The organism is Pseudoflavonifractor gallinarum (assembly GCF_014982855.1).
Classification (GTDB): domain Bacteria; phylum Bacillota; class Clostridia; order Oscillospirales; family Oscillospiraceae; genus Pseudoflavonifractor_A; species Pseudoflavonifractor_A gallinarum.
Window position 1 is genome coordinate 166,980 of record NZ_JADCKF010000003.1, and the last position, 56,656, is coordinate 223,635.

Annotated in this window: 58 protein-coding genes and 1 pseudogene (1 of these 59 running past the window's edge); 25 read left to right on the forward strand and 34 right to left on the reverse strand. The window is 60.4% G+C overall.

All coding sequences use genetic code 11. From position 1 onward, the window contains the following. From INF37_RS04625 to INF37_RS04700, 16 genes and pseudogenes are all read left to right on the forward strand, one after another. A protein-coding gene (locus tag INF37_RS04625; RefSeq protein WP_193536730.1) for a phage major capsid protein crosses the window boundary here: on the forward strand, positions 1–1,034 show its 3' portion. Its footprint begins 94 nt before the window's first position; the window shows 1,034 of its 1,128 coding nt (coding positions 95–1,128); the start codon falls outside the window, past its left edge; its stop codon occupies positions 1,032–1,034. 68 nt (positions 1,035–1,102) lie between these two features. Next, complete coding sequence (locus tag INF37_RS04630; protein ID WP_193536732.1) at positions 1,103–1,375, forward strand: hypothetical protein; 273 nt, start codon at positions 1,103–1,105, stop codon at positions 1,373–1,375. Continuing rightward, entirely contained in the window at positions 1,372–1,662 is a 291-nt protein-coding gene (locus tag INF37_RS04635) for a phage head closure protein (RefSeq protein WP_193536734.1), read from the forward strand. The genes INF37_RS04630 and INF37_RS04635 overlap by 4 nt, the downstream gene beginning before the upstream one ends. After that, positions 1,659–2,087, forward strand: a complete 429-nt coding sequence (locus INF37_RS04640) for an HK97-gp10 family putative phage morphogenesis protein (RefSeq protein ID WP_207730440.1) — start codon at positions 1,659–1,661, stop codon at positions 2,085–2,087. The genes INF37_RS04635 and INF37_RS04640 overlap by 4 nt, the downstream gene beginning before the upstream one ends. Further along, positions 2,080–2,457, forward strand: coding sequence for a hypothetical protein (locus tag INF37_RS04645; protein WP_193536736.1), 378 nt, complete (start codon positions 2,080–2,082; stop codon positions 2,455–2,457). Before INF37_RS04640 ends, INF37_RS04645 begins: the two co-directional genes overlap by 8 nt. Next, positions 2,457–3,041 (forward strand): hypothetical protein, encoded by a 585-nt coding sequence (locus INF37_RS04650; protein WP_193536738.1) that lies wholly within the window; start codon positions 2,457–2,459, stop codon positions 3,039–3,041. Before INF37_RS04645 ends, INF37_RS04650 begins: the two co-directional genes overlap by 1 nt. A gap of 2 nt (positions 3,042–3,043) precedes the next feature. Continuing rightward, positions 3,044–3,400 carry a hypothetical protein gene (locus INF37_RS04655; protein ID WP_193536741.1) on the forward strand — a complete coding sequence of 119 codons (357 nt, stop codon included), beginning with the start codon at positions 3,044–3,046 and terminating at the stop codon, positions 3,398–3,400. Positions 3,401–3,510: 110 nt separating this feature from the next. Further along, positions 3,511–3,669 (forward strand): hypothetical protein, encoded by a 159-nt coding sequence (locus tag INF37_RS04660; protein WP_193536743.1) that lies wholly within the window; start codon positions 3,511–3,513, stop codon positions 3,667–3,669. After that, positions 3,656–5,098: a hypothetical protein gene (locus INF37_RS04665; RefSeq protein WP_193536745.1), complete on the forward strand. Its 1,443-nt coding sequence runs from the start codon at positions 3,656–3,658 to the stop codon at positions 5,096–5,098. The genes INF37_RS04660 and INF37_RS04665 overlap by 14 nt, the downstream gene beginning before the upstream one ends. After that, a complete protein-coding gene (locus INF37_RS04670; RefSeq protein WP_193536746.1) occupies positions 5,099–5,467 on the forward strand; it encodes a hypothetical protein in 369 nt (122 codons plus the stop codon). Continuing rightward, positions 5,467–7,563, forward strand: a complete 2,097-nt coding sequence (locus INF37_RS04675; RefSeq protein ID WP_193536749.1) for a hypothetical protein — start codon at positions 5,467–5,469, stop codon at positions 7,561–7,563. The genes INF37_RS04670 and INF37_RS04675 overlap by 1 nt, the downstream gene beginning before the upstream one ends. A gap of 9 nt (positions 7,564–7,572) precedes the next feature. Beyond that, positions 7,573–8,577, forward strand: a complete 1,005-nt coding sequence (locus INF37_RS04680) for a hypothetical protein (RefSeq protein WP_193536751.1) — start codon at positions 7,573–7,575, stop codon at positions 8,575–8,577. Between the two features lie 8 nt (positions 8,578–8,585). Beyond that, positions 8,586–9,299 (forward strand): hypothetical protein, encoded by a 714-nt coding sequence (locus INF37_RS04685; RefSeq protein ID WP_193536753.1) that lies wholly within the window; start codon positions 8,586–8,588, stop codon positions 9,297–9,299. Then, positions 9,296–10,789: an N-acetylmuramoyl-L-alanine amidase gene (locus INF37_RS04690; protein WP_235964212.1), complete on the forward strand. Its 1,494-nt coding sequence runs from the start codon at positions 9,296–9,298 to the stop codon at positions 10,787–10,789. The genes INF37_RS04685 and INF37_RS04690 overlap by 4 nt, the downstream gene beginning before the upstream one ends. Before the next feature lies 1 nt (position 10,790). Further along, on the forward strand, positions 10,791–11,282 hold the full coding sequence (locus tag INF37_RS04695; RefSeq protein ID WP_193536755.1) for a phage holin family protein: 492 nt from the start codon (positions 10,791–10,793) through the stop codon (positions 11,280–11,282). A gap of 90 nt (positions 11,283–11,372) precedes the next feature. Next, positions 11,373–11,882: pseudogene (locus tag INF37_RS04700) on the forward strand (manganese catalase family protein); the annotation flags it as partial. A gap of 59 nt (positions 11,883–11,941) precedes the next feature. On the opposite strand, the gene INF37_RS04705 reads toward INF37_RS04700, so the two are convergent. Next, positions 11,942–12,400 (reverse strand): YhcH/YjgK/YiaL family protein, encoded by a 459-nt coding sequence (locus tag INF37_RS04705; protein ID WP_101693087.1) that lies wholly within the window; start codon positions 12,398–12,400, stop codon positions 11,942–11,944. A gap of 276 nt (positions 12,401–12,676) precedes the next feature. Here INF37_RS04705 and INF37_RS04710 point away from each other — a divergent pair, with 276 nt between their 5' ends. From INF37_RS04710 to pfkA, 6 genes are all read left to right on the forward strand, one after another. After that, positions 12,677–12,934, forward strand: a complete 258-nt coding sequence (locus tag INF37_RS04710) for a TM1266 family iron-only hydrogenase system putative regulator (protein ID WP_101693088.1) — start codon at positions 12,677–12,679, stop codon at positions 12,932–12,934. Next, entirely contained in the window at positions 12,927–13,967 is a 1,041-nt protein-coding gene (gene hydE / locus INF37_RS04715) for a [FeFe] hydrogenase H-cluster radical SAM maturase HydE (protein ID WP_193536757.1), read from the forward strand. The genes INF37_RS04710 and hydE overlap by 8 nt, the downstream gene beginning before the upstream one ends. A gap of 71 nt (positions 13,968–14,038) precedes the next feature. Beyond that, a complete protein-coding gene (gene hydG, locus INF37_RS04720; protein ID WP_186963834.1) occupies positions 14,039–15,457 on the forward strand; it encodes a [FeFe] hydrogenase H-cluster radical SAM maturase HydG in 1,419 nt (472 codons plus the stop codon). 18 nt (positions 15,458–15,475) lie between these two features. Further along, complete coding sequence (gene hydF, locus INF37_RS04725; protein WP_193536759.1) at positions 15,476–16,675, forward strand: [FeFe] hydrogenase H-cluster maturation GTPase HydF; 1,200 nt, start codon at positions 15,476–15,478, stop codon at positions 16,673–16,675. Positions 16,676–16,807: 132 nt separating this feature from the next. Then, positions 16,808–18,244, forward strand: a complete 1,437-nt coding sequence (gene purB, locus INF37_RS04730) for an adenylosuccinate lyase (protein ID WP_193536761.1) — start codon at positions 16,808–16,810, stop codon at positions 18,242–18,244. 197 nt (positions 18,245–18,441) lie between these two features. After that, entirely contained in the window at positions 18,442–19,449 is a 1,008-nt protein-coding gene (gene pfkA / locus INF37_RS04735; protein ID WP_101693093.1) for a 6-phosphofructokinase, read from the forward strand. 127 nt (positions 19,450–19,576) lie between these two features. Here the strand turns inward: pfkA and INF37_RS04740 are convergent, their stop codons facing one another. Then, positions 19,577–20,818 carry a 6-phosphofructokinase gene (locus INF37_RS04740; protein ID WP_186963832.1) on the reverse strand — a complete coding sequence of 414 codons (1,242 nt, stop codon included), beginning with the start codon at positions 20,816–20,818 and terminating at the stop codon, positions 19,577–19,579. A gap of 183 nt (positions 20,819–21,001) precedes the next feature. Here INF37_RS04740 and fba point away from each other — a divergent pair, with 183 nt between their 5' ends. Together fba and INF37_RS04750 are read left to right on the forward strand one after the other, a co-directional pair. Further along, the gene (fba, locus tag INF37_RS04745; protein WP_186963831.1) at positions 21,002–21,967 is read left to right on the forward strand and encodes a class II fructose-1,6-bisphosphate aldolase; all 966 of its coding nucleotides are present in this window, start codon (positions 21,002–21,004) and stop codon (positions 21,965–21,967) included. Positions 21,968–22,085: 118 nt separating this feature from the next. Beyond that, a complete protein-coding gene (locus INF37_RS04750; RefSeq protein WP_186963830.1) occupies positions 22,086–22,589 on the forward strand; it encodes an amidase domain-containing protein in 504 nt (167 codons plus the stop codon). A gap of 55 nt (positions 22,590–22,644) precedes the next feature. Here INF37_RS04750 and INF37_RS04755 read toward each other — a convergent pair whose 3' ends face one another. The 8 genes from INF37_RS04755 to leuC all read right to left on the reverse strand — a co-directional run bounded on the left by INF37_RS04755 (position 22,645) and on the right by leuC (position 31,363). Continuing rightward, complete coding sequence (locus tag INF37_RS04755; protein WP_235964213.1) at positions 22,645–23,592, reverse strand: tyrosine recombinase XerC; 948 nt, start codon at positions 23,590–23,592, stop codon at positions 22,645–22,647. A gap of 268 nt (positions 23,593–23,860) precedes the next feature. After that, positions 23,861–25,240: a DNA repair protein RadA gene (radA, locus tag INF37_RS04760; RefSeq protein WP_193536763.1), complete on the reverse strand. Its 1,380-nt coding sequence runs from the start codon at positions 25,238–25,240 to the stop codon at positions 23,861–23,863. Positions 25,241–25,253: 13 nt separating this feature from the next. Next, on the reverse strand, positions 25,254–25,970 hold the full coding sequence (locus INF37_RS04765) for an N-acetylmuramoyl-L-alanine amidase (protein ID WP_235964214.1): 717 nt from the start codon (positions 25,968–25,970) through the stop codon (positions 25,254–25,256). A 203-nt stretch (positions 25,971–26,173) separates the two neighbouring features. Then, the gene (locus INF37_RS04770) at positions 26,174–27,364 is read right to left on the reverse strand and encodes a pyridoxal phosphate-dependent aminotransferase (protein WP_235964215.1); all 1,191 of its coding nucleotides are present in this window, start codon (positions 27,362–27,364) and stop codon (positions 26,174–26,176) included. 231 nt (positions 27,365–27,595) lie between these two features. Further along, positions 27,596–28,384, reverse strand: coding sequence for a type III pantothenate kinase (locus INF37_RS04775; protein WP_101693100.1), 789 nt, complete (start codon positions 28,382–28,384; stop codon positions 27,596–27,598). Positions 28,385–28,485: 101 nt separating this feature from the next. Beyond that, on the reverse strand, positions 28,486–29,568 hold the full coding sequence (leuB, locus tag INF37_RS04780) for a 3-isopropylmalate dehydrogenase (RefSeq protein WP_186963827.1): 1,083 nt from the start codon (positions 29,566–29,568) through the stop codon (positions 28,486–28,488). 17 nt (positions 29,569–29,585) lie between these two features. Then, positions 29,586–30,071, reverse strand: coding sequence for a 3-isopropylmalate dehydratase small subunit (locus INF37_RS04785; RefSeq protein ID WP_186963826.1), 486 nt, complete (start codon positions 30,069–30,071; stop codon positions 29,586–29,588). Positions 30,072–30,103: 32 nt separating this feature from the next. Continuing rightward, positions 30,104–31,363 (reverse strand): 3-isopropylmalate dehydratase large subunit, encoded by a 1,260-nt coding sequence (gene leuC / locus INF37_RS04790; RefSeq protein ID WP_101693103.1) that lies wholly within the window; start codon positions 31,361–31,363, stop codon positions 30,104–30,106. Positions 31,364–31,476: 113 nt separating this feature from the next. Here leuC and INF37_RS04795 point away from each other — a divergent pair, with 113 nt between their 5' ends. After that, positions 31,477–32,103 carry a Crp/Fnr family transcriptional regulator gene (locus INF37_RS04795; protein ID WP_101693104.1) on the forward strand — a complete coding sequence of 209 codons (627 nt, stop codon included), beginning with the start codon at positions 31,477–31,479 and terminating at the stop codon, positions 32,101–32,103. An 89-nt stretch (positions 32,104–32,192) separates the two neighbouring features. Here the strand turns inward: INF37_RS04795 and INF37_RS04800 are convergent, their stop codons facing one another. From INF37_RS04800 to INF37_RS04915, 24 genes are all read right to left on the reverse strand, one after another. Next, positions 32,193–34,979 carry an FAD-dependent oxidoreductase gene (locus INF37_RS04800; RefSeq protein ID WP_193536765.1) on the reverse strand — a complete coding sequence of 929 codons (2,787 nt, stop codon included), beginning with the start codon at positions 34,977–34,979 and terminating at the stop codon, positions 32,193–32,195. 173 nt (positions 34,980–35,152) lie between these two features. After that, positions 35,153–36,037: a DNA/RNA non-specific endonuclease gene (locus tag INF37_RS04805; RefSeq protein ID WP_101693106.1), complete on the reverse strand. Its 885-nt coding sequence runs from the start codon at positions 36,035–36,037 to the stop codon at positions 35,153–35,155. Further along, the gene (locus tag INF37_RS04810; RefSeq protein ID WP_101693107.1) at positions 36,034–36,450 is read right to left on the reverse strand and encodes a hypothetical protein; all 417 of its coding nucleotides are present in this window, start codon (positions 36,448–36,450) and stop codon (positions 36,034–36,036) included. Before INF37_RS04810 ends, INF37_RS04805 begins: the two co-directional genes overlap by 4 nt. Positions 36,451–36,588: 138 nt before the next feature. After that, a complete protein-coding gene (spoIVA, locus tag INF37_RS04815) occupies positions 36,589–38,067 on the reverse strand; it encodes a stage IV sporulation protein A (protein ID WP_328821029.1) in 1,479 nt (492 codons plus the stop codon). Between the two features lie 181 nt (positions 38,068–38,248). After that, a complete protein-coding gene (locus INF37_RS04820) occupies positions 38,249–39,781 on the reverse strand; it encodes a DUF3794 and LysM peptidoglycan-binding domain-containing protein (protein WP_193536767.1) in 1,533 nt (510 codons plus the stop codon). A 431-nt stretch (positions 39,782–40,212) separates the two neighbouring features. Next, positions 40,213–40,380: a hypothetical protein gene (locus tag INF37_RS04825; protein WP_180956850.1), complete on the reverse strand. Its 168-nt coding sequence runs from the start codon at positions 40,378–40,380 to the stop codon at positions 40,213–40,215. 97 nt (positions 40,381–40,477) lie between these two features. Further along, positions 40,478–41,131 carry a thiamine diphosphokinase gene (locus INF37_RS04830; protein WP_193536769.1) on the reverse strand — a complete coding sequence of 218 codons (654 nt, stop codon included), beginning with the start codon at positions 41,129–41,131 and terminating at the stop codon, positions 40,478–40,480. Then, positions 41,116–41,997 (reverse strand): ribosome small subunit-dependent GTPase A, encoded by an 882-nt coding sequence (rsgA, locus tag INF37_RS04835; RefSeq protein WP_101693111.1) that lies wholly within the window; start codon positions 41,995–41,997, stop codon positions 41,116–41,118. The genes INF37_RS04830 and rsgA overlap by 16 nt, the downstream gene beginning before the upstream one ends. A 2-nt stretch (positions 41,998–41,999) precedes the next feature. Next, positions 42,000–44,123: a Stk1 family PASTA domain-containing Ser/Thr kinase gene (gene pknB / locus INF37_RS04840; protein ID WP_101693112.1), complete on the reverse strand. Its 2,124-nt coding sequence runs from the start codon at positions 44,121–44,123 to the stop codon at positions 42,000–42,002. 15 nt (positions 44,124–44,138) lie between these two features. Further along, on the reverse strand, positions 44,139–44,870 hold the full coding sequence (locus INF37_RS04845; protein WP_101693113.1) for a Stp1/IreP family PP2C-type Ser/Thr phosphatase: 732 nt from the start codon (positions 44,868–44,870) through the stop codon (positions 44,139–44,141). A gap of 82 nt (positions 44,871–44,952) precedes the next feature. Further along, positions 44,953–45,981, reverse strand: a complete 1,029-nt coding sequence (rlmN, locus tag INF37_RS04850; protein ID WP_101693114.1) for a 23S rRNA (adenine(2503)-C(2))-methyltransferase RlmN — start codon at positions 45,979–45,981, stop codon at positions 44,953–44,955. After that, positions 45,978–47,309, reverse strand: a complete 1,332-nt coding sequence (gene rsmB, locus INF37_RS04855) for a 16S rRNA (cytosine(967)-C(5))-methyltransferase RsmB (protein WP_193536771.1) — start codon at positions 47,307–47,309, stop codon at positions 45,978–45,980. The genes rlmN and rsmB overlap by 4 nt, the downstream gene beginning before the upstream one ends. Positions 47,310–47,312: 3 nt before the next feature. Continuing rightward, entirely contained in the window at positions 47,313–48,002 is a 690-nt protein-coding gene (locus tag INF37_RS04860; protein WP_193536773.1) for a zinc metallopeptidase, read from the reverse strand. Positions 48,003–48,042: 40 nt separating this feature from the next. Then, positions 48,043–48,966: a methionyl-tRNA formyltransferase gene (fmt, locus tag INF37_RS04865; RefSeq protein ID WP_193536775.1), complete on the reverse strand. Its 924-nt coding sequence runs from the start codon at positions 48,964–48,966 to the stop codon at positions 48,043–48,045. Between the two features lie 4 nt (positions 48,967–48,970). Beyond that, entirely contained in the window at positions 48,971–49,456 is a 486-nt protein-coding gene (gene def / locus INF37_RS04870) for a peptide deformylase (protein WP_101693118.1), read from the reverse strand. A gap of 13 nt (positions 49,457–49,469) precedes the next feature. Then, complete coding sequence (gene priA / locus INF37_RS04875) at positions 49,470–51,944, reverse strand: replication restart helicase PriA (protein ID WP_193536777.1); 2,475 nt, start codon at positions 51,942–51,944, stop codon at positions 49,470–49,472. 84 nt (positions 51,945–52,028) lie between these two features. Next, positions 52,029–52,226 (reverse strand): DNA-directed RNA polymerase subunit omega, encoded by a 198-nt coding sequence (gene rpoZ, locus INF37_RS04880; protein ID WP_101693120.1) that lies wholly within the window; start codon positions 52,224–52,226, stop codon positions 52,029–52,031. Positions 52,227–52,265: 39 nt separating this feature from the next. Then, entirely contained in the window at positions 52,266–52,889 is a 624-nt protein-coding gene (gene gmk / locus INF37_RS04885; protein ID WP_101693121.1) for a guanylate kinase, read from the reverse strand. Next, positions 52,886–53,155, reverse strand: coding sequence for an extracellular matrix/biofilm regulator RemA (gene remA, locus INF37_RS04890; protein WP_101693122.1), 270 nt, complete (start codon positions 53,153–53,155; stop codon positions 52,886–52,888). Before remA ends, gmk begins: the two co-directional genes overlap by 4 nt. Positions 53,156–53,170: 15 nt before the next feature. Further along, entirely contained in the window at positions 53,171–54,049 is an 879-nt protein-coding gene (locus INF37_RS04895; RefSeq protein ID WP_101693123.1) for a YicC/YloC family endoribonuclease, read from the reverse strand. A 91-nt stretch (positions 54,050–54,140) separates the two neighbouring features. Continuing rightward, positions 54,141–54,668 (reverse strand): hypothetical protein, encoded by a 528-nt coding sequence (locus tag INF37_RS04900; protein WP_193536779.1) that lies wholly within the window; start codon positions 54,666–54,668, stop codon positions 54,141–54,143. Position 54,669: 1 nt separating this feature from the next. Next, positions 54,670–55,275, reverse strand: coding sequence for a J domain-containing protein (locus tag INF37_RS04905; protein WP_186963816.1), 606 nt, complete (start codon positions 55,273–55,275; stop codon positions 54,670–54,672). Next, on the reverse strand, positions 55,272–56,159 hold the full coding sequence (locus INF37_RS04910) for a DUF5685 family protein (RefSeq protein ID WP_193536781.1): 888 nt from the start codon (positions 56,157–56,159) through the stop codon (positions 55,272–55,274). The genes INF37_RS04905 and INF37_RS04910 overlap by 4 nt, the downstream gene beginning before the upstream one ends. Before the next feature lie 10 nt (positions 56,160–56,169). After that, the gene (locus INF37_RS04915; RefSeq protein WP_101693127.1) at positions 56,170–56,592 is read right to left on the reverse strand and encodes a SoxR reducing system RseC family protein; all 423 of its coding nucleotides are present in this window, start codon (positions 56,590–56,592) and stop codon (positions 56,170–56,172) included. Between the last annotated feature and the right edge of the window lie 64 nt (positions 56,593–56,656).

Genomic DNA, 56,656 nt, shown 5'->3' on the forward strand with positions numbered 1-56,656 from the left:
CCCGTCTTGCGGCAATTCCCGCAGAACTGGAGAAGGAAGGGGCCGATCTGGACGCGCTCAAGACCGAGGTGAGAAATCTCAAGGAAGAGCGCAAGCGGATCGTGGACGCGGCAGAGACCCGCAAGCAGATCCTGAATGATATCAGCAGCGGCGGCGGTACTGTGGTTCGCACCTTGCCCAATCAGCAGGAGGAGCGCAAGCTCACTCCCGACACAGAGGAGTATCGCTCCCTCTGGCTGAGAAAGCTGCAGGGCAAGGAGCTCTCTGACGTGGAACAGCGCGCCTACACCAACGCCAACGGCGCCATTGCAGTTATGACCGCAAACGCCATCATGTCGGTGGTGCGGGACCATGCCCCCATCCTGTCCCGGATGACGGTCATCTACAGTGCAGTCAACTTGACCTACTATGTGGAGGGTACCAACAACGAGGCGGAGGATCATACTGAGAACGCTTCCATCACGGCGGCGGCAGATACGCTGACCAAGATCCAGCTGGTGCCGGCCGAGATCGTAAAGATGATCCAGGTCAGTGAAGCGGCAAAGCTGATGAGCGTACCGGCCTTTGAGGCATGGCTTGCCAAGACACTGGGAGAAGCCATCGCCAGAAAGATTAACAGCAAGTGCATCACGGCACTGCTCGGCTCTGCTGCGTCGGCAGGGACCGCTATCGATACGGCGTCGGTGCAGGCACTCCTGGGATCTGTCAAGGGAGAGATCACCATTTTGTGTAACCGCAAGACGCTGTATACCAAGCTGCTGCCCCTCCAGGACAATAGCAAATCCAGCATCGTACGCTTTGACGGAGGTGTGGCCATCGTATACGGTGTGGAAGTGATGCCCGATGACAATGTGCCGGATGATACGGTAGCAGCGGGTGACCTCTCCAAGCTCATCGGCGCCATGGCGGAGGATGTGACTGTAAGACAGGGATACGACATCGATACCAACTCCACGAAGTATCTGGGTGTCGCTGTATTTGACGTAAAGGTGGGCCTGGCGTCTGCGTTTGCTAAGCTCACGGCAGGGGGATAATCCACCACCTATTGAGAGCGCAACCATAGTAGCCGCGGCGCAGAAGCCTTGAAGGAGGGAATCGTTGAGTGATCACAGTTGAAGAAGTGAAAGTGGCTATCCGCGTGACCTCCAGCAAGCTGGATGATGAGGTACAGAGTACCATCGACGCTGCGGTTTTGGACCTTGGCACTGCTGGAGTCCAGGCCGTGGATGACGCCCTGATAGGGCAGGCGATCAAGCAATACGCACGCTGGCAGTTCGACTACATGGGAAAGGCGGACCAGTACCAGAAAGCCTATGTCGATCTGAAAAGCGCCCTGTCTCTGATTCCTGAGTATAACGGAGGTGTAAAGCCGTGAACGAGGTGATCACGCTGGTGGGTGGCACCACAACGGTGAACGACATCGGGGACGAGGTAGAGGTGGAGGCCAAGGTGGACGTATTTGCCCGCGTCAAGTCCGTGGGCGCGTCCTACAAACTCCAGGCAATGGCAGTGGGTATCCGTCCAAAGTACCGATTCGTCCTCCAGGATCGCTATGACTACAACGGCCAGGAGAAGGTGGAATATGAGGGCAAAACTTTCCGGGTGGTGGACACCTACCGGGGAGAAGACCAGTCCATCGAGCTGACCGTAGCGGAGGTATGATCGTGAGCATCCCGAATGGGATCGTAAAAATCAAGAAGGACGGCGTGGAGTTTACCTCCAATGTGGACCGGGTAAATTACACCCTGCGGGAGCTGACCCGCGCCGCCCTTCGGGATGTTGGTCGCTTTATCTGCAACCGAGCCAGAAAACAGATAAAGCGGAGGACCGGGCGCGTGGCAAAAAATACACAGTATTGGGTCCGTAAGAAAGATGGCGACCTGCAGGTTGGATTCAAGCCGGGCGGATTTTACGGCGGTTTCCAGGAGCTGGGGACGGAGAAGCAGCCAAAAATAGGCGCACTTTATAATACCGTCAAAGATAACATCAAGACTATACGGGACATTGAGGGAGCATACCTGTCTGCAATTGAGGACGAGCAGCATGCTCTGTCACTGATAGACGAGGGGGAATATCAAGGTGAGTAAAACTTCGGACTTGCGAAGGGCCATAACGGCGAGACTGCGCACCGCATGCCCCCGAGTAGAATACGGGCAGGCGGGAGATGAAACCGCCCGCCCGTATATCGTTTATACACTAGAGACGATCGGTTCAGTAGACGACATGGAAACCTTGGAGTTGGAGATCAACTGCATGGACTACGGGACGAATACAGAGCTGTGCGAGACCATAGCGGACCAGGCGGAGGCGCTTTTTGATAAGTGGTATTACCTGAACGATGAAATCCAGTTTTCCACATACGTTGACCGGCGGCAGCCTGTGACAGAGGAGGACCGGTCGATTATTCGCAGACGACTTCTGATTGAGATTCACATGACCGAAAGGAGAGATAAGTAATGGCCTTTACCGGATTCAATGCAAATACCGCTAAAAAGCTCCTGCTGGACGCAGGAGCTTTTGTGAAGGACTTTGACCCGGCGACCGACACATGGGAGACGATCAAGGACACGAAAGTAATCGGAGCCACACAGGGCGGAGGGAGCTTTTCCGCCGTGCCTACCATCCGAAGAATTGAAATTGACGGAGTGAAGGGTGCTGCGAAAGGCCTTGAGGCAATGGATGAATGGGTGGTAACTATCACAGCCAACGTGAAGGAGATCAGCGCGGAAACCATGGCACTGGCACTGGCGAGCTCCAACACCGCGCCGACCGAGGCCACGCCGGAAGGATACAACAAGATTACCGCAAATAACGAGATCAAGCTGAGTGATTATCTGGAAAATATCGCATGGATTGGCAAGCTGTCTGGATCTGACAAGCCGGTAATCATCGTGGTCAAAAATGCAATTTGCACCAACGGCCTGAGCCTGACCATGGCGGACAAGGCGGAGGGAACCATCTCCCTGACCTTCACCGGCCACTATGACCCCGACGAGCTGGATAACCCGCCCTTTGAGATTTATTACCCGGAGGTGGCCTGACCGTGAGAAAGCTCAACACTTCTGACATTTTTAACTTCTGCCGTCTGGTAAAGGCCACAGACGCCAGGGAACAGCTGCGCAGCATTGTCACCGCAGTGGCAAAGAAAAAGGATGGGGGGGAGCCTGTGGACGTAACTCAGGTGGGCGTTGACGGGGTCCTGGCCGTCATAGAAGCAGCGGTGGAGCCAAAGGCGGAGGCCCTTGTGTATAAATTCCTGGCAGGTCCATTGGAGTGCACAGCGGAGGACGTGGCGGCCATGGAGCTGGACGCGCTCCTACACGCACTGAAAGAAATCGCAGAGGCCAACAACCTGACGACTTTTTTCGGTTCTGTCTCCGGCATCCTTGGGAAGGACTGACCGACCTACTCCACCGGAGATACCATGATACCCGCTCAATACTTGAAATGGATGCAGAGGACGGAATAGCTCTGCTTCTTCACGCTATGGAGGCGGAGGAGACGGAGCGCATGTTCCAGCGCTGGATCAACGGATACCAGCACATGAGTTTCAACGACTTCCGGGCGGAGCTAACGCCGAAGCCAGACAAGCCCACAGAGGAGATTATGGATGAAGTGGGTAGTATCATGCGGGCCTGGGAGGTGACGCGCGACCATGGAAATATTTAAGCTGTTCGGCTCCGTCCTTATCAAAACTGACGAGGCGGAGAACTCCATAAGCAAAACGGAGAGCAAGGCCAAAAAGTTTGCGGGCACCCTGGGGAAGGGCATCACGACCGCAGCCAAGTGGGGAGCGGGTCTGGCTGTGGCTGCCGCCGGTGCCGCCACGGCTGTGGTGGGGGCCCTCCTCCAGATGGATGAAAAGACCAAGGAGTACCGAGAGAACCAGGAGAAGCTGACAACTGCATGGGAGGCCGCCGGTGGTAGTGCAGAGCTTGCAAAGCAAGCCTATAACGGATTGTACTCTGTAATCGGAGATTCGGATACCGCGACGGAGGCAGGGCAGCTCCTGGCCAAGCTGGCGACCAGCACCGAGGACGTGGCGAAGTGGACGGATATAGCCGCAGGCGTGACCGGTACATTTGGAGATGCCCTCCCAATTAACTCCTTAATCGAGGCATCCAATGAGACCGCAAAGGTAGGACAGGTCACAGGTGCACTGGCAGACGCACTCAACTGGGCTGGAATCAGTGAGGACGAGTTCAACGAGAAGCTGGCCGCCTGCGGTACCGAGCAGGAGAGAAACAAGTTAATCACGGAGACCCTGTCCACCACGTACCAGGGCGCCACGGAGGCCTTTAAAGAGAATAGCGCACAGACCCTGGCTGCCCGTGATGCCCAGCTCCAGCTGGATGAGGCTATGGCGAAGCTGGGCGGAGCCGTGGCCGACGTTAAAACCAAACTGCTGAGCGAGTTCGGGCCAGCTATCGCCGACATTGTCAACGCCTTTGTGGACTTCACCAATGGAGTGGATGGGGCGGAGGAGCAGCTCCAGCGGTCCATCCAGAACATGGTGGACAAGATTGTGCAGAAGCTGCCCGACTTCCTCAGTTTTGGCATTGACGTAATTGTGGCCATTGTTAAGGGTCTGATCCAAAATCTGCCATACCTGCTGGAGCAGGCCCCAGAAATCATAGACCAGCTGGTTGACGCGTTCCTGGAGCTAGGTGGCGAGCTGCTGGACGTGGGGTCTGAGCTCATGGGCAAGCTGTGGGACGGAATCAAGGGAGTATGGGCAGATATATCAGGATGGGTCCAAAATAAAGTGGACTGGCTGGCGGATAAACTGTTTTTCTGGAGATCTGGAAAGAAGGAGATGTCCGGGGAAGATCCGGACGGATCCCATGCATCCGGACTGCCGTATGTCCCATACGACGGCTATAAGGCCGTGCTGCATCGAGGCGAATCTGTGCTGAATGCGGCAAGTGTATCGGAACTTATGGATGCAGTTAGACGAGGGCAGTCGCATGGAGACAATCAGCAGATCGTAATAAATATCACCGAAACAATGGATGGACAGGTGATGGCACGGAGGCAATACAAGTATAACCAGAGGGAAATGCTTCTGCGCGGAGGTTCTCTTGTGGGAGGCGGTTAGGTGAGGTTCAATATAAAAATCAACGGGAAGGACTTCTCCACTGCCTTCAACAAGTGGGGAATATCCTATTACCCTGTAAGAGTGGAAGGCCCGAATAGCGGAGTGTCACAGGGAGGAAGTACCATCGTGGATCTGGTAAAGGTAAAGGATCACTTTGACCTTACTGGAAATGGAGTGCCGGAAGATGTATATCTGGCACTTGCCGTGGAGTGCAGCCTACCGTATGTGACTGCCGAATACATACGACCAAGGAGTGGAAAAAAAGAATCGGTTCAAATGATTCCAACTCTGTCAGCGGCGGCGCGGACGCCGGTACGAGAAGGAGTTCTGTACTGTGAGGGATGGGCACTGACCCTGGAGGAAAAGTGATGGACGAGCTGAAAGCCTGCGGGAAAACCTATACCACTGCTGACGAGTCGCTTGTGTCCACGTCGGCCTTTGTCTCGGATAGCCTTGTAGCTGAGAGCCTGGGGGTGGACACGCTCACCGCAGTGGTCAAGGACTACCAACTTCAGGTCCGGCTTTTGGCCGTTGACGGTATGCTGGCTGCCGCGAACGGCGAGCTTTTGGCCGCCGCCACCAGTGACACGGGACTGAAAAAATATGACTACGGAGAGACCGTGACGTATACTCACGAGGGTGACCTGTTCGGCCTCTTTTATCTGGAGAAAATTACACGCGTCGGTCCTTATGACTACAAAATGCAGGCGATCTCCGCCATTGGGCTGCTGCTGACGGATACCTACTATGGCGGGGTGTACACTGGCATTTCTGTGGGGGAACTTGTCGCTGACATTGTACATGGCATATTTTCGTACACCATTGACCCGGTTCTGGGGGAGCAGCCCGTTTTCGGCTGGCTCAAAAAGTCGTCCAGGCGGGACGCTCTCAGAGACGTCCTCTTCGCTATGGGTGGGCAGATACGGAAGGACCGCACGGGCGCGGTGGTAATTGAGCCTCAGAGAGGACGAGAACCGTATGAAATAACCGCAGACGAGGTATACCAGGGTGGAAGCGTGGCGGGGCTTTCGCCGGCCTCCGGAATAAATATCACGGAGCATACATTCATGGCCTTAACAGCGGATGAGCGTGTCACTCTATTTGATGGAGAAGCGGCGGCAGAATCAATAGTAACGCCGAAAGGGGCCAGGATGATGGGCGTATTGGTGGACTTTTCTGAGCCCATGCATGATCTTCAGGCTGACAACGTGACGATACTGGAGAGTGGAGCCAACTACGCCGTTATCGGGCCATCCTCTGCAGCGGTACTGACTGGACAAAAATACACGCACACCGAGCGGGTGCTGTCGAGGGGGCAAAAGACCTCTGGATCTCCGAATATCATACCATCAAGCGCCTGTACTCTTGTGAACCTGCTCAACTCTGAAAATGTCGCTGATCGGCTCATGGCTTACTATGGGTCTGCCAGTGAGATCGAAGCGGACATCGTGATGACAACACAGAAATCCGGAGATGCGGTTAAATTTACCGACCCTTTCGGAGACAGCGCGCAAGGGTATATAACGGAGCTCGATGTGACAATGTCGGCCATAATGAAAGCACGAGCCACCATTGTCTCCGGCTATATCCCCACCGCGTCGGGCAACTACTACGAGCACGTGGCGGTCCTGACCGAGGACACCGACTTTGTCATGCCGCCGGAGTGCAAGGGCAAGGCCCGGGTGGTAGTCATCGGCGGGGGCGACGGCGGTGACCTGGGAAGCCCAGGCGAAAAGGGTGGGAAAGCATCCACCGACAAGTACGGCACCGCCGGCGAGGGAGGCGCGCCCGGCACGCCAGGCAACGGCGGCAAGATCTATGTAGAGACCATCCATGCCTCGCCCGGACAGCACTTTGGGGTAAAGATCGGCCCTGGCGGAAAGGGAGCTACCTTGGACGCGGAAGCTGAGCCGGGCGGTGAGACCACCTTTGGGGTACTCTCTTCTGCAAATGGCCGCAGCGCCCCGGAGGGCTACGTCAATCTCTTTGACGGATCGATTTATGGAGACGTAGGCATCAGCGGCATCCACGGCGGGCGAGGCTCCGGAGCCGGAGAGAGCGGCACAGAGGTCGTGCCCGGCGAGGACGTGGAGTACAAGGGTGTGATCTATCGTCCGGGCGAACAGGGTGAAAGCGACCATTATAGCAGCTACTACGGCCTTGGCGGCCTCGGTGGAGGAGCTGCTGCTGGTGTAAACGGAAACGATGGCGAGAGCGGAAACGTGAGCAGCCAGCCATTTGCGGACGGCGGCGATGGAGGCGATGGAGCTACCCCGGTAAAAGCCGACAACGGACTCCGACGTGGGCAGGGAGGAGGTGCCGGACACGGCGGTGGAGGCGGCGGTGGCGGCGGCCCCGCAAAAGGACCCGACTCGTCCAGCGAGTGGTCTGGTCTGGGTGGATCTGGCGGAGACGGCGGCGAGGGCGGTGACGGGGCCCCAGGCCTGGTACTGGTCTATTATTGAGGAGGTAACATGGCACATACCACAGAAATCATGGTCAACGGCATCCTGACCCAGGTGACGGAATTTGACCACTCCGCCCAGGAGATCGACGACGCCATAGATGCCCTGGGCGGGGCAAAGACACCGCAGGAGGCGCTTGCCAATTTGGGGGCGGGAGTGCGGCCCACACTCCTCCGTAACGGTTTCTTTGTCGGCGGAGGAAGCCAGAAGGGAAGCGGAATTTTCCCGATAAATCAGCGGGGGAAGCTCAGTTATGCGGACGGCTACACCATTGACGGCTGGAAGCTGAACAGCGGTACACTGACTGTAAAAGACGACTGCATCGAGTTGGAGGCGCCGTCTGGAAACTTTGCAACGTTTGAGTGCACCGTGGAAGCACCTTCCAATTACAGTGGTAAGACCCTCACTCTGTCCGCGCTGGCCGAGCGGATCAGCGGGACAGAGTATTGCTACATCACGAACATCTTTGACGAGTACAAAAAAGATGTTGCCATTCCGGCCGAAAAGGGCTTTTGTTCACTGACGGACACCGCCGGGACGCTGACCTCCTCCCTGAAATTTGTTTTTGTATGCGGCAAGGGGTGCAAAATTCGGATGTACGCCGCAAAGATGGAGGAGGGCACCTTCCACACGCTTGGATGGATGGATAAGTCTGGCGGTGTACATCTTTTTGATACCCTGCACTATGGATGGGAACTATCGGAGTGCCAGAGGCGCCAGCTTGCACTATGGAGGTATTTTATCTCACCCGCTGTCCATTTTCAGCCGAACTACATCGACTTTTCCATCCCTGTTCCGGTAGAAATGAGAACAACTCCGGCTCTAACACAGAGCGATTTTATTGTATATGCAGACGCAAAAGGGACACAAAGTGGTTTTTCCCTTAGCGTTGTTGGTATTTCCTCGAATGCAATCAGAGTACGCGCCACAAAAGAGGCGCACGGATTGACTTTGGCTGATGGTGTTCACATCGAGGTAAATGTGGAGCGAGCTATATTGGACGCTAACCTGTGAGGTGACATATGGAAATTATAAAGTCGAAAGTCTATGTTAAGGCCGACGAGCGCGGACGGATCACACTCTGCGATGGAGGCTATACCACCCCGGCAGCCCTATCAGGGTGGATCGAGATTGACGAAGGTACGGGAGATAGGTACAACCTGTGCCAGAGCCATTACTTTGACGGTGGGTTGTACACCGAGGACGGCATCCCGCGGTACAAGCTGGTGGACGGCAAAGCGGTGGAGCGCACGGCGGAGGAGATCGAGGCCGACCGGGCGGCCATCCATCCGGCGCGTCCGTCCCGCACCAGTCAGATGGAGGCGGCGGTCATGGCCTTTGCTTCGGCCGCCGTGGACATCGAGGACGCCACGGCCCTCCAGATGCCGGATCTGTTTCCTACATGGGAGGATGTCCTGGCAGCGGGGAAGGAGCTCCCGGCGGGCCGCATTCTCCAGGACGGAGCCCAGCTCTACCGCGTGGAGCAGGATGTCACGCCTCAGGAAGGCCAGCCGCCCCACGGGGATGGCATGCTGGCGGTCTACCGCCCCATTGACCAGCAACACGCCGGGACGGCGGATGATCCCATCCCGTGGGTGCTGGGGATGGACTGCATTGCCGGAAAGCACTATTCGTACAAAGACAAGGTGTACCGGGTGGCCGTGGGCGGTAGCATGACCCCCTGTGTCTGGCCGCCGGATACGCCCAGTATGTGGCAGTGGGAGGAGATCGCATGAGTTACAAAATCGCGGAATACCAGCAAGATAAATACCGTTTTCATCTGTACGATAATGTGAAGCGTCTCACCTGGAAGCAAATCAAGGCAGAGCAGGGACCAAACTGCGTGGGCGTGGTCAACCTGGCACTCTTCGCGCTGACAAACATCCCCGGCAAGGCAAAAGCATACGCCCATCAGAGCGCAATCATGATCGGCGGCGCGTGGGGTCTGCGACCCAAATACCACGAGTACGGCATCTTGATCGACGAGGCGGGCCGCCTCACCATCGGCACCGAGGACCAGACCGTTTATGATTACGCCATCGGCTGCCCGCCGGTGGATATCAACGGCCGACGGTATACCGACAAGGACGGCGGGCGCAATGGCTGGACCTATACCGGCGTAAAGGCTGACGGCACGGTGGTAGTGCTGTTGTGCTCCAAAGATACGCCGGAAACCACGGACTCCTTGGAGGAGGCCCTCCGGGCGCGCGGGTGCGTCCACATCCTCCGGTGGGACGGCTCCTGGTCATCCCAGGGCACCCTTGGGCCGGGACTGGAGGTGACACCCAGCCAGCGGCGCATCTGCCGGTCCTGGTTGCTGATCTACAAACGAAAAGACGGCGCTGAGCCGCCGGACAAGGAGGATACCATGAGCAAACAGTACAAGGTCACGCCGTCCATCGGCGTCAACATCCGCAGCGGCCCGGGTACGGGCTACGGAAAGACGGGAGCCTACCCCTGCGGCATGGTGGTTGTCGTTCTGGAGGAGCGGGACGGCTGGGGACGCACGGACAAGGGCTGGGTCTCTCTGGACTACCTGGAGCCGGTAAAGGCCCCTCAGCGGACCACCGACAGCGGCATCGCCATTCAGACCGACTATATCCCACAGGGCCGAAAGAATCGTCCTGGCGGCATCAATCTGTGCAGTTATCTAACCATCCACGAGACTGGTAACGCAGCCAGGGGGGCGGACGCGGCGGCCCACGCCTCTTACCTGAAGGGGTATAGTGCTTACAAAAATATGGTGAGCTGGCACTACACGGTGGACGACCACGCCATCGTCCAGCACCTGCCGGATACCGAGACGGCCTATCACGCCGGGGACGGAGCCAAGGGCCCCGGCAACACCAAGAGCATCGGCATCGAGATCTGCGTCAATGAGGGCGGAAACTTTGAGAAGGCCAAGCAGAACGCTGCCTCTCTGGTGCGCCTCCTGATGGCGGAGCACAGTATCCCCCTGGAGCGGGTAGTGCAGCACCACCACTGGAACGGCAAGGACTGCCCCCGAACGATCCGGAACACGCCCGGCGGCTGGGAGGCTTTCCTGCGGCTGTGTGAAGGGGAGAAGCCCCCGGTGTCCGACTTGGACACCGACGTGGAGGTGCTGGCCCGGGCCGGGATTGTGAAGAGCCCGGACTACTGGAAGACCGGCAGCGGCTACGCGGACGCCAATGTGGTGTGCTTGATCCACGCCATGGCGGAGTACATTCGAAAGGAGAGCAACTGATATGGAGAACATTCCTTCCGTCTTCTCCGCATTTGCGGATAAGGCGAACCTGATCGGCGCGGCCATCGTTTCCGGGCTTACATACGTTTTCGGGGTTCATTGGCCTGTGTTCGCGCTGTTCTTGGGTCTGAACGTGATTGACTACATCTATGGCCTGATGAAGGCCCGGGCTACTGGTACCCTGTCCAGTGCCAAGGGAGCACGGGGTATTGTGAAGAAGTTCAGCTATTGGGTGATTGTCTCTCTGTCCTTCGGTGTTTCCTTCGTCCTCATGGACCTGGGCACGGTGCTGGGAATCAACCTTGGCTTTCTGCAGCTCATCGGATGGTTTACGTTGGCTGTCTATATCTTGAATGAGCTGACCAGCATTGTGGAGAATATGGTGGCCCTGGGGGTGGACGTGCCGGAGATCCTGGTGAAGGGCCTGGCCGCAGCCAGGACGGCGGTCGATGAAGCAGGGGATAAGGTGGTCCCTGGGGATAAAGCAGAATAGCGCGATGACAAAAATGCCCGCAGGCAATCCCTGCGGGCATTTTGTTCCCATCCTTTGTTCTTCTCTTAAAATAATAGTTTATTGATATAAGGTGGACCAGACGGGGAGCTGGGCGCGTCCATCCGCTATCTCAGCCAGCGCTACTCCATGCCCTATCCCGAGCTCAAGGGACTGCTCACCGACATCGGCGTAGAGGAGCTGGGCCACCTGGAGATGGTGGGCACCATCGTCTATCAGCTCACCCGGAAGCTCTCGCCGGACGATCCCAGAATGGGGAACTTCGCCCCCTACTTCACGGACCACGGGGCCAGCGTATATCCCGCGGCGGCATCCGGCGCTCCCTGGACCGCCTCCTATATCGGAGTCAAGGGCGACATCATCTGTGATCTGACCGAGGACCTGGCCGCCGAGCAGAAGGCCCGCGTCACCTACGATAACATCTTGCGGCAGTCGGACGACCCCGACGTCAGCGACGTCATCCGCTTCCTGCGCGAGCGGGAGATCATACATTTCCAGCGCTTTGGCGAGGCCATCCAGCTGGCCAAGGACAAGATGAACCAGAAGAATGTCTACTATATGAACCCCGTGCTGGACCGATAGGGACCATCCACCGGCAAAACAGGACCCAAGTCTTTGTTCTGACTTGGGTCCTGCATTTTTTACGGGTCCAGCTTCACTTTTACCACCATGCGCTTGACCGGAGCGGGCGCCCCGCAGGCCACACGGGGGGCATGGAGATCGTCCGGCCAGACGATATAGAACATGCCGGCCTCCAGCTTCAGGGTATCCCAGTCCCCGTTCCAGAAGCCGATGTCCTTCTGGGGATCATAGGGGACCGTCACCGGTACGGTACCGTTCTGGGCGTAGCCCACGCACTCGCTGCCCTCCAGGAGGTACTGGATGTCCGCATACCGCTTGTGGCCCTCCAGCTGGGACTCCTCCCGGGGCAGGGTGTCCACCTCAAAGAGCGTGGCAAAAATATTCTCCCCGTCAATGGTACATTTCTCTCCCGGCACCATGCTGGAAGGGTCGGCCTGCACCATCCATTCCAGCGCCTTCTGGAAGCGCTCCCCCAGGCCATAGTAGACGGCGGCATTCTTTACCCGATCGATCACCATCGTTCCATTCCTCCTTTTGCTTTCCAAATCGTTTCGCTTATATAGTACGTCTTTTGGCGCATAAATTCAACCGGAAATCCAGCCATGGATGAAAAAGATTTTCTGAAAAAAGAAGCCTTTACAAAAACTGAAATGAGCAGTATAATCAAGGCAACGCTGACGCGAAAGGGAGATGCTCCCTGACGGGGAAGGGTTGTGCAGAATACTGGTTTTCCGTATGGGCGCACCTTCTTTCGGTGCGTCCATTTTTCGTGCGTTACAAGGAGGAACCGATCTATGGAAGAATCGCGCGTGGCCCTTCTCGGCGTAGTGGTCGAGAATGCGGATTCCGTGGAAAAGCTCAACGAGCTGCTCCATCAATACAAGGACTATATCATCGGCCGGATGGGACTGCCCTACCGGCAGCGGGGCTGCAACATCATCTCCATCGTGCTGGATGCGCCCTCGGACGCCATCAGCGCGCTGTCCGGGAAGGTGGGCATGCTGCCCGGCGTGACCTGCAAGGCCATCTATTCCAAGCTGCCCAATGGATGAGCTGCTGGAAAAGCTGATCGAGGAGCACCATCTGAGCCGGGAGGAGTGGCGGGCGCTGCTGGCACGGCGCCGGTCCCTGGACCAGGCGCTCCTTTTCGGCCGGGCCGAGGCGGAGCGGCGCCGCTGGTATGGGGACGCCATCTACGTCCGCGGTCTCATCGAATGCACCAATATCTGCAAGAATAACTGCCTCTACTGCGGCATTCGCCGGGGCAATCCCGCGGTGAGCCGCTACCGCCTGGAGCGGGACACCATCCTGGACTGCTGCGCCCGGGGGTATGAGTGGGGCTTTCGCACCTTCGTGCTCCAGGGGGGAGAGGACCCCGGCCTCTCGCCGGACCAGATCGCGGAGTGGGTAGGGGCCATCAAGGCCAACTGGCCGGACTGCGCCGTCACCCTCTCCTTCGGAGAGTATGAGCGATCGGTCTACCAGCTCTGGTTTGACGCCGGCGCGGACCGCTACCTGCTGCGCCATGAGACGGCGGACGCCGCCCATTACGCCATGCTGCACCCCCCGGAGATGGCCCTGGGCCATCGGCTGGACTGTCTGCGCACCCTGAAGGAGATCGGCTACCAGGTGGGGGCCGGATTTATGGTGGGCTCTCCCGGGCAGACCCCGGACACCCTTGCGGCCGACTTCTGTTTCTTGCAGGAGTTCCAGCCCCATATGGTGGGGATCGGCCCCTTCATCCCCCAGAAGGACACCCCCTTTGGCGGAGAGACGGCCGGAACGCTGGAGGATACCCTCATTCTGCTGGCGCTGGTGCGTCTGCTGCTGCCCCGGGTCCTTCTTCCGGCCACCACCGCGCTGGGTACCATCCACCCCCAGGGGCGGGAGCTGGGGATCAAGGCGGGGGCCAACGTGGTCATGCCCAACCTGTCGCCCCCCGCCACCCGGGAGAAATATACGCTCTACGACCATAAGCTCTGCACCGGGGAGGAGGCCGCGGAACATCTGGCCGGCCTGAAACGGCGCCTGGCCTCCATCGGCTGCACGGTGGCGGTCCACCGCGGAGATTTCCCGGGGAATTAGAAACACCCAAGAGATAAAAACTAATGGGGAAGGGACTGTCGCCTGACCCAGAAGAGAGGAAGAGATCATCCATGTATAATCCCAAGTCCAGAAAAGCAGAAGAATTCATCGACCATCAGGAGATTTTGGACAGCCTCGCCTATGCCGACGCCCATAAGAGAGACGCGGCCGTGATCGACGCCATCCTGGAAAAGGCCCGGCTGCGCAAGGGCCTGACCCACCGGGAGGCCTCCGTCCTGCTGGCCTGTGAGCTGGAGGACAAAAATCAGGAGATTTTTGCCCTGGCCCGGCAGATCAAGAAGGATTTCTACGGCGACCGGATCGTCATGTTCGCGCCCCTGTACCTGTCCAACTACTGCGTCAACGGCTGCCTCTACTGCCCCTATCACGCCAAGAACAAGCACATCCCCCGCAAAAAGCTGACCCAGGAGGAGATCCGGGCGGAGGTCATCGCTCTCCAGGACATGGGCCACAAGCGCCTGGCTCTGGAGGCAGGGGAGGACCCGGTCCACAATCCGCTGGAGTATATTCTGGAGTCCATTCACACCATCTACTCCATCCAGCACAAGAACGGCGCCATCCGCCGGGTCAACGTCAACATTGCCGCCACCTCGGTGGAGGACTACCGGAAGCTGAAAGAGGCGGGCATCGGCACCTACATTCTCTTCCAGGAGACCTACCACAAGGAGAGCTATGAAAAGCTGCACCCCACCGGCCCTAAGAGCAACTACGCCTATCATACCGAGGCCCATGACCGGGCCATGGAGGGCGGCATCGACGATGTGGGTCTGGGCGTGCTCTTCGGTCTGGAGCTCTACCGCTATGAATTTGCCGGGCTGCTGATGCACGCGGAGCATCTGGAGGCCGTCTTCGGGGTGGGTCCCCACACCATCAGCGTGCCCCGGGTCTGCCCGGCCGACGACATCGACCCCGGTGATTTTGATAACGGCATCTCGGACGATATTTTCGCCAAGATCGTGGCCTGCATCCGGGTGGCGGTGCCCTACACCGGCATGATCATCTCCACCCGGGAGAGTCAGGCCGTCCGGGAGCGCGTCCTTGGCCTGGGTGTCTCCCAGATCTCCGGCGGTTCCCGCACCAGCGTGGGCGGCTATGCGGAGGCGGAGCCCGAAGAGGAGAGTTCCGCTCAGTTCGACGTGTCGGACCACCGCTCCCTGGATGAGATCGTCCGCTGGCTCATGGAGCTGGGCTATGTCCCGTCCTTCTGCACCGCCTGCTACCGGGAGGGGCGGACCGGAGACCGCTTCATGTCCCTGTGCAAGGCGGGACAGATCCAGAACTGCTGTCTTCCCAACGCCCTGATGACCCTCAAGGAGTATCTGGAGGACTACGCCGCCCCCGCCACCCGCGCAGCGGGCGAGCAGGTCATCGCAAAGCAGCTGGAGTACATCACGAATCCCAAGGTGAAAGAGATCGTCACCGAGCACCTGGCCCAGATCGCCCAGGGACAGCGGGACTTCCGGTTCTAAGACGGGGAGAGGACACATATGAGCTTGAACGACACCCCTTCCGGCGAGCGCCTGCGCATCGCCTTCCTGGGCCGGCGGAACGTGGGAAAATCCAGTCTGGTCAACGCCTTCACCGGACAGGACCTGTCCATCGTGTCGGATACCAAGGGCACCACCACCGATCCCGTGTACAAGGCCATGGAGCTCTTGCCGCTGGGTCCGGTCCAGATCATCGACACCCCCGGCTTTGACGACGAGGGGGAGTTGGGCGCCCTGCGTGTCCGCCGGACCAAACAGGTCCTCAACAAGGCCGATCTCGCCATCCTGGTGGCCGACGCCACCCAGCCCCTGGGCCCCCAGGAGCAGGAGTGGCTCGCCCTGATCCGGGAGCGGCAGATCCCCTTCCTCCTGGTCTGGAACAAGGCCGATCTGCTCCCCGCCGTCCCGCCCCCGGAAGAGCATGCGATCTGGACCAGCGCGCAGACCGGCCTGCACATCCATGAGCTCCGGGAGGCCGCCGCAAAGGCGGCAGTGCAGGAGCAGCCGAAGCGTCACCTGGTGGCCGATCTTCTGGAGACGGGGGACACCGTGGTCCTGGTGGTCCCCCTGGATGGGTCGGCCCCCAAGGGGCGGCTCATCCTGCCCCAGCAGCAGACCATCCGGGACTGCCTGGAGGCGGGTGCCTGTGTCATGGTGTGCCGGGATACCGAATTGCCCCTCCTGCTGGACAAGCTGGGCCAGCCCCCCAAGCTGGTCATCACGGACAGCCAGGTCTTTGCCTCGGTGTCCAAGATGGTCCCGCCCTCGGTGTGGCTGACCTCCTTCTCCATCCTGATGGCCCGCTATAAGGGGGACCTGGCCCTCACCACCCAGGGCGCCCAGGCCGTATCCCAGCTGCGGGACGGGGACAAGGTCCTGATCGCGGAGGGCTGCACCCATCACCGGCAGTGCGAGGACATCGGCACGGTCAAGCTGCCCCGCTGGGTCCGCAAGTTTACCGGGGTAGAGCCCGCCTTCACCTTCTGTTCCGGCCGGGATTTCCCGGAGGATCTGAGCGAGTACAAGCTGGTCATCCACTGCGGCGGCTGCACGCTGGGGGAGAAGGAGATGAAGTTCCGCCAGCGCACGGCGGCCGACCAGGGGGTCCCCATCACCAACTACGGCATTCTGATCGCCTATCTCAACGGGATCCTGCCCCGCACGCTGGAGCCCTTTGCTGCGTCGGGCGCTCCGCTGTGACCGTCGCGCCGGGAGAAAAGGAATGACTTGTGAGGATTTTCATTTTATGCTATACTTTTTAAGATAAGGTCGTTGGAGTAGGGCGGAATGCGCCCGCCCGCTCCGAAACTGACGCACAAAGGGGTTTCTGAAATGAGTAAGCAGGTATATGAGAGTCCGCTCTCCTCGCGCTACGCCAGCGATGAGATGCAATATATTTTTTCTCCCGACAAAAAGTTCACCACCTGGCGGCGGCTCTGGATCGCCCTGGCCCGGGCCGAGATGGAGCTGGGCCTTCCGGTCACCCAGGACCAGATCGATGAGATGGAGGCCCACCTCCACGAGATCGACTACGATCTGGCCGCCGAGAAGGAGCGTCAGCTCCGCCACGATGTGATGGCTCACATCCACGCCTTCGGCGCCATCTGCCCCAAGGCCATGCCCATCATCCACCTGGGCGCCACCAGCTGCTATGTGGGTGACAACACCGACGTGATCCTGATGCGGGAGGGTCTGGAGCTGGTACGGGACAAGCTGGTCCAGGTCCTGGCCCATCTGGCCAAGTTCGCGGACGAGTACAAGGCGCTGCCCACCCTGGGCTTTACCCATTTCCAGCCCGCGCAGCTGGTCACCGTAGGCAAGCGTGCCACCCTCTGGATGAACGAGCTTCTGATGGATCTGGAGGAGGTCGAGTACCGGATCTCCAGCCTGCGCCTGCTGGGCTGCAAGGGCACCACCGGCACCCAGGCCAGCTTCCTGGAGCTCTTTGAGGGCGACCATGAGAAGTGCAAGGAGCTGGACCGCCGGATCGCCCGGGAGATGGGCTTTGACGCCGTCACCCCGGTCTCCGGCCAGACCTACTCCCGCAAAGTGGACGCGGCCGTCCTGGCCACCCTGTCCGGCATCGCCCAGTCCGCCAGCAAGTTCGCCACCGATCTGCGCCTGCTCTGCCACCTCAAGGAGGTGGAGGAGCCCTTTGAGAAGAACCAGATCGGCTCTTCCGCCATGCCCTACAAGCGCAATCCCATGCGGTGCGAGCGCATCTGCTCTCTGGCCCGCTATGTGATCGCCGACGCCGCCAATCCCGCGGTCACCGCCGCCACCCAGTGGTTTGAGCGCACCCTGGACGACTCCGCCAACAAGCGCATCTCCGTGCCCGAGGCCTTCCTGGCTGTGGACGCCATCCTGAACATTTACAGCAATGTGGCCTCCAACCTGGTTGTGCATGAGAAGGTCATTGAGAAGCACGTGCTGGAGGAGCTGCCCTTCATGGCCAGCGAAAACATCATGATGGACGCCGTCAAGCGGGGCGGAAACCGCCAGGAGCTCCACGAGCGCATCCGCGTCCACTCCCTGGAGGCCGGCCGAAACGTCAAGGATCTGGGCCTGAGCAACAACCTGATCGATCTCATCGCGGCCGACCCCATGTTCGGCATGAGCCGGGAGGAGCTGACCGCCCATCTGGAGCCCAGCCGCTACATCGGCCGGTGCCCCGAGCAGGTGACCGACTTCCTGAACGAGTATGTCAATCCCGTTCTAGAGGCCCACGCCGCCGCTTTGAGCCAGAAGGAAACCGAGCTTAAGGTATAACATAGCAGACGAATGCAGTCCGTATTATTTTGCGGACTGCATTCTTTCTTTTCTGTTTTCTGTTTTATATTTACATTAATTTTCTTATGAAGTCTTTTGAGACTTGTTTTTCTTGAAATTACATTGTAGAAAGGCAATAAGTGTGCTATAATAGCAATATCACGATGCAAATGCTCGGTAAGAAGGAGGCTCTTTCCATGGAAAGAAAGCAAGTACGCCGGATCGGCGTATTTACCAGCGGCGGTGATGCACCCGGAATGAACGCGGCGATCCGTTCGGTGGCCCGTACGGCGCTGCATATGGGGATCGAATGTATCGGTATCCGGCGCGGATATCATGGTCTCATCAACTGCGATGTGCTCCCCTTGGATTTTGAAAGCGTCAGCGGGATCTCCCGGCAGGGCGGCACCATGCTCTACTCCGCGCGGAGCAAGGAGTTTATGGTCCCGGAGGGGAGAGAGAAAGCCGTGGGCACCTGTAAGCTCCTGGGGATCGACGGCCTGGTGGGAATCGGCGGAGACGGAACCTTCCGCGGCCTTCTGGAGCTGTCCAAGCTGGGGGTCTCGGTGGTCGGCATCCCCGGAACCATCGATAACGACATCGCCTGCTCCTCCTACACCATCGGGTTTGATACCGCCTGCAATACCGCGCTGGACTCCATTGACAAGCTGCGGGACACCATGCAGTCCCACGAGCGCTGCTCGGTGGTGGAGGTCATGGGACGGCACGCCGGACATCTGGCCCTCTATGTGGGCGTCGCCTGCGGCGCGACGGCCGTTGTGGTCCCCGAGCAGGACATTGACTACGAGCACGATCTGATGGAGCCCATCCGCCGGGCCCGTCTGAGCGGACGCACGCATTTCATGGTCATTGTGGCGGAAGGCGTGGAGGGCGGCGCCTACGGCGTCGCGGAGAAGATCCGGGAGGCCACCGCGCTGGATACCCGCGTCACCATTCTGGGCCACGTGCAGCGGGGCGGACGTCCGTCCTCCCGGGACCGGGTGACTGCCACCTACATGGGTTACGAGGCGGTCAAGCTCCTGGCAGCAGGGGAGAGCAACCGGGTCATCTGCCTCCAGGACGATCAGTATGTGGATTTTGACATTGCGGATGCGCTTTCCATGAAAAAGAGCCTGGATCAGCAGACTTACAGCGTGATGCGGGCACTGACCGGCATGGAGCAGGTCCGCCTCAAGGATCAATAAGCAACCAGAAAGCGCCCGATCGGATTACCGGTCGGGCGCTTCTATCTTTCGCTCGAAATGGACAAAAAAACACAGGGACGGGAGAGAACCCGTCCCTGTGTTTTCATTTTAATGGCGAAAGCGCCGATTACATGGAGGTGGTGAGGACCTTCTTCAGCTTGGCGAAGCGGGGGAGAGAGTTCTCCTTGGGGCCGTTGGCCTCGCCCTGGATCAGGGGCAGGACATAGTCGATGAAGGGCTGCTCGATCCCGTTGCCGGCGGCATTGATCCACTCGCGGGGCACCTTCTTCTCGAAGTTGGCCACGATGTCCAGGGGCTCCAGCACGGTCTCGCAGTGATAGCCGCCCTCACGGCTGCACTTGAAGGCCACCATCTTGTCGGTGACGCCGGAGACAGCGGCCTCCACAGCGGCCTTACCGGCGGCAAAGGCCTCCTCGATGTCGGTCTTGGAAGCCACATGGGAGCCGCAGCGCTGGAGCAGGGAGAGCTCGATGCCGCGCACCTTGGCGCCGGTCTTGGACTTGACCACCTCGGCCAGCATGGCAGCCAGGCCGCCCAGCTGGGCATGGCCGAAGCCGTCGGTGGCAGAGGTCTTGGCCTCGGACACGAAGGAGCCATCGGCATAGTGGATGCCCTCGGACACGGCGATCATGCACTTGCCGGTCTTGTTGTAGATGGCCTGCACGTCGGCGATGAAGCGGTCCATGTCAAAGTCGACCTCGGGCAGGTAGATGAGGTCGGGGCCGTAGCCGGCCCAGGTGGCCAGGGCGGCGGAGCCGGCCAGCCAGCCAGCGTGGCGGCCCATGATCTCCACGATGGTGATCATGCCGGTGTCATAGACGTGGGCATCGCGATGCACTTCCATGCAGGAGGTGGCGATGAACTTGGCCGCGGAGGCAAAGCCGGGGCAGTGGTCGGTGCCGTTCAGGTCGTTGTCGATGGTCTTGGGCACGCCGATGATGCGGCACTCATAGCCGGACTTCTGCATGTACTTGGAGATCTTGTTGCAGGTGTCCATGGAGTCGTTGCCGCCGTTATAGAAAAAGTAGCGAACGTCGTATTTTTTGAAGATCTCCAGGATACGCTTATAATCAGTATCGTCCTTGTCGGGGTCGGCCAGCTTGTAGCGGCAGGAGCCCAGCTCAGAAGAGGGGGTATATTTCAACAAATCCAGCTCGGCGGCATCCTCCTGACCCATGTCATAGAGGCGGTCCTCCAGCACACCCTTGATGCCGTGGGCAGCTCCCAGCACCCGAGTGATGTTCCCATTGTCCAGTGCAGTGCGAATTACGCCCAGCGCACTGGCGTTAATCACCGCAGTAGGACCACCGGATTGGCCAATAATGCACGCGCCCTTGAGTTCGTTCATAGCTTAATCCTCCCGTTAAGTGTTTTTTGCGTTGTTTTTGTGCAGTTTTTTCCTTTCTTAACTGAGAAATTTAGATATTTATGTACTCAAATCTAAATTTCGCATTATTATATCATGCCCTCTTGTAATTATCAATGTCTAATGATAAAATCTACTTGTAATTTAAAAAAGGAGATGAGCCTTATGCCTCTCGTTACCACTACTGAAATGTTCAAAAAGGCCTATGACGGCGGATATGCCATTGGTGCATTCAATGTCAACAACATGGAGATCGTTCAGGGCATCACTGAGGCGGCCAAGGAAGTCAATGCTCCCCTGATCCTTCAGGTTTCCAAGGGCGCCCGCGCCTATGCCAACCACACCTACCTGATCAAGCTGGTGGAGGCCGCTATTGAGGAGACCGGTCTGCCCATCTGCCTGCATCTGGACCACGGCGATTCCTTCGAGCTGTGTAAGTCCTGCATCGACGGCGGCTTTACCTCCGTCATGATCGACGCCAGCTCCAAGCCTTTTGCTGAAAACATTGAGATCACCCGCAAGGTCGTCGAGTATGCCCATGACCACGGCGTCGTCGTCGAGGCTGAGCTGGGCGCGCTGGCCGGCGTAGAGGATGAGGTCAACGTCTCCGCCGAGGACTCCCACTACACCCGTCCCGAGGAGGTCGAGGAATTCGTCTCCAAGACCGGCTGTGACTCTCTGGCCATCGCCATCGGCACCAGCCACGGCGCTTACAAGTTCACCGCCGCTCAGTGCACCCGCAATGAGAAGGGCGAGCTGGTTCCCCCTCCGCTGCGCTTCGACATCCTGGACGAGATCGTCAAGCGTCTGCCCGGCTTCCCCATCGTGCTCCACGGTTCTTCCTCCGTGCCCCAGGAGTTCGTGCGGATGATCAACGAGAACGGCGGCAAGATGCCCGACGCTGTCGGCATCCCCGAGGAGCAGCTCCGTCAGGCCGCCCGCGGCGCCGTTTGTAAGATCAACATTGACTCCGATCTGCGCCTGGCCATGACCGGTACCATCCGTCAGTTCTTCAACGAGCATCCCGAGAAGTTCGACCCCCGCGAGTACCTCAAGCCCGCCCGCGCCAACATCAAGGAGCTGGTCAAGCATAAGCTGATCAACGTCCTGGGCTGCGACGGAAAGGCGTAATCGATCCAAGTCTTGAAAAATGCGATGTGTTCCTTTCGAACACATCGCATTTTTTTGCTCTCCGCAGGCGCAATCCGGAGGAATCGGGCATACAATGCTTCGGAAAGGGGAGTGCTGTATGCTGACATTTCCATACGATCGCGTCCGTGCCGTGACTTATGCGCACCAGTGGGCCTATCGCCGGAACCCGCGCTACTACGACTACCAGGACATCGGAGGGGACTGCACCAATTTTGCCTCGCAATGCCTCTATGCCGGGTCCGGCGTCATGAATTTTACGCCCACGTTTGGGTGGTATTACCGCAATGCCAACGATAAAGCGCCTGCATGGAGCGGCGTGGAGTATTTTCGGAATTTTTTGGTGCGGGAAGAGGAGAATGAGGGCCCCTTCGGCAGAGAAGCCCCCATGGCGGACATCAAACCGGGCGATTTTGTCCAATTGGATCTCGGATATGGCCGCTTCAGTCACACTTCCATTGTGGTGGCCGTGGGAAGGCGTCCGAACCCGCAGAATATCCTGGTGGCCACCCATTCCATGGATTCCGATTACCGGCCGCTCCGCTCCTATTCTTACGAAAAAGTGCGCTTTATTCACATATTAGGGGTAAGATCCCTCATTTAATCCCAAAATCAGGCTAAAACAGGGAGGAGGGCAGGGGGGAGAGGCCCCCAAAAACTCATTCCTCTTCCGAAGAGGATTCCGCTTTTTTTCTCCGGATCTGGCCCAGGGGATTGGCCTTTGCGGCGGTCCTCAGATTTTCATTGTCCACGTGGGTATAGATCTGGGTGGTGTTCAGGTTGTCGTGCCCCAGGACTTCCTGCAAGGTACGCACATCCACGCCGTTTTGCAGCATCAGAGTGGCCGCGGTGTGCCGCAGCTTATGGCTGGAGTAGAGCGTGCTGTCCAGGCCGGCCTTTTTCAGACGCTGTTTGACCATATAGTGGACCGCGTCCTTGGTCATACGGGTATGCTTTCGGGTGATGAACAGGGCGTCCGGATCGGCCGAGGCACAGTGGCTGCGTTCCTCCAGCCAGTCATCCAGCGCCTGCCGGCAGGCGTCGTTCAGAAAGAGCACCCGTTCTTTGTTGCCCTTGCCAAGTACGCGGATCTGGTTGTCCCGCACATCGGTCAGATTCAGGGCGACTAACTCGGAAATCCGCATGCCGCAGTTCAAAAAGAGGGTCAGGATGCAGTAATCCCGGGCCTGATTGGGCTCGTCCACGTGTTCCAGCAATTGGATACACTGCTGGAGGTCCAGATACCGGGGCAGCGTTTTTTTCAGCCGCGGGGCATCCAGATCATTCATGGGATTTTCTTCGATCAATTTCGCCTTGCTGGTCAGATACTTATAAAAGGAGCGGATGGTGGCGACTTTCCGGGCACGGGTGGGTGCGCTCAGGCTGCGATCCCGGTCCAGGTAATCCATGAACGCATAGACGTCGGCCAGCGTGACGCTGCGCGCCAATGCGAGATCCACATCGGAAACCGAAATCTCATCCATGGGAGTCTGGGCCGGCACACATTTTTTTTGCAGCTTCATGAAGCGGAAAAAGGTGCGCAGGTCCAGATAATATTCGTCGATCGTTTTTAAAGAGTGACCCTGAATGGTGCGATGATACGTCAAAAAATCACGGATTAATTTCGGAGCTTCGGTACGGTAGTCCAAGGTGCGTCGAATGGGGTTTCAGGGCCCAAATCGGGCCAAAACCGGAGAAGAGCCGGAAAACCCTCCACTCAACTCAACAAAATTTTTATTTTGTTGAGTTGTAAATAGGGGCCCATCGGCACTTCCCCAAACGCCATTCTGTCCTCCTTTCTCGGGTGTCATATCGTTGGTTTCGCGTTATACATCTATCTATGTGCAAAGTTCGTGTTGTACGTCTGTTTTTCTCTTACAGGATGGCAGCCAGCGCCTCCCGGATGTTTTTGACGCGGATCAGCTGCAAGCCATCCGGGATCGACAGCGTGCCGCTGCTGCGCGCCGGGATCAGGCACTTGGTAAAGCCCATCCGGCGCACTTCGCTCAATCGCTGGCCCAGTGCGCTGACCGAACGCAATTCGCCCGTCAGTCCGACCTCTCCAATGGCCGCCAGATCGTTTGGAATGGGCTTATCCCGAAAACTCGATGCCAGCGCCATGATCATGGCCAGATCTGCGGCGGGCTCCTCCAGACTCAGGCCGCCGATCACGTTGATATAGGCGTCGCAGGTGCTGACCATCAGCCCGCCCCGTTTTTCCAGCACGGCCAGCAGCAGCACAGCCCGGTTGAAATCAAAGCCGTTGGAGGTGCGGCGCGGCACGTTGAAGCTGGTGGGCGCCAGCAAGGCCTGCACCTCGGCCAGCACCGGACGCACGCCCTCCATCACACAGGTCACACAGGTGCCCGGCGTATCCTGTGGGCGCCCGTCCAGCAGCATCTCGGATGGATTGGGAACTTCTGACAATCCGTGGTCGGCCATCTCAAAGACCCCGATCTCATTGGTGGCGCCAAACCGGTTTTTCGCGGCCCGCAGGATGCGGTAGGCCATCTGCTGCTCTCCTTCGAAATACAGCACACAGTCCACCATGTGCTCCAGCACTTTCGGACCTGCGATGGAGCCCTCTTTGTTCACGTGTCCAATGACGAAAATAGTCACACCACTCCCCTTTGCCAGCTGCATCAGGGTCATGGTGCACTCCTTCACCTGCCCGACGCTTCCCGGTGCGGTGGAGAGATCTCCATTGTAGAGGGTCTGGATGGAGTCGATGATCAGAATATCCGGATTCAAGGAGTTTACCGCCTCCACTACCTCCTCCAGATTGGTCTCGGAGAGCAGATAAAGTCCGTCGCTGTGGATCTGAAGGCGCTCCGCCCGCAGCTTGATCTGGCGCTCCGACTCCTCCCCGGAGACATAGAGCACCTTGGAAAAGCGGCAGAGATGGTCACAGATCTGGAGCATGAGGGTGGATTTGCCGATGCCCGGCGCACCACCCACCAGGACCAGGGAGCCCTTGACCGCTCCCCCGCCCAGCACCCGGTCCAGCTCGCTCATCCCCGTCTCAAAGCGCAGCTCGTGGGTGGCCTCGATCTCCTTCATCTGCTTGGGCAGTCGGAGCGACGTGCGTCCGCTCTCCCGCATGGATACGCTCATGCTGCTGCCGGCGGCCTTTCGCTTGCTCTCGGCGGGCCGCTCGGTGATGGTGTTCCATGCGTGGCAGGCCGGGCACTGCCCCGCCCATTTGGGCAGCTCGTTTCCGCACTCTGTACAATAAAATTGGACCTTTGCTTTCATCTGTATAAGCTCCTCACATTTGCGTCAGTTCCTGGAGCCAGGCTCCTGACAGCACCACGGCCAGCTGACACTGGTACACGCTGCTGCGGAGCTTTGCCTCCTCCTCCGGATTGGTCAGAAAGCCGCATTCCACCAAAATGGCCCGGCAGGAAATATGATTCATGAGATAGACATCTTTGGAAATGGGCTTGGCGGCCCGCTGGTTGGACGGATCCAGAGTCTCCCGCAGCAGCGTCTGCGTCCGCTCCGCAAAGGGCAGAGTCAGACTCTCGTTGGCATAGAACACCTGCGCGCCATGGTAGGCCCCGTTGGGAAAGGAATTCTGGTGGATGCTCATGAGCGTGGCCTCCGGAAACTGCTCGATCTGCGCCACACGGTTGTGGAGATCAGAGCGTTTTTTCTCCCGCAGGCTCTGGGCCGAGCTGTCATGGAGCGAGCGGTCATCCCGGCGCAGCAGCAGCGGCGGCTGCCCGCAGAAGGCCAGAATATCCTCCATATTGCATGCGATGGCCAGATTGATCCCACTCTCCGGCGTGCCGGTGAGGGAGACCGCTCCCCCATCCTCCCCACCGTGTCCCGCGTCGATGATCAGAAGCTCCGATGGGTCCCCGGAGGCCGGCGCAAAAGCCGGAACCCGTTCCGAGCGATTCGGAAGCAATGCCACCGCCAAAAGCAAGAGCAGCGCGATCCCGGTCCACCGCTTTTTCCGTATGTAGTTCATCCAATCCATAGTCTCCCTCCCCTGCCGTCCCATCTTATGCAACCAGAAGGGCCACTATGTGAAGTAGATTATAACACATATGTTCCATGCAGGCAATTGTTCCCCGGAACGCGCTGTCCTCTCCATCAAGAAACGAGCGCCCGGCGCACAGATCTCTCTGTGTTCCGGGCGCTCTCCTTATTATATTATAAGGTAGAATTACGTAAATTGAGTTATTCTGCCAGGAACCGCTCCAGACGATCCAGGCCCTCCCGGATGTTGTCCATGGAGGTGGCATAGGACCACCGCACGAAGTTCTTGGCGCCGAATCCGGCGCCGGGCACCACCGCCACCAGGCCCTTTTTCAGGAAGGCGTCGGCGAATACGTCGTCATCGGTGATCTCCACGCCCTGGATGGTCTTCCCGATCAGCTGCTCCAGGTTCATCATCACATAGAAGGCGCCCTCCGGGCACAGGCAGCTGACGCCGGGAATGCGGTTCATCCGCTCCACCAGATAGTTGCGCCGCTCCTCAAAGGCCTTGCGCATCTCCTCGATCTTCTCCTGGGGGCCGGACAGCGCCACCGCCGCCGCCTTCTGGGAGATGGCCACGGGAGAGCCAGTGGAGTGGCTGACGTAGTTTGCCATCACCTTGGCGATCCGGTCATTGGCACAGGCATAGCCGATTCTCCAGCCAGTCATGGCGTAGGACTTGGACACACCGTTGATGAGGATGGTCAGCTCCTTGGCCTCGGGGCTCAGGCTGGCGAAGCTGGTGAACTTCCGTCCGTCATAGAGCAGGCCATAGTAGATCTCATCGCTGATCACATACACGTCATTGGCAACGCAGACCTGGGCAATGTCCTCCAGCTCCTCCCTGCTGTACGCCATACCGGTGGGATTGGAGGGGTTATTCAGGATCAGGGCCTTGGTCTTGGGCGTGATGGCAGCGGCCAGCTTTTCCTTGCTCAGTTTGAAGTGCTCCGCCTCGGTGGCTGTCACAACCACGGGCACGCCGCCCACCATCCGAATGAGCTCGATGTAGCTGACCCAGTAAGGCGCGGGCAGGATGACCTCATCGCCGGGGTTGACCAGCGCGCGCAGCGCCAGATAGACCGCATGCTTGGCGCCGCTGGTCGCCACCACCTGGTTGGGCTTATACTGCACGCCGCAGTCGGCCGCGATGCGGTCACAGACCGCCTGGCGCAGCTCCACGGTACCGGCCGCAGGCGTATAGCGGGTCACATTCTGCTCAATGGCCTGAATGCCCGCCGCCTTGATCTCGTCCGGCGTATTAAAATCCGGCTCGCCCGCACCAAAGCCAATGACATCAATGCCGTCCGCCTTCATCTGCTTAAACAGGGAATCGATGGCCATGGTGGTGGAAGCCTGGACAGACTCTGCAATTCGGGATAGCTCTTTCAATGTGGATCTCCTCCAACTCCAAAATTCCGTTCTGTATGTTATTATATGTTCCTTCCCTCAAAAATGCAAGTACGATTTTCAAAACTTTCAAAATTTGATTTTTACGATAGCTCCCTGCGGATTACAGGGCAGAAAAGAAGGGCCTCTTGTTCCTTTTTCCAAAAGAACCGGAAGCCCTTCCCTGTTTCTGCATGTTTACTGTCATTTCTGCCCGGCCGATACGGAATTCCTTCACATACGCCGGTGCCGGAGCGCCTGATTTTTCTGGTAGATGAGAAAGAGTCCATCCAGGAGCAAATCTGCATTATAGACGATGGAATGCCTGCAATGCTTCAAAATATCCGGCACAGCGGTTCCCGTCGCGATGATGGAGGCAATGGACATGCCGCTGTCCGCCTCGATCCGATCGATCATGCCGTCGATCATGCTGGCATTTCCGTAGACCACGCCGGAGCGCATGGCGTTGACGGTATTGTGCCCCAGCAGACTCTCGGGCGCCTCGATGGAGATGTGGGGCAGCTCGGCCGCCGCCTGAGACAGGGCCTCCACCGCCACCCGAACGCCGGGCATGATGATGCAGCCCTCATAGCTGTTCCCCTGCAAAAGAGACATGGTGATGGCCGTTCCCATATCAATGACGATCAGGGGTGAGGGATAGCGCGCGATGGCGGCCACCGAGAAGGCGACAATGTCGCTTCCCAGCTGTGCATGGAGGTCGGACTTGATATTCAGTCCCGTCTTGACCCCCGGTCCCATGACCATAGGCTTCTTCCCTGCCACGAACTCCGCCGCGCCGCAGATGGCCGCCGTGACGGGCGGCACCACGCTGGAGATCATGATCCCGCTGGTGTCCGCCACACTCGCCCCGTGGAGCCGAAAGACATCCAGAAGCTGGATGGCCCACTGGTCCTGAGTCGCGCTCTTATAGGTCGGCAGGACGGAACGAAATACCAGCGTCCCATCCTGCCGGAACAGCCCAATTGTGGTATTGGAATTGCCCACGTCGATCGTTAAAACCAAGCCTGTCACTTCCCTTTCGTATTCCATGTCGATTGTAACAGACTTTTGTTTTTCTGACAAGCATGGGCCTCTTTTGCGAACGGATTTTTCCCCCGTACCTTTTATGCCCGCAGCTTCTGGCAGATCAGGTCGCCCATCTGCTTGGTGCCGATGGGGGTGACACCGGCCTCTGCGATGTCGGCGGTCCGCCAGCCGTCGGCCAGCACACCGTCCACAGCGGCCTCGATGGCGCTGGCCTCCGCCTCCAGGTGGAAGGAGTAGCGCATCATCATGGCCACGGACAGGATGGTGGCGATGGGATTGGCCTTGTCCTGGCCCGCGATGTCCGGGGCAGAGCCGTGGATGGGCTCATAGAGGCCGGGGGCGCTGTCTCCGATGGAGGCCGAGGGCAACAGCCCGATGGAGCCGGTCACCATGCTGGCCTCGTCGGAGAGGATGTCGCCGAACATATTCTCGGTCACCACCACGTCGAACTGCCCCGGCGCACGGACCAGCTGCATGGCGCAGTTGTCGACCAGGACGTCCTCATAGGCCACATCCGGATACTCCTCCGCCAGACGGTGCATCACAGAGCGCCACAGGCGGGAGGTCTCCAGCACATTGGCCTTGTCTACGCTGGAGACCTTCTTCCGGCGCAGGCGGGCCAGCTCAAAGGCACGGCGGCCGATGCGCTCGATCTCCATCTCGGAGTAGGCCATGCGGTCGGCGCACTCCATCCCCCGGTCCTCGGTCTGGTACTTCTCCCGCTGACCGAAGTAGATGCCGCCGGTCAGCTCACGGACCATGAGCAGGTCGATCCCCTGCTCCGCCGTCTCCTTCTTCAGGGGGCAGGCATCCGCCATGGCCGGACGCAGGGCCGCGGGACGCAGGTTGGCATACAGACCCAGGTCCCGGCGAATGGCCAGCAGGGCAGTCTCCGGCCGCTCCTCCGCCGGGCGGTCCGAGCCCCACTTGGGTCCGCCCACCGCGCCCAGAAGGACTGCGTCGCAGGCCTTGCATTTCTCCGCCGTTCCGTCCGGGTAGCTCTTCCCCACCGCATCGGTGGCGCAGCCGCCCAGGAGCACGTCCGTATAGGTAAAGGTATGTCCGAACCGCTCACCCACGGCATCCAGAACCTTGACAGCCTCGCCCACCACTTCGGGGCCAATGCCGTCTCCGCGGATCAGTGCGATCTTAAAGTCCATTGTTGTGTCCTCCCCTCTTATTTGGCCACTCCGCGCACCTTCAGGGAGCGGAGCAGGCCGCCGTTGTCAATGATCTCGCTGACAAAGGCCGGGAAGGGCGCGGCCTGGTACTCCTTCCCCGTGGTCTCGTCCACGATCTTTCCGGTGGCAAAGTCCACCTTGACCTGATCGCCGGCCTGGATCTCGGCCGCAGCCTCCGGGCACTCCATGATGGGGAACCCGATGTTGATGGAGTTGCGGTAGAAGATCCGCGCAAAAGAGGCCGCGATGACGCACTTCACGCCGCACGCCTTGATGGAGAGGGGCGCATGCTCCCGGGAAGAACCGCAGCCGAAGTTGGCCCCGCCCACGATGATGTCGCCCGGCTGCACGGTCTTGGCAAAGTCCGCGTCGATATCCTCCATACAGTGGGAGGCCAGGGCTTTGGGATCGGGATTGTTCAGATGGCGGGCCGGAATGATCACGTCGGTATCCACGTTGTCGCCATATTTAAAGACCTTCATGGTTGACTTCCTTTCTGTTCCAGTATCGGCGCTTACAGCGTCTGGGGATTTGCCACACAGCCCGCCACCGCGGAGGCCGCGGCCACCGCCGGGCTGGCCAGGATGATCTCCGAGCTCACCGGTCCCATGCGGCCCACGAAATTGCGGTTGGTGGTGGAGATGGCCCGCTCGCCGTCGGAGAGCACGCCCATGTGTCCGCCCAGGCAGGGGCCGCAGGTGGGCGTGGAGACGGCGCATCCCGCTTCAATGAAGATCTGGATCAGACCCTCGGCCATGGCGTCCAGCATGATCTGCTGGGTGGCCGGGAACACGATGCAGCGCACGCCGTCGTGGACCTTGCGTCCCTTCAGGACCTCGGCCGCCTTGCGCATGTCCTCCAGACGGCCGTTGGTGCAGGAGCCGATGACGACCTGCTGGATGGGGGTCCCGGCCACTTCGTCCACGCTGCGGGTGTTGGAGGGCAGGTGGGGCAGCGCCACCGTAGGCTGGAGGGTGTTGAGATCGATCTCGATCTCCCGCTCGTACACCGCGTCCGGGTCGGCCTCAAAGGCCTCCCACTCCCGGCTGACCCGGCCCTGGAGATAGGCTCGGGTGGTGTCGTCCACGGGGAAGATGCCGTTCTTCGCGCCGGCCTCAATGGCCATGTTGGAAATGGTGAAGCGGTCATCCATGGAGAGGGCGGCCACTCCGTCGCCGGTAAACTCCAGCGAGCGGTAGAGGGCGCCGTCCACCCCGATCATGCCGATCAGGTGCAGGATCAGGTCCTTGCCCGACACATAGGGGCGGAAGGAGCCGTGCAGGGTCACCTTGATGGCGGAGGGCACCTTGAACCAGGCAAGGCCCGTGGCCATTCCGGCCGCCATATCGGTAGAGCCCACGCCGGTGGAAAACGCGCCCAGCGCGCCGTAGGTACAGGTGTGGGAGTCGGCGCCGATCACCACCTCACCGGGGGCGACCAGGCCCTTTTCCGGCAGAAGAGCGTGCTCCACGCCCATCTGGCCCACGTCATAGAAGTGGGTGATCTGGAAGCGCTGCGCAAAGGAGCGCGCCTGGGCGCACAGCTGCGCGGACTTGATGTCCTTGCAGGGGGTGGAGTGATCCAGAACAATCGCGATCTTATCCCGATCAAAGACCTGCGTCAGGCCGGCCTTTTCAAATTCCGTAATCGCCACAGGGGTCGTGATATCGTTTCCCAGGACCAGATCCAGCTTCCCCTCAATCAGCTGCCCGGCCTCCACCGCGGATACGCCGGCATGCTTTGCCAAGATTTTTTGGGTCATTGTCATTCCCATGATCCATTCCTCCTGTGTATGGTTTTGTGCTTTTTATTATGACAGGTTTCTTGCGGAAAGAATGTAAACTGTGATACAATTAAAACAATACAGTACATCGGAGGACTTCGCATATGGATGTATGGGCGCCTCTTGCCGAGGGCAAAAAGCCTCAGCTCTACGCTCCGGGGCAACTCATTTATTTACAGGGGACCGAAGCGTCCCAATTTTACTACATCATGGACGGGACCGTAAAATGCTTCCTGAGCGCAGAATCGGGAGAGGAGCGGATCCTGACCTTTCACTATGGCGGCGAGCTGATCGGAGAGGCTTCGTTCTTCGACCGTCAGCCCCGGGTCTCCTCTGCGGTGGCGGTCACCCCCTGCTCCCTGGTCGTCGTGGACCGGGCGCACCTTCAGCAGGTCTTTGAAAAGCATCCGGACCTTGCCATCCCCATGCTGGAGTATCTGGCCCGGACGGTCCGGCTCCTCTCCGTCCATGTGGACAGCACCTTTCTCCAGGCGGACCAGCGGATCGCACGGCATCTGCTCTCCCTCTCCGCCGCTTCCGACCGCGGGGAGATCCTCTGTACCCATGAGGAGATCGGCGCGTCGGTGGGGGTCAGCCGGGTGACGGTCAGCCGGGTCCTGGGGGAATTTGTCCGCCTGGGCTGGATCAAAACCGGGTACCGCACCGTTCAGATCCTCCGCCGGCGGGCATTGGAACAACTGGTGGAGCGCGGCTCCCAGGAAGCGCACTGATAAGATAAGAAAGGCGTAAGAAAGACGCAGGTGATGGATGCTCTCCTCACCTGCGTCTTTTTCATCGGTTGATTCGGTTATCCGGTCACTCAGCTGGGAAAGACCTCAGCAAAGGTCCGCTTCTCCTCGATGGCCTGTATCATCTCGCCCATGCGGGACAGATCTCCCAGCAGGATCACGCCGCACAGCGCGCCGTTGGCAAAGTAATAGCGCTCCAGATGTCCCTGGGTGTCCTGGCGGATCTCCACGGTCTTATAGGATATACCCGGTGTCTTGCCCGGGTCTCCCAGGGAAAAGAGCTCCGTCCCCATGCCATGGAAGGCCAGCACCGGCGTGATGGGCTGATAGGTCACCAGATCTCCGGTGGCACAGGCGCCTGCCACCTTGCCCTGGGCCTGGGCTTCCGGCCACAGGGCGTAGTTGACGCCCTGGAACTGCGCGCAGTCTCCGCAGGCATAGACGCCGGGCACATTGGTCTCCATGGACTCGTTGACCACGATGGCCCGGTCCACCGTGATCCCGGCCTCCTGCGCAATGGCGGTGTTGGCCCGCACGCCGCAGGAGATGACCACCAGGTCCGCGGGGATGACCTCACCGTTCTCCAGACGCACGCCGCTGACCGCTCCATCCCCTTCGATGGCCGCGATCTTGACGCCGGTCTCCACGCGCACGCCCTGCCCGCCGCACTGCTTCAGCAGAAGCGTGGCGGCCTGGTCATCCAGCTGGCGGGCCATGATCTGGGGGGCCAGCTCCAGGACGGTCACCTCGCATTTTGCCTTGCGCAGCTCCCAGGCGGCCTCCAGGCCCAGCACGCCGCCGCCAACCACCACGGCCCGGCGGAGCTGGTTCCCCATGGCCTGGATCTTCTCCACGTCGGAGATGCGCCGGATGGCCACCACGCCCGCCTGCTCATGGCCGGGGATGGGCGGAATAAAGCTCTCGCTGCCCAGGGCAAAAATCAGCTTCGTGTAGGGCAGGCGGTAATCCCCGTCCAGGGTGACCTCCTTGCCCTTCGTGTCCACCGAGAGGACCTTGCGGTGCAGGATGGGCACGATCTGCTGGGCCTCATACCATCCGGCGGGATGGAGGGCGATCTGCTCCTCGCTCAGGCCGGAGAGCATGGCCTTGGTCAGCATGGGTCTCTGGTAGGACGGTCCCTCGTCGGACAGGAGCAGGATGCGCCCGGTCTTGTCCCGCTCCCGGATGGCCTCCGCGGCGTTGACGCCCGCGCAGCCGTTGCCCAGGATCACATAGGTGTTCTGGGTGTCGTTGCGGAAGGTGACCTCGTCCAGCTCTACCTCCACAAACTTCTCCCGGCCCACGCCGCACACCGGGCAGGTGTCCAGGGAGGCGTCAAAGATCTCGCCGCAGACCAGACATTTCACCAGCTTGCGGCCCCGCTTCTTCTCCTCCTTCTGCTTGGTCTCCCGGACCGGGACATAGTATTCCGGCCCCACGCCGCAGACCGGACACTTCTCCTTGTCTCCGTCGAAAACGGCCCCGCAGATCTTGCAGCGTACCTTTTCCGCCTTCTCCTGATCCGCGGTCTCCCCGGCCAGGGGCACAAAATGCTCCTTGCCCACCTTACAGACCGGGCAGACCTCCGTTCCCTCGTCAAAGACCGCGCCGCAGATGGCGCACTTTACCTTCCGCGCCGGTGCACGCGGCACATCGTCCGCCTGCTTCAGCAGTGTCTCACCAAAGCGCACGCCAAATTCCCTGGCCTGCTCCAGCTCTGCCCCGCTGGGCTTGAAGCGGACCCGGAAGCCCTCCACCGTTTTTAGCTTCAGCTGCTTCAGGCGCTCCATGATGTGGGGCACGCCCTCGCCGCTCCAGCCGTAGCTTCCAAAGGCACTGGCCAGCTTTCCGCCATGGGTGGCCGCGAACATGCCGCTGGTCAGATCCCAGATGGGCCGCAGGGCCTCCCCCACAATGGTGGGCGTGCCAAAGAGAATTCCGTCTGCATAGAGGAGTTCCTCCCCCACCTGAGCGGGATCTGCCTTTACCATATCATAGAGGCGCACATCCACCGCGCCGCTTGCCTGGATGCCCTCCGCAATGGCCTGAGCCAGCATGCCGGTATAGCCGTAGGCGCTCACATAGGGGATGATGACCGTCGGTCTGGGGTTGGGATTCCGGACGGCAGACCACTCCTCATAGGTCTGGAACATCCAGTCGATGTCCTGATCCAGAACCGGCCCGTGTCCCGGACAGATCATGTCCACCGCAAGGGGCTTGACCCGCTGGAGCGCCTTGCGCATAAAAGACTTGTAGGGGCCGATGATACAGTCAAAGTAGTACTTCGCGGCCCGGCGGTAGCCCTCCCGGTCGGTGACCGAGCTGAGAAGCACGCCGTCCATGGCATAGTGGGAGCCGAAGGAATCGCAGGTGACAAGGACCCGATCCTGGGGGATATAGGTATACATGGTATCCGGCCAGTGGAGGTTAGGCACCACGATAAATTCCAGCGTCTTGTCATCCACCGTCAGCGACTGCCCGTCTTTGATGGGAATGGAATAAAAATCACGGTTTACGATCTCCCGGAGAAATTGCAGCGCACAGCCTGTCCCCACGATCTTCAGACGGGGATTGAGCTCCAGCAGCCGCTCGATACTTCCGCTGTGGTCGGGCTCCGTATGGCTGACCACCAGATAGTCCACCTCTTCAATGGGAGTGATCTCCCCCACCTTCTTGAGCCAGCTCTCCAGACACTTGGCCTTTGCGGTCTCAAAGAGGACCGTGTGGTGCTGGGTTTTCAGGACATAGGAATTATAGGTCGTTCCGTACTCCGTGTACATAATGATGTCAAATACCCGGAGGTCATGGTCGATCGCGCCTGTAAAATACAGTCCCGGCTTTAACTCGAATGCTTCCATTTGAGGCACCCCTTTTCCACCATATTTTGCGTGGGTCATGTTTATTGTACTATATATACCAAAAAGTGCAAGCTATTTCCCCTCTGCTCCTGCCATTTGTATGGTCTTAGTATGGTCCACTCCCCACAAAAACACACACAGCGGCCCGAAAAACAGGCCGCTGTGTGATATCTTTATGGCTTGCAGATCCCGCAGGGCTGGTACCCCTGCTCCAACAGGGCATCCCGCTCGCCCGTATAGTCCTGCCGGTTTGCTTCGCTCATACTCTGAACGCCGGAGCAGTCCGGCTTGTGGAACTTCTTGGAAGAGGTGTTGAGTACATACCGCTCCTCCCCGGAAGCCGTGTTCTCGGTGGGACTCGGCTCTTCCGCCGTCTCTGCCAGCCAGCTCTCCCCGGTGGCATAGTCGATCTCGATCCCGGGCTGACAGTTATAGACATAGACGTTATAGCAGACCTCGTCATCTTCCACCGACTGGGCCTCCATCTGTACGCCGCTGGCCACCAGATTGTCCCCCTCATAGATGGGGGTGACCCGGTAGAGCACGTGGTGCTCGGTCTCCTTCACATAGTCGGCCACCAGATTTTCAAAGGGGAGCATCCCCTCTACATTCAGATACCGGGTCCCGGTGATGAGGTTCTGCTCATTTGCGTTTTCGCCCGTGAGCTGGAACCCGATCAGATGGCACCGGTTATAGAGATACTTTCCGTCCACGATATCGTATTTGACGGTCTGCCACCCGGTTGGCTTGACCTGTCCGATGTTCCCCCGCTCTTCGGTGGGCATCAGATCCACCCCTATATTGGCATAGGCGGTGGTGCAGCGGCCCAGCTCGTCCAGGGGCCCGTAGGACTCAAAGGAATTGGTGGTAAAGTCCTCCTCGGGAAAATCGGGCTGGTTCTCATTCAAGACCACATAGGGCTCGCCGGAAAACGGCGGGACTTCGCTCAGGTGGAAGGACCCGGCCGACGTGGCAGCCGGACCGCCCGTCTCACACCCGCTCAGAAGCAGGCTGCCGGTCAGAAGGATTGGAAGGAACAGCGTGTGGATCAGTTTCATCTTGTATAGACCTCTTTCGTAATCCGTTCATGGGAGTGGCCGGGAAATTCCGTACAGCCGATCTGCCGCCAGCCCTCGGCCGCCGGGTCCAGATCGAGCCTGGCATCGGAGGGATAGTGCCGGTTCCAGCGGTACAGGATCAGATGCTCGATGTTTTTCTCATAGGGCCGGAGGGACGCACAGGTCTCCACAAAGCAGTACTCGCCCGCTCCTGCCTGCTCCAGAAAATCCTCCGCCGTCCGGATGGCATTTCCCTCCGCGTCCGAAAACAGGGCCTGAGAATAGCGGTTCATCCATAGAACCTCTCCCCGGCACATCTGGAGGATATCGCTCTGGACCGCCCGGTCCCGGCTCTGACGGCGCTGGTGGAAGAGCATCCCACCGCGGTCATCCAGGCAAACGATCACATGCATCGCTTTTCCGCCTCCCATCCAAAGGGTTTGTGCCGATTATAACACCCTTTGTCCACCCCAGGCAAGTGCTTTTCACGCCAGCAAAAAGGCATTCTTCCTGTCGGCCCGGGCCGCGACAGGAAGAATGCCCAATCACACTCAGAGAATAATACAGATCAGTCCGCCGGACCCCTCGTTGATGATCCGCTGGAGGGTCTCCCGCAGCTTTCCGCGGGCATCCTCCGGCATCCGCTTGAGCTTGGTATTGAGATCCTCGCTCACCAGCTCATGGAAGGATTTTCCGAAGATATTGGACTGCCAGATGGCCTTGGTGTCCCCCTCAAACTCCTGGAGGAGATAATTGATCATCTCCTCGCTCTGCTTTTCATTGCCGACAATGGGAGAGACCTCGGTCTCGATATCCGCCCGGATCATATGGATGGAGGGCGCGGAGGCCTTCAGGCGGACCCCATACCGCCCGCCCTGCTTCACGATCTCGGGCTCCTCCAGCACCAGCTCATCCGTGCTGGGGATCACAATGCCATAGCCGGTCTGCTTCACGTCCTCCAGGGCGGAGGACACCTTATCGTACTCACATTTGACATGGGACAGCTCGGTCAGAAGGCCCAAAAGATCTCCGTCGTCGTGAATGGCAAAGCCGGACTGTTCGGAGATGGTCCCGTAGAACAGGCTCCGGGGCAGATCCAGGGTGGCGGCCGCCACGCCGGTCCCCAGGCTGATGGCGGAGATCTGCGCGCTGCTGACGTTTTCGCAGGAGGCGATGGAGTGGACCGCCTGTTCCACATCCCGGATACGGCGCATCCCACTGGCACCCTCCCGGATGGCCGCATAGAGACTGCTCTTGATGGGATGGGTATAGTCCAGTGCGTCCACCCAGGGGGGCAGGAACAGGTCCAGCTCCTTCACCGGGAACTCGTAGAGTACGCCCTTGATGATATCGCGGACATCCGCCTCATCCAGCTCCAGGCAATTTGCCACCACACAGGTCACATCGTACCGGGAGGAGAGATCCGCGCGGATGGCCTGCGCCCGCTCGGAATTCGGGTAGGCCGAGTTGAGCACCACCAGGAAGGGCTTCCCCAGCTCCTTCAGCTCCGAAATGACCCGCTCCTCGGCCTCCAGATAGTCCTCCCGGGGGATGTCCGTGATGCTGCCGTCTGTGGTGATCACGATCCCGATGGTGGAGTGCTCCGCGATCACCTTGCGGGTCCCGATCTCCGCGGCCTCGGTCATGGGGATCTCATAGTCGAACCAGGGGGTCGTCACCATGCGGGGGCTGTCGTCCTCCATCTGTCCCACCGCGCCCGGCACCAGATAGCCCACGCAGTCGATCAGCCGGACGGAAAAAGCCGCTCCATTCTCCATGGTGACTTCCACCGCTTCCTCGGGTACGAACTTCGGCTCGGCGGTCATGATGGTCCGTCCGGAGCCGCTCTGGGGCAGCTCATCTCTGGCCCGCTCCCGCCGGTAGACGTTCTCAATGTTGGGGATGACCATGGTCTCCATGAACCGCTTGATAAAGGTGGACTTTCCGGTCCGCACCGGTCCCACCACACCGATGTAAATATCACCCTCGGTACGCAGAGCAATATCCTCATAGATCTTGCGCTCTTCCAATTGCAATTCCTCCTTCGGCCGGATACGAGGGCTCCCCCGCATCTTGTGTGCCGGTCGTTTTCCCTATATAGCTATGGGGATAAGCTCTGACTTATACCTCACCGGGCAGAAAATCAGACGCCCGCCCCGGGTACACCGCCGCCGCAGCCCACCGCCTGTGCCGCTGCGGCGGCGGTATCCATCAGGCACGTTTCCGGGGAATCAGAAGAAGCTGCCCGCCGGGTGCCTGCTCTTCCTCCAATGCATTGGCCCGGCAGATCTCGGCCATGGTGGTCCCATAGCACTTTGCAATGTCCCACAGCCGCTCTCCCCGTCCGACCATCCGCAGCACGATGGAGGGCTGGTGGTCCCGGTCTCTGGGCGAGTCCGGATCCAGCCTGGCCGCGGAGATCCCGGTGATGGGCTCGCTGCGCAGGGCCATATAGCGAAATTCCACGGCAAAGCGCACCTCGATCCCGCCTGCGGTGGGCGTGGCAAAGACGGGCTCGGGACAGCGGCACACGCAGGTACAGCTGCACCCCTCCGGCAGTTCCAGGCTGCACGGCACCGAGAAGACGCGGGATACACTGCCCGACTCTCCGCCCTCGGTGCGGTAAAGGATGGTCGCGCGCACCTCTGCCTCCAGAACCAGCCGCTCTCCCTCCCGGTTCTGTGCCATCCGCCCCACCGAGAGATAGGCGTCCAGAATGTTGTCGATGGACTCTCCGCACTCCACCACCTCCCGCAGAGCGGGCGTTTTGACGCTGCGGTCGATGAGATGCTCCATGGAATGGGTGCAGCGCTCCGCCTCCAGCAGATAGGAGGTGCTGTATAGATCGCACAGGACCGCCACGCTGCGCTCGGCCCGCAGGACGGCCTGGGCCAGCAATTCCAGCGCAACATGGATGATTCTTCCGTCTTCCCCCGACTCCAGACTACACTGGACCTCGGTGGCCATAATCTCCAGGGTACAGTCGGCCTCTTCTCCGCCGCCCGAGACCTCCATGATCTGCGAGAACGGAAGCTCAAAGAGACTGTCGCAGATCTGATGGTCCACACTGCGATAGAGGATCTGAAGATTCACATTTCCCTTAAAGATCAGTTTATTCCCGATCACCTTGGACTCGGTGCATACCACCGTCACACGCTGCTTGAGCAGCTCTGCGGCCTGGGGCTTACTGCCCGGCAGGGTCACCTCATCGGAAAATTGGAAGGGCTTTTCCTGTACGCACACCACGCCGTAGGTATGGCAGGTCTCACAGAGCTGCTCCACCCCGGTCTTGCTCTCGGCGTGTACGCTGGAGCACACCGCCTCTTCCAGCGGAGCGTACCCCTGCAGTTCCACGGCGATCCCCACCCGGACCAGTACCTTGCGCGGATTGAGCGCACGGGTCTCCGCCCCCTCGATCCGGCCCAGAGAGACGAGACTGCACCGGTGGTTCAGCCTGGCCCCGTCCACGCCGCCGCTGAAGGGGATGGAGACGTCCAGCCGGCGGATCCCCTCCTCTCCGTCCGGCAGGTACAGCACACATGCCCGGATGGTACCGGAGACGGCCGCATGCCCCTCCGATGCCTCCCGGCTTTTCAGTTCCACCCAGCCCTCGGTATCCAGGATACGCAGAATATCCGGGCAGGCGTCCGGTACGATCATCTCCATGGTCTCTTCCTGAAACAGTGTGGTGTTCAAAACTGTCTCATAGCCGCTCAGCTCAGTCCGCTCTAATTCCAGTTCCATAGTGTTCCACTCCCTTTGGCAAAGGCACGTTCGCCTTCGTGTTTGAAACACTATATGAAAAGAGCGGCCGGAATATTCCGGCCGCTTTGCGCGTGTCGAAAAGCTTCGACACGCTTCTCAAAAATGCAGGCATTTTTGAGAGAGGATACAGGCTACTGCGCGCACTCGCTGGCGCTCGCACACTTGTAGCCTGATAGGAGTGTTTTCCGGCGTACACGCCGCCGGAAAACACACTCTGATTCCCTTCCGTCGTCTTCGGACGACGGAACTCTGCGAGGCCCTTCCTTATAAAATCGCTGAGAGCGGCCGGAATATTCCGGCCGCTCTCCAGGGCAGAGGGATGTAACAGCAGCATTTCGGTCTTTACCGCAGACCGAACAGCGTACGGAGGATCCCCCGAAACGCTTTGGGAGACCGCACAACGACAATTTTCAAGACGGAGCACTCCTTTCGGTTTTTTCCAGCCAAGCGCGTCCCCGGTATCCCAGTGCCGCGCCGATCCCCAAGGTCACAAGACTGGCCGGATAGAGCAGCAGCGCAAGCGTGACCGCCGTACCGGCCGCCCACCCTACCGTCTGTTTGTTCAGCCATTGCGGCAAAATGACCGCCCCCTTCGCAACTGGCTTCTATCCCCAGTATACGCAGAGAGCGGTCATCTGTGCCTGTTTTTCTCACCGGTCTGCCCGGTACAGTATGCTATGCGTCCCGCTCACTCTGGATGAGAAGGGCGCGCCCATCCCCCACAGTAACGGAAACTACCGGCCCTGCGGGCTGGTTGCTCACGGTAAGGGTATCCCCCCGCAGGATGGCTGCATCCGTTAGGGGATACTTCACTCCGTCGATGGAGACCCCTTCCACGGTGCGGTCCAGCGGAAGCAGGGACAGGTAGCGGTAGCGGGGCCCCTCCTCCGGATGGAGCGTGACGGTCTCATGCTCCAGCAGGCGCACCTCATTGTCCTCGTCGATCAGGATGCCCTGCCCGCCTCGGGCCTTCAGCCACTCCAGCAGGACCAGATTGAATGCCGTGTGGTCCAGGCGGCGCCCCCCCAGACAGCCGCACAGGAGAAACTCCGTGCAGCCGGCGGCCAGGGCGTGGTGCAGCGCCGCCTGAAGATCAGTCATATCCTTTTCGACAGGAAGGGTGACGCTGGGCACATCGGCACGGGGCGCTCCGCCGGAGTCCCAATCCCCCACCACAAAGTCCGGTTTGCAGCCGGCGGCCAGGGCGTTATTCAGTCCGCCGTCGGCACAGTAGACCTGCTGGTCCGGTCGCCGGTATGCCTCCAGAAAGGACCAGTCCCGGCACGGGACCGAGCCAAATACCAGGGCACGCTTTACTTTCGCTTCCACTCCGGCACCTCCTTGGCCTGCTCATACAGGCGTACATAGCTGGCGTGCCGGCTGGGCGCGATCTTTCCCTCTTTGACCGCCTGCCGGACCGCGCACCCCTTTTCTTTCACGTGGGCGCACCCCTGAAAGCGGCACTGGTCCAGATAGGGCCGGAACTCCCGGAAGGTCCCGGGAAGGTCCTCCGGCCGCCAAAGCTCGTGCAGCTCGGTGTCAAAGGAGGAGAAGCCGGGGGTGTCTGCCACCACCGCCCCGTTGGAGAGCCGGAAGAGCTCCACATGGCGGGTGGTATGGCGTCCGCGGCCCAGCTTTTCGCTGACCGCACCGGTCTCCAGACCAAAGTCCGGCTCCAGCGCATTGAGGATGCTGGACTTGCCCACTCCGGAGTTTCCGGTGAAAGCACAGGACTTGCCGGCAATGACCTCCCGCAGGCGGTCGATCCCCTCCCCGGTCTCGGCACTGACACGGAGGGTGGTGAAGCCCGCCGCCAGATAGGTCTGGTAGAGGGTCTCCGCCGCATCCAGATCGCATTTGTTGATACAGATCACCGGCTCGCAGTTCCGGCTCTCCGCAATGGAGACCACCCGGTCGATCAAAAAGGGATCGGTGACCGGGATGGCGCCGGAGGCGATGACCACCAGCATCTCGATGTTGGCCACCGCCGGGCGGGAAAACTGGTTTCTGCGGGGCAGGATCTCATCCAGCGCGCCGGTCCCATCCCCCAGGTCGGTAAAGACTACCCGGTCCCCCACCAGAGGGGTCTGCTTCTGGTGGCGGAACTTTCCCCGGGCCCGGCAGGTGACCACCGCCGTACCGGTATCAACGTAATAGAAGCCGCTCAGGGCTTTCAAAATCGTTCCTTCTGCCATACTCAAAAATCAATGATCTCGCTGCTGGAGATCTGTCCGTCGATGTACACCACCACTTCCTGAGAGCCGGTTCCCGTGACAGGCACCTGAATGCTCCCCTGACTGGTGGCAACCTCCTCTCCAAAGGCCTCGCTGTCGCCCACCATGACCCGGACCATGACATACTCACGGCCGTCCTGGGGGAGCGAAATGGTGATGGTGTGGGAGGAGGGCTGCGTCTCTCCGCCCGGGTCATCGGATACCTCCGGCGGCGTGGGCGTGTCGGTAGGCTTGGGCTCCGGTCCCTTGCTCACCGTGAGGGTGAGGGTCGCACCCTCCTGCACCTCCACATTGGGGTTGATGGACTGATCGATGACGATTCCGGCCTCTGCCACATCGTCATATTTCTCCGAGACCTTCACCACCAGGTTATACTCCTTCAGCATCTCCTGGGCCTTGTTCAGGGTCTGCCCGATGAGAGACGGGATGGTGATCATCTTGCTCGGCTTGCCCTCGCTGACATAGAGCGTGATGGTCTGTCCCTCACGCAGCTCACTCTCGGCCTCCGGGTCGGTACGGATGACATAGCCGGACTCCACCTCTTCCGAGGGCTCCGTCTCGACCTCCACAGTCAAGTTCAGGTCGGGGAACTGGTTCTTCAGCTTCTGCTGGGCCAGTGCCTGCTCCTGGTTGACCAGATCCAGCATTTTCGGGACCTCACTGCCGGCACTGAGCTGGACCTTGATGACCCGATTTTCCGTGGTGTCCCGCAGGGTGGTGTTGGCGCCGGGCGACTGGTGTGCAATCGTCCCCTCCGGATAGGAGCTCTCTATGGCCTCTCCGTCTTCCTCAATAGTAAAGCCGCCTTCCTTTACAGCATCCAGTTCTTGTGCCTCTTCCAGGGTATAGCCCATTACATCGGGAATGGTGATGTCCTGGGTCTCGGGAAAGGCATTTCCGAAGATGCTGACCAGAAAAATACCGATACCCACCAGGAAGATCAGGATGGCGCCGACCGCGGCAATAATGGGCCACTTGCTGGCCGGCTCCTCCTCTTCCTCGTAGTAGTCCTCGCTGCGGCGGCTGGATGGACGACTGGACGGACGGCTGCCCGCGGTGTCTCCGCTGTGGCGTACCCCGGACTCCGGCCCTCTGTGGCGCGGAATGCGCTGTGTGGCATCCTCCGCCTCGTCCGGATGGGGCAGGCGGCGTCCGCCGGTCATGGCGCTGGGCGTATTGGCTCCGATAATCTGGGTTGGCTCATCCGCTTCGTCGGTCAGCCGGACGTCCTCCGGGCGGAACTCAAAGTTGATGTTGGGATTCTTCCGGAACTCCTCCAGGTCGGCCAGCATGGCGTCGGCCGAAATGTAGCGCTGGTTGACATCCGAGGCCATGGCCTTCAGAGTGATGGCCTCCAGCGCCTCCGGAATTCCGGGCTCCAGCTCACGGGGCGAGAGCGGAATGGAGTTGATGTGCTGGATAGCCACCGCCACCGGGGAATCTCCCTCGTACGGCAGCCTTCCGGTCAGCATCTCGTAGAGCACCACGCCCGCGGAGTAGATATCGGAGCGGGCGTCGATGTGGCTTCCTCTGGCCTGCTCCGGAGAGATGTAGTGTACCGACCCCAGCGCCTCCTGCGTCATGGTATTCTGGCTGGCCGAGGTCAGCCGGGCGATGCCGAAGTCGGCCACCTTAATACTGCCGTCCCGCAGCACCATGATGTTGTGGGGCTTGATGTCCCGGTGGATGATGCCGCGGCTGTGGGCGTGGGAGAGGGCCTTCATGATCTGGATGATAAAGTGGAGGGATTCCTTCCAGCTCAGCTTTCCGCCCTTCTTCTGCATATACTGCTTGAGGGTAATGCCCTCCAGCAGCTCCATGACGATATAGTCCACGTCGCCGGATTTGCTCACGTCGTACACCGCCATGATATTGGGGTGGGAGAGCATGGCCACGGCCTGGGACTCATCGTGGAAGCGGCGGCGAAACTCTGCGTCCTGGGCCAGCTCTTCCTTGAGGATCTTAATGGCCACCAGACGGTTGAGCCGGTGACAGCGGGCCTTATAGACCACCGCCATGCCTCCGGTCCCGATCCGCTCCAAAATCTCATATCGGTTGTCGAGTAACTTCCCTATGTATTGATCCATAGTCATTACCCTCCCTTACTCAAACTGAAACAGGACACAGGTCACGTTATCCGGTGCGCCCCGGGATAACGCGATGTCCAAAAGCCGGTGGCAGCATTCGCCCACCGGACCGCCGTGGAGTACCTCATAGAGCATCTCCTGATCGCTGACCACGTTGGAGAGTCCGTCCGAGCACAGGAGAAGCGAGTCTCCGCTTTCCAGTTTCTTACGGTAAAAGTCCGCCCTCACATGTTCCTCGGTCCCGAGGGCGCGGGTAATGAGGTTCTTCTGCGGATGGTTGCGCGCCTGTTCCGGTGTGATGTCCCCCCGCCGGACCATGTCTTCCACCAGGGAGTGATCCCGGGTCACCTTCTCGATCCCGTTCCCCGAGATGTAATAGGCGCGGCTATCTCCGATGTTCAACAGGTACGCCATATCCGACAGGACCAGAGCTGCCACCATGGTGGTCCCCATCCCATGGCAGTCCGGGTCCCTTCTGGCCCGGTGGTACACCACCGTGTTGGCCCCGGCGCTGCCCTGTGCCAGCAGGGCCTCCGGATCCTCCGGCGTGCCTGGCGGGAGATCCTGCAAAGCCTCGACAAATGCCTCCACCGCCAGCATGCTGGCGATATTCCCGGCGCGCGCGCCGCCCATACCGTCACAGACCAGGCCCACAGCCAGGTCTTCCGACAGAACGTCCAGATAGTAAGTATCCTGATTCTGCGGACGGACGCAGCCCTTATGTGTGATTCCCCATGCTTTTATCATAGTAAACAGCCTTCTTCTCCACATCGATTTTTCCGCAGCCCATCCCATGCGGATCGGGATGAGCCCATCGCACAGCCCCTTCTCAGGCCTGCTCCTCCAGCATCTGCTTGCGGCGGAGCTGCCCGCAGGAGGCGTCGATATCGCCACCCAGTTTGCGCCGTACCGTCACGGTCACGCCCTGGGACTCCAGACGTTTTTGGAATGCAGCCACCCGGCGGCTGGGACGCAGCGGGCTCTCCTTGACCTCGTTGAGCGGAATCAGGTTCACATGCCCCGGCGTTCCCTTCAAATGGCTGGCAAGTAGATCTGCTTGCCAGTCCGTGTCGTTGACCCCGTCGATCATGGCATACTCATAGGAGATCCGCCGGCCGGTCTGCTCAAAATACCGCCGGCAGCTGGCAAAGAGCCGCTCCACCCCCACACTCTTGTTCACCGGCATGATCTTGGAGCGGGTCTCGTCGTCCGGTGCGTGGAGGGAGACGGACAGGGTCAGCTGGAGCTGCCGTTTGGCCAGCTCATCGATCCGGTCGACCAACCCGCAGGTGGACAGCGAGATATGGCGCATGCCGATGTTCATCCCGTCCGGGTGGTTGACCAGCTCCAGAAAGCGCATCACGGTGTCGAAATTGTCCAGCGGCTCGCCGATGCCCATGAGCACGATGTTGGAGATGGGTGCCCCCGAATCGATCTGGGTGAACAGGACCTGATCCAGCATTTCAGCAGGTGTCAAGTCTCTTACCTTGCCAGCGATTGTGGAGGCGCAGAAAGCGCATCCCATCCGGCATCCCACCTGGGAGGAGATGCACACAGTATTCCCATGTTTGTAGCGCATCAGAACGGTTTCGATGCAGTTTCCGTCGTGCAGACGCCACAAGTACTTGATGGTCCCATCCAGGGCGGAGACCTGCTTGCGTTCTACCGTGGGGGGCGCGAGCAGGCAGCTCTGGGCCAGCTGTTCCCGCAGGGCTTTGGAGAGGTTGGTCATCTCGTCAAAGGAGCGGACGCCCCGGTGGAGCCACTGGAAGACCTGCTTGGCCCGAAAGGCCGGCTGCCCCAGCTCTTTGAGAAAGGAGGACAGCTCCTCCTGATTCATGGATTTGATATCGGTCATGTCGCCCTCCTCAATTTCGCAAAGAAGAATCCGTCTGCCCCATGCAGGTGCGGCCAGAGGGTCAGCATGCCGCCCTCGACCGCTCCAACCGGTCCGGGCAGTTGAAAACGCTCTAATGTAAAGTCAGAATGCTTTTCAAGGAAAGCCTCCACCACACCCTCATTTTCCCGCCGGAGCAAGGTACAGGTGGAGTAGAGAAGCGCCCCGCCCGGCTTGACATAGCGGGATACATTCTCCAGGATCGCGCTCTGAATGGCGGGGAGTCCTGCCAGGGGCTCCGGGTCCTTATAGCGGATATCCGGCTTCTTGCGGATGATGCCCAGCCCGGAGCAGGGCACATCGGCGATCACCCGGTCAAACCGGCCGATCCACTCCTCCCGGCACTGCTTTCCATCCTGAATGGCGGGATGGATCAGCTCGGAAAATCCAAGCCGCTCGGCCCCCGCCTGGATCAATCCCCGCTTGTGGGGGTGGATGTCGCAGGACCAGATCTCCCCCTGTCCGCCCATTCGGATGGCCGCAGCAAAGCTCTTGCCGCCCGGCGCGGCGCAGGCGTCCAGCACCTGCATTCCCGGCCTTGGGTCGGCCGCCAGGACAGAGAGTTTTCCGGCGCCGTCCTGGATATAGAACGCACCCCGGCGGAAGCTCTCCAGCCGCTCCAGATCTCCCGTTCCCTGCAAGAGGAGGCAGTCCGGAATCCAGGGGTGGGGCTGTACCTCCACCCCCTCCTGCCGCAGCAGCTCCACGACCTCCTCCTGGGAGAAGTGGGTGGTGTTGACCTGGGCCATAGTGGGCGGAATGGCGTTGTCGGCCTCCAGCAGGGCCTCCACGCCCTCCCCATTCAGTGCAAGGTCAAATTCCTTTACAAGCCATGCGGGATGGGAATAACGGATGTCCAGCTGGGTTGGAAGGCCGAGGGTTTCCCGGCTGCGAATCAGGTTTCGCAGAATGCCGTTTACCATCCCGGCCGCTCTGGGATTCTTTGCGTACTGGCGTGCCAGATTGACCGACTCATTGACGGCTGCCGACTCCGGCACACGGTCCAGCAGCAAAATCTGATAGGCGCCCAGACGCAGGCAGGAGCGGATCTTCGCCTCCAGCCGGTCCAGCGGGAGCTTGGAAAACTGCCCCAGGTAAAAATCCAGAAGCATCCGGTTCTGCAAAACTCCAAAACAGAGCCGGGAGGCGAACCCGGCGTCCCGGCTGTCCAGCCCGGCCTCCCGGATGGCCTTCTTCAAAAAGCCGTCGGACCAGGCCCCCTGCTGCTCACAGGCATGCAGCGCCAGGAGAGCCACTTCACGGGCGCTCTTTTTTCTCTCTCGCGCCATCGCTTAGTCCCTCCGACGTCCGGCAAAGGCCAGCAGGAAGCGCAGCAGCTGGGCCAGGGAGACCAGAAGGGCCGCCACATAGGTCATGGCCGCCGCACCCAGCACCTTGCGGGCCCCGCTCAGCTCCTCTCCGTCCAGGAGATGAGTGCTCTTCAGGGTCTCCAGCGCCCGGTGGGAGGCATTGAACTCCACCGGCAGCGTGACCAGCTGCACCACCACGGCCAGCGAGAACAGCAGGATACCCACGGCAAAGAGGGGCTGGATATAGAGAAACAGCCCCAGCAGGATAAAGACAATGGAGAGCTGAGAACCCAAGTTGCACACCGGGATGATGGCGTTGCGCAGCTTGATGGGACCGTATCCCACCGCATACTGTACCGCATGCCCCGCCTCGTGGGCCGCCACGCCGATGGCGGCCACGCTGTTGGAGCCATATACGCTGTCCGACAGGCGGATGACATTGCTCCGGGGATCAAAATGGTCCGTGAGCCGTCCGGACACCCGTTCGATGCGCACATCGTGCACCCCGTGGGCCCGCAATACCGCTTCGGCGGCCTGTGCCCCGGTATAGCCCCGGGAGGCGCGGACGCAGGAGAACCGGCGGAAGGTGGAACTCACGCGCCACTGGGCCCACGCCGCAATGAGCATGGCGGGGACCAGAATGCTCCAATAGGTAGGATCATAATAAAACATGGATGTTTCCTTTCTGACCGGATACGGCCTCCGTTCCCGCTCAGGGAATGGAAATGGGGTTGCCCCGCAGGTAGTCTGCGGCCTTCATGCGCTTCTTGCCCGCTGCCTGGAGCTCCACGATCCGCAGGATCTTCCCGTCCCCGCACGCCATGTCGATGCCCTGCTTTCCAGCGGCCACCACGGTTCCGGCAGGGGCGCCAGTCTGCTCCCCGGTCTGCTGTGTGACCAGGATCTTCATGGTGTCGCCCGTAATGGCATCCGTGGTGGCGGTGGGCCAGGGGATCAGCCCGCGTACCTGGTTGTGGATCTCCTGAGCGGAGCGCTTCCAGTCGATGGGCGAGAGCTCCCGTCCCAGCATGGGGGCCAGGGTCACGCCCGCCGCTTCCTGGGGCGTCCGGGTGGCCGTCCCGGCGGCAAGCTGCTCCACCGCGGAGATGAGGAGCGCGCCGCCCATGTCAGCCAGACGCTGATAGAGGGTCTCCGCGTCCTCATCCGGGTCGATGGCGGTCTCCGCCTGGGTAATGATGTCTCCCGCGTCCAGCTCGGTGGCCATGTGCATGATGGTCACGCCGGTTTTCTCATCCCCGTTGAGGATGGCCCAGTTGATAGGAGCCGCTCCACGGTAGCGGGGCAGCAGCGAGGAGTGGACATTGATGCACCCCAGATTCGGGTAATCCAGGATCTCATCGGGCAGAATGCGCCCGTAGGCGGCCACCACGATAAGCTCCGGGGCGAGGGCCTGGATCTGGGCCAGCGCCGTGCCGTCCCGCAGCTTGGTGGGCTGATAGACCGGGATCTCGTGCTCCTGCGCGCACACCTTCACCGGCGGCGGAAGGAGCTTCATGCCCCGGTTCTTAGGTTTGTCCGGCTGGGTAAAGATCCCAACGATCTCATGTCCGGCCTCGATTAGCTTTTCCAGAGAGGGCACCGCAAATGCAGGGGTACCCATAAAAACGATCCGCATACTCTTACTCACGCTCCATCATGGCGTCCAGCTCTTCCGTAGTATAGAGCTTGTCACTGCGCTCGGTGAAGAGGTGGCCCTCCAGATGCTCCAGCTCATGGCAGAAGCAGCGGGCCACAATCTCCTCGCCCTCGGCCTCGAACCAGTTGCCGTGGCGGTCCTGGGCGCGGACGCGCACCTTCATGGGGCGCTTGACCACGCCCCAGCGGCCCGGGACGCTCAGGCAGCCCTCAAAGCCCTCCTGCTCCCCGTCGGTCCAGATGATCTCCGGGTTGACCAGCTCCAGCATCTCGTCGTTGCCGTCCACCACGATGACCGCACGGCGCAGAATGCCGATCTGAGGTGCGGCCAGTCCCGCGCCGTTGGCGTGGGCCAGGGTCTCCTTCATGTCGTCCAGCAGGGACCACAGCCGCTCGTCAAAAACCGTATAGGGCCGGCAGACCTTGTGCAGGGCCGGATCTTCGTCTGTCAGAATCGTTCTCAGTGCCATGGTAATCTTCCTCCTAATCCAGGGGATTCACATCCGCATAGACGGATACGCCCCGGTTTTCTTTATCTTTCTGTGCGCAGCAGAGCAGATGGGCCACCAGCGCACGCATGCGCTTGTCATTTCGGGTACTCAGGGTCAGGCGGTAGCGGTAGCGGTTGTTCACCTTGGCGATGGCCGCCGGCGCCGGGCCCAGCAGCTGGGAGCGGTACCCCTCATAGGGCGGCTGGCGCAGCCACTCCTCCAGACTGCGCCGCAGGCGCATGCAGGTCTGTAAGACGGCGCTCTCCGTCGTCCCCGAGGCGGTGAGTACAAAGAGATCCCGGAAGGGCGGGCAACCCCGCAGCTCCCGCAGGCCGATCTCCTGTTCATAAAAGGCGTCGTAGTTCTGCGCCGCCGCAAAGATAATCACGTCATTTTCCGGCGTATAGGTCTGGATGAGCGCCCGGCCGGTCTTTTCGCCCCGGCCTGCCCGACCCACCACCTGGGTGATGAGGGAAAAGGTCCGCTCCGCCGCCCGGTAGTCGTCCACATAGAGGGACAGGTCGGCCGCCACCACGCCCACCAGGGTCACATTCTCAAAATCCAGCCCCTTGGCCACCATCTGGGTCCCCACCAGAATGGGGACCCGTTCCTGTTCAAACCGGGCGAGCAGCTTCTCATGGGAGTGGACCGCGGAGATGGTGTCGGTATCCATCCGCAGCACTTCTACCCCGGGAAACATCTCCTCCAGCTCCTCCTGGACCCGCTGGGTCCCGGTCCCGATAAAATGGAAGGTGCCGCCGCAATTGGGGCAGACGTCCGGGACCCGCTCCGAGTGGCCGCAGCAGTGACACATGAGCCGCCCGTTGGCGGAGTGATAGGTGAGATACACCGAACAGCGGGGGCAGGTGGGCGCCTCACCGCACTCCCCGCAGGAGAGCATACGGCTGGCCCCCCGCCGGTTCAGGAACAGAATGGACTGCTCCCCCCGCCGGAGATTTTCCTCCAAGGCAGACCGCAGGGCATGGCCAATGGAGCCGCCGTTTCCCGCCTTCAGCTCCTCCCGCAGATCGGCGATCTGCACCTGGGGAAGGGCCCGCTCATTGTAGCGCCGCCGCAGCGTGAAGAGGTGGTACACGCCCTGTTTCGCCTGATACATGCTCTCAATGGACGGCGTGGCCGATCCCAGGACCAGCAGCGCCCCGGTCTGGGCACAGCGGTATTTTGCCACATCCCGGGCATGGTATTTGGGGACCTGCTCCGATTTGTAGCTCCCCTCCTGCTCCTCGTCCAGGATGATGAGTCCCAGATTGCGCAGGGGGGCAAAGACCGCCGAGCGGGTGCCGATCACCACCTGTGCCTTCCCGGCTTTCGCCCGCTTCCACTCGTCGTAGCGCTCCCCCGCCCGCAGCGAGCTGTGGAGGACCGCCACCGCATCCCCGAAATGGGCGGAAAAGTGGTGCAGGAGCTGGGGAGTCAGCGCGATCTCGGGCACCAGCACCAGGGTGCTCTTCCCCCGCTTCAGGCTCTCCTGAATGAGCCGGATGTAGATCTGAGTTTTTCCGCTGCCCGTCACTCCGTAGAGGAGCGCCGCGGCCGCTGTCCCGGTCCGGGCCAGTGCGTCCAGTCCCTGAAAGGCGGTCTCCTGCTCCTCGTTGAGATAGACCGGCCCGGCTGGCTCGCAGGGCTCCACCGACACCCGACGGAAAGCCTCCCGCTCCTCCAGACGGATCAGGCCGCTCTTGCGCAGGGATTTCAGGGTCTCCATGGAGGCGCCCGTAAAATAGCACAGCTCCTTGGTGGAGGCCTCTCCAATGGCGCACAGCAGTTCCATCACCGCATAGCGCATGGGGGCCGACCGCCGGCGGGGTGTGACCTGTGCCATGGCGTCCTCCGGCGGGACGGCCAGGACGGCCACCCGCTCGGTCTTGTCCCCCACGCCCCGGGAGGCGCTGGTCTCCAACACCAGGATGCCCCGGTCCACCAGCTGTTTGAGCGTGGGTCCGGGGTTTCGGGTACCGAACACCGCGCGGATCTGTCCCAGCTCGGCGCTGCCGGAGGCACAGACCATCCCCACGATGGTGCGGGCATATTCCGAGTTCCCGGCCGCCTCATAGGCTGCCTCCCGGTCGATCCCCGGGGCCAGGCGGTAGCGGTCCTGTAAGGAGAAGTACAGTCCGGCCGGGAGCATGGCCCGGGCCGCGTCATAGACCGTACAGAAGTACCGCTCCCGCATCCAGATAGCCAGATGGAGCCCCTCTCCGTCCAGCACAGGCTCCTCGTCCAGCTGGGTCAAAATGGGCTTGCATTTCGGATCGGGCGCGGTGATCTCATCGATGGAGAGCACGATCCCCTCGGTCCGCCGGTTTCCCGCCCCGAAGGGCACGATCACCCGCATTCCGGGCGACAGGGTCTCCCGCAGCTCCGAGGGAACCAGGTACGTATAGGGCTTGTCAATGGCGTAGGTAGCCGCGGACAGGGCCACCCGGGCCGCCACAGACTGCTCCATATTCTCTCCTCCTTCTCCCCGCCCCAAATCCGGGAAAAGGCAAGCGCCAGGGCTCCCGCCCCAACGCTTGCCCTTCTGTGCGTGTTATTCTGCGGCCTGGGGCGTGACCTTGCCCTCCGCCACCTCACGGATGGCGAGCGTGACCGGCTTATCGTCCAGGGAGATTCCGTTCTCCTCCGCCTCACTGGCGATCTGGCGGGCCCGCTGGGCCACCACATTGACCAGCATGTACCGGCTGGGCACCTGCTCCAGCAGCTTATTCATGGGGGGATAGAGCATCATAACGCATCAAACTCCTTTTATTTTGGTATAGCAGTGGTCTCAGCGGTCCAGCGAGACATCGTCCACCAGGTGAAGCCGGTTCCGGGTACGGCAGCCCTCCGCCGTCAGGATGGCGATGATCTCGGCCGCAGCCTCGGACACCTTGTCGTTGACCACCATGTAGTCGTAGTTGGGAATCTGCCGGTATTCCTCCCGGGCCTTTTGGAGGCGGCCCTGAATGACCTCCTCCTGATCGGTAGCCCGGCGGTGGAGCCGGCGGGAGAGCTCTTCAAAGCTGGGCGGAATAATAAAGATCAGCACCGCCTCCGGGCACTTGGCCCGGACCTTGGCCGCGCCCTGCACCTCAATGTCCAGCAGCACGTCGATGCCCGCGTCCAGCTTCTCCTGGATGACCTTGAGGGAGGTGCCGTAATAGTTGCCCACATACTCGGCATGCTCGAGAAGCTCCTCCCGGGCGATCATCCCCTCAAAGGTTTCCCGGCTGACGAAATTGTAATTCACACCGTCGGCCTCGCCCACCCGGGGCTGCCGGGTGGTGAAGGAGACCGAGAAATGGATGTCGCTGCGCTCACTGAGCAGCTCGGAGATCACGGTGCTCTTTCCCACGCCAGAGGGGCCGGACAAAACGATCAGCTGTCCACGCTTCTTTTTCTTTCGTATCATTCCATATCCTCCTCCGGCTCAGGCCCGGTCTCCTTCCCTGCCAGCCGTCCCGCTACCGTCTCGGGCTGGAGGGCGGAGAGGACGATGTGGTCGCTGTCCATAATCAGCACCGCCCGGGTGCGCCGCCCATAGGTGGCGTCAATGAGACAGCCGCTGTCCCTGGCCTCCTGGATCATTCGCTTGATGGGGGCGGAATCGGGGCTGATGATGGCGATGAGACGTCCTGCGGAGACCATATTGCCAAAGCCGATGTTGATCAGTTTCATACCGCGTCCTCCGCGTTACTCAATATTCTGGATCTGCTCGCGGATCTTCTCGATCTCGCCCTTGATCTCCACCACATAGCGGGCCGTCTCGATATCGCTGCACTTGGAGCCGATGGTATTGGCCTCCCGGTTGAACTCCTGGATCAGGAAGTCCAGCTTCCGTCCCACCGGGCCGTCTCCGGAGAGCATATGCTCCAGCTGGGAGAGGTGGCTGCGCAGACGGACGGTCTCCTCATCCACGGCGACCTTATCCGCAAAGATGGCCGCCTCGGTGAGGATGCGGCTCTCATCGATCTGGGTATTCTGGAGCACCTCGGCCATCTTGGACTCCAGCCGGGCGCGGTAATCGGCCACGATCCCGGGGGAGCGCTCCTCCACCTTCCCGGTGAGGGCGGCGATGGTGGCGGCCCGGGAGCGGACATCCTGCACCAGCTTCTCGCCCTCCCGCTCGCGCATGGCGTCAAAGTCCTTCAGGGCCAGGCCCAGCACCTCGCACAGGTCGGCGGACACCGCCTCCAGGTCCTCCTGGTTCTTCTCCACCAGGAACACGTCGGGCAGGCGGGAGAGCAGAGAGACCGAGATGTCATCCTTCAGGCCATAGCTGTCCCGCAGGTCGCACAGGGCCTTATAGTAGCCGTCGGCCACCGGCCGGTTGACCGAGATGTTGACGTCTCCCCCCTCGGAGGGCCCGATGGTGACGAACACGTCCACCTTGCCCCGGGAAATACTCTCCTGTACCTTTGCCTTGATGGCGTCCTCCGCAAAGACATAGATACGGGGCAGCTTGATATTGCAATCCAGATAGCGGTTATTGACGGAACGCAGCTCTACCGTGATGGGACGGCCGTGGAGGACCGCCTCTCCCCTTCCGTAACCGGTCATACTTTTAATCAAAGGGCTTCCCCTCGCTTCTCTTCAGAATGGGGCTCTGCATCACACAGAGTCATCGGAATATTATAGCAGAATTTCTCCCGATTGAAAAGTCTCATTTCCCCAGCCGGCGGCCAAGGCGCGCCACATAGAGGCTGATGACCTTGGAGCATCCAAAATCATAGACCAGAAAGACCGGGTTGCCCACCAGGTAGACCAGCGCGGTCATGCGCAAAGCCTCCGGCAGGAACGGGAGAAACAGGCCCCGAAAGCCAAACCACAGAATGGTCAGCGCCAGGTTGAAGCACAGCAGCTTCAGCCCATACTCGGCCAGCCGTGTCCGCAGCCGCTCGGCCCGGGACTTGATCACCGGATATAGGCCGAAAAAGAGCAGATAGAGCAGTGCACTCCCCTTGTCGGGCACCAGGAGCAAACCCAGGATCCCAGCCGCGCCATAGCACAGCAGTCCGGCGTGCAGTCCGCCCGAGACCACCGCCGCGGCCGGCACCAGACCGGAGAGCGCTACCAGGCCCATCCGCCCGCTGGGCGCAATGGAGGCCCCATAGAGCAGCAGCAGCGAAAGAGCGGCCAGTACCGCCGGCAGCGCCACTTCCCTGGCGCCTCCGGAACGTGCGCGGGGCACCTTAGTACCCTCCGCATCCGCCGCACAGGCAGTTGAGACACATCAGGCTGGTACAGCAGTCGCAGGCGTCCATGCCGCCCCCGTATCCGTAGGGACGGTATGCCTGCCCGCCGTTCTGCATCATGGCCAGCGCCTGGCGGTACTCCCCGTTTGTGGGGTCCATGCGGCAGGCCATCTGATAGTGCTGCATGGCCTCGTCCAGCCACCCCTTCCGGTAGGCGATGCTGCCCATCAGGAAGTGCCACTCCCCGTTCTGGGCGGGCGCGGTGCGCAGCAGCTGCTCCGCCCGGCCCAGGTCGCCTAGGTTGATGGCCTGCCGGGCCTGCTGGTACACGCTCCCGCCGGAATAGGACTGCTGCTGATAGCTGCTCTGCTGTCGCTGGTAGCCGGCATTGGAGGCATTGTACCCGCCCCCTCCGGCGCGCTGCTTCGTGATCTGGTCGTAGGCCTCGTTGATCTCTTTCATCTTCTCCTCCGCCAGATCGGCCAGAGGATTGTTCTGATAGTTGTCCGGATGGTACTTCCGGGCCAGCTCCCGGTATGCGCGCTTGATCTCGTCGTCACTGGCAGTGGGCTCCACGCCCAAAACACGGTAGGGATCCGTCATCTGTCCATTCTCCTATGCATGCAAGAATTCCGTCGGCCCGCTCCGTCGGATGGGGCAAAGACGCTCCGCTCCATGGCGGGAAGGCCAAAGTAAAGGATATTTTCTAAAATTCCGCTCCAGTCGCCCGCCTCCAGCAGCGCATATGCGGATACTGCCAGGTTTCTGGAGTGAAGCAAGGTCCGCGCGATCTCCTCCCGGTGGTCCTGTGCCCCGTCCGGGAAGCGCTTCAAGATGGGGTTATACTGTCCGGACTGCCGGTCCTCCTCCAGGTCGTCCCAGGCGTCCAGCAGATAGATCCACCGCCCCACATGGTAGAGCAGCTGCTCCATCGCCCGGTCCCGCGCCGGACGCCCCGTTTTCGGCCCGGCGGCCGACAGGATGCGGGCGAAGGTATCGGCCGTCCGGTCCAGCGAGGGGGACTGCTCCCGCTCCAGTACATGGAGCTCTTCCAGGCAGTTCTCCACGGTCTCCGCAAAGCCCGGGCAGGCGCGCTGTGCTCTCCGGTAGGCCGGACGCAGCAGGCGGGATAAGATCCGGCTTCCCTGCCGCTGCCAGAAGGAGCCGTCCAGTACACCGTCCCGCAGCTTCCAGTAGGTGAGAATCACGCTCTCATCGGCGGCCAGATCCATCATCTCATGCCGGGGCGTACAGGATTTCCGGCATACCCACAGCCGTGCGGGACAGCGGCACCGGCTCCGCTCTCTCCGGCCCAGATCGGGCAGGAGCAGCATAGCCAAAAAGGTAAAGTCATAGTTGAGGAACATCCGGGCCAGAAAGCCATGGCGGCGGCCCATGGTGTCACACAGACCGCAGTAGGCCTCCCGGTACCGCTCCCACTCCCATACCCGCAGCTCCGTCCGCACCGGCCTGACATATCCAAACATCGCTTCTGTCTCAGTCCAGGATAGCGGTGATCCGGAAGGAGGTAAGCCGGCGGCGCTTGACCACGCTGTTGGCATAGACCGCAACCGCGATCCCCACAAAGAAGCCCAGCCCGCCCAGCGCAATGGAGACAGATTCCACATGTGCAATCATACGCCCCACGGCATAGAGCAGGAAAAAGAGGATCAGCGGCACCAGATAGACGATGGCCGCGATGCTGAGCACCTGTTTTGTCTCACTCTCTACCTGTACCGTGTCCCCCGCCCTGGCGTGGAGCGGATTAAAGGCCATGGCGGTCACTTCGCTCTGTACCAGCATCTCGCTGCATCCGCCTCCGCACTGGGAGCAGTCATGCCCGCAGGCCGATTTCCGCTTCACAGCGATCTCTGCCACGGTGTCGCTGACCACCCGATTTACTCTTGCGATCTGTTCCATATCTAACCTCTTATTACCTAGTTGCTGTGTGGGACGGACGCATTGCGCCCGTCCCACCGTGTTT

What these genes read in the sequence shown, in the direction of transcription:
- INF37_RS04640 (WP_207730440.1), top strand. Translation starts at nt 1,659, where the DNA reads ATGATCGTGAGCATCCCGAATGGGATCGTAAAAATCAAGAAGGACGGC.
- INF37_RS04650 (WP_193536738.1), top strand. Translation starts at nt 2,457, where the DNA reads ATGGCCTTTACCGGATTCAATGCAAATACCGCTAAAAAGCTCCTGCTG.
- INF37_RS04660 (WP_193536743.1), top strand. Translation starts at nt 3,511, where the DNA reads ATGTTCCAGCGCTGGATCAACGGATACCAGCACATGAGTTTCAACGAC.
- INF37_RS04665 (WP_193536745.1), top strand. Translation starts at nt 3,656, where the DNA reads ATGGAAATATTTAAGCTGTTCGGCTCCGTCCTTATCAAAACTGACGAG.
- INF37_RS04675 (WP_193536749.1), top strand. Translation starts at nt 5,467, where the DNA reads ATGGACGAGCTGAAAGCCTGCGGGAAAACCTATACCACTGCTGACGAG.
- INF37_RS04680 (WP_193536751.1), top strand. Translation starts at nt 7,573, where the DNA reads ATGGCACATACCACAGAAATCATGGTCAACGGCATCCTGACCCAGGTG.
- INF37_RS04685 (WP_193536753.1), top strand. Translation starts at nt 8,586, where the DNA reads ATGGAAATTATAAAGTCGAAAGTCTATGTTAAGGCCGACGAGCGCGGA.
- INF37_RS04690 (WP_235964212.1), top strand. Translation starts at nt 9,296, where the DNA reads ATGAGTTACAAAATCGCGGAATACCAGCAAGATAAATACCGTTTTCAT.
- INF37_RS04695 (WP_193536755.1), top strand. Translation starts at nt 10,791, where the DNA reads ATGGAGAACATTCCTTCCGTCTTCTCCGCATTTGCGGATAAGGCGAAC.
- INF37_RS04705 (WP_101693087.1), bottom strand. Translation starts at nt 12,400, where the DNA reads ATGGTGATCGATCGGGTAAAGAATGCCGCCGTCTACTATGGCCTGGGG.
- INF37_RS04710 (WP_101693088.1), top strand. Translation starts at nt 12,677, where the DNA reads ATGGAAGAATCGCGCGTGGCCCTTCTCGGCGTAGTGGTCGAGAATGCG.
- hydE (WP_193536757.1), top strand. Translation starts at nt 12,927, where the DNA reads ATGGATGAGCTGCTGGAAAAGCTGATCGAGGAGCACCATCTGAGCCGG.
- hydG (WP_186963834.1), top strand. Translation starts at nt 14,039, where the DNA reads ATGTATAATCCCAAGTCCAGAAAAGCAGAAGAATTCATCGACCATCAG.
- hydF (WP_193536759.1), top strand. Translation starts at nt 15,476, where the DNA reads ATGAGCTTGAACGACACCCCTTCCGGCGAGCGCCTGCGCATCGCCTTC.
- purB (WP_193536761.1), top strand. Translation starts at nt 16,808, where the DNA reads ATGAGTAAGCAGGTATATGAGAGTCCGCTCTCCTCGCGCTACGCCAGC.
- pfkA (WP_101693093.1), top strand. Translation starts at nt 18,442, where the DNA reads ATGGAAAGAAAGCAAGTACGCCGGATCGGCGTATTTACCAGCGGCGGT.
- INF37_RS04740 (WP_186963832.1), bottom strand. Translation starts at nt 20,818, where the DNA reads ATGAACGAACTCAAGGGCGCGTGCATTATTGGCCAATCCGGTGGTCCT.
- fba (WP_186963831.1), top strand. Translation starts at nt 21,002, where the DNA reads ATGCCTCTCGTTACCACTACTGAAATGTTCAAAAAGGCCTATGACGGC.
- INF37_RS04750 (WP_186963830.1), top strand. Translation starts at nt 22,086, where the DNA reads ATGCTGACATTTCCATACGATCGCGTCCGTGCCGTGACTTATGCGCAC.
- radA (WP_193536763.1), bottom strand. Translation starts at nt 25,240, where the DNA reads ATGAAAGCAAAGGTCCAATTTTATTGTACAGAGTGCGGAAACGAGCTG.
- INF37_RS04765 (WP_235964214.1), bottom strand. Translation starts at nt 25,970, where the DNA reads ATGGATTGGATGAACTACATACGGAAAAAGCGGTGGACCGGGATCGCG.
- leuB (WP_186963827.1), bottom strand. Translation starts at nt 29,568, where the DNA reads ATGGACTTTAAGATCGCACTGATCCGCGGAGACGGCATTGGCCCCGAA.
- INF37_RS04785 (WP_186963826.1), bottom strand. Translation starts at nt 30,071, where the DNA reads ATGAAGGTCTTTAAATATGGCGACAACGTGGATACCGACGTGATCATT.
- leuC (WP_101693103.1), bottom strand. Translation starts at nt 31,363, where the DNA reads ATGGGAATGACAATGACCCAAAAAATCTTGGCAAAGCATGCCGGCGTA.
- INF37_RS04795 (WP_101693104.1), top strand. Translation starts at nt 31,477, where the DNA reads ATGGATGTATGGGCGCCTCTTGCCGAGGGCAAAAAGCCTCAGCTCTAC.
- INF37_RS04800 (WP_193536765.1), bottom strand. Translation starts at nt 34,979, where the DNA reads ATGGAAGCATTCGAGTTAAAGCCGGGACTGTATTTTACAGGCGCGATC.
- INF37_RS04805 (WP_101693106.1), bottom strand. Translation starts at nt 36,037, where the DNA reads ATGAAACTGATCCACACGCTGTTCCTTCCAATCCTTCTGACCGGCAGC.
- INF37_RS04810 (WP_101693107.1), bottom strand. Translation starts at nt 36,450, where the DNA reads ATGCATGTGATCGTTTGCCTGGATGACCGCGGTGGGATGCTCTTCCAC.
- INF37_RS04820 (WP_193536767.1), bottom strand. Translation starts at nt 39,781, where the DNA reads ATGGAACTGGAATTAGAGCGGACTGAGCTGAGCGGCTATGAGACAGTT.
- rsgA (WP_101693111.1), bottom strand. Translation starts at nt 41,997, where the DNA reads ATGGCAGAAGGAACGATTTTGAAAGCCCTGAGCGGCTTCTATTACGTT.
- pknB (WP_101693112.1), bottom strand. Translation starts at nt 44,123, where the DNA reads ATGGATCAATACATAGGGAAGTTACTCGACAACCGATATGAGATTTTG.
- INF37_RS04845 (WP_101693113.1), bottom strand. Translation starts at nt 44,870, where the DNA reads ATGATAAAAGCATGGGGAATCACACATAAGGGCTGCGTCCGTCCGCAG.
- rlmN (WP_101693114.1), bottom strand. Translation starts at nt 45,981, where the DNA reads ATGACCGATATCAAATCCATGAATCAGGAGGAGCTGTCCTCCTTTCTC.
- rsmB (WP_193536771.1), bottom strand. Translation starts at nt 47,309, where the DNA reads ATGGCGCGAGAGAGAAAAAAGAGCGCCCGTGAAGTGGCTCTCCTGGCG.
- INF37_RS04860 (WP_193536773.1), bottom strand. Translation starts at nt 48,002, where the DNA reads ATGTTTTATTATGATCCTACCTATTGGAGCATTCTGGTCCCCGCCATG.
- fmt (WP_193536775.1), bottom strand. Translation starts at nt 48,966, where the DNA reads ATGCGGATCGTTTTTATGGGTACCCCTGCATTTGCGGTGCCCTCTCTG.
- def (WP_101693118.1), bottom strand. Translation starts at nt 49,456, where the DNA reads ATGGCACTGAGAACGATTCTGACAGACGAAGATCCGGCCCTGCACAAG.
- priA (WP_193536777.1), bottom strand. Translation starts at nt 51,944, where the DNA reads ATGGAGCAGTCTGTGGCGGCCCGGGTGGCCCTGTCCGCGGCTACCTAC.
- rpoZ (WP_101693120.1), bottom strand. Translation starts at nt 52,226, where the DNA reads ATGATGCTCTATCCCCCCATGAATAAGCTGCTGGAGCAGGTGCCCAGC.
- gmk (WP_101693121.1), bottom strand. Translation starts at nt 52,889, where the DNA reads ATGATACGAAAGAAAAAGAAGCGTGGACAGCTGATCGTTTTGTCCGGC.
- remA (WP_101693122.1), bottom strand. Translation starts at nt 53,155, where the DNA reads ATGAAACTGATCAACATCGGCTTTGGCAATATGGTCTCCGCAGGACGT.
- INF37_RS04905 (WP_186963816.1), bottom strand. Translation starts at nt 55,275, where the DNA reads ATGACGGATCCCTACCGTGTTTTGGGCGTGGAGCCCACTGCCAGTGAC.
- INF37_RS04910 (WP_193536781.1), bottom strand. Translation starts at nt 56,159, where the DNA reads ATGTTTGGATATGTCAGGCCGGTGCGGACGGAGCTGCGGGTATGGGAG.
- INF37_RS04915 (WP_101693127.1), bottom strand. Translation starts at nt 56,592, where the DNA reads ATGGAACAGATCGCAAGAGTAAATCGGGTGGTCAGCGACACCGTGGCA.